The sequence below is a fragment of the Pseudomonas izuensis genome (assembly GCF_009861505.1).
GTDB lineage: Bacteria > Pseudomonadota > Gammaproteobacteria > Pseudomonadales > Pseudomonadaceae > Aquipseudomonas > Aquipseudomonas izuensis.
Window position 1 is genome coordinate 1 of the sequence record NZ_WTFT01000037.1, and the last position, 57272, is coordinate 57272.

Below are 57272 nucleotides of genomic sequence, written 5' to 3' on the forward strand. Positions count from 1 at the left end.
ACTCACCGACTACGGCGGCGAGATCGTCTGGTCGGCCCGTTACACGGCCTACGGCAAACTGCGCCGGCTCAGCCACGGCGGCGGCGAACAGCTCGAGCAACCACTGCGCTTCCAGGGCCAGTACTGCGATGCTGAAAGCGGGCTGCACTACAACCGCCATCGTTATTACCAGCCGGACAGCGGACGGTATCTGACGCCGGATCCGCTGAAGTTGGCGGGTGGGTTGAATGGCTATCGCTATGTGCCGAACCCGACGGGGTGGGTGGATCCGTTGGGGTTGAGTGATTGTCCGGGTGGGGCTGGGTGTAAAAGGCCGGCGGTTGGGGAGCAGGATCCGACTGCGAAGGTTAAGGTTGATGAGGGAGAAGTTGCGCTTCCTTACTCAGAAAAAGAAAGCGAGTATTTATACCGTGGCGATACTCGCTCTCCGGGTGAAATTTTTGACTCTGGCTTTGTGAGCCTTGGAAAAAGTACAGATCTTCGACTTCATGTTTTGGACAACAAAAATCCACCGAGCAATTTTGTAAGCACATCCACTGACCCTGAAATAGGCATAGATTTCGGAACTGAGTACAGAACCACAAAAGGTTTTTTATATACACTGAAAAGAGTCGACGGCCATGACGTCAACAAAGTTCTTCACCCAAATGATATCCCCTACAGCTATGAAGATGAGATTGCAGTTCCTGATCGAATAAAAAGCGAAGACATACTAGGTGCGACCCCGCTAAGGAAAGATGGTAGTTACGTGGGACACTCTTTACCAAACCCTAATAGGAAGCGATAAATGACTTCTAAAAATATTTCCATATTGATCGAAGACCGATTAGAGGTAGCGGCTTTAGAGTACGTCAGACACCCAGCCACTCTACAAATCAAACTGGAGGACGGTTGGACAAAAAAATTCTCAGGGCTCGATCTTTACGAATGTCTTGGAAAAATAATCAAAGAGCGCCCTGATATTAAATTCCTATGTAAAGGTGCGAAAATAAGTGTACGTCCATCCAGCATGTCCTCACAGATGAGCTCGGGAATCGTGGCTTACGAACACAAGCTGGGTATCGAAGCATCTAGAAAAGACATTGTTAATATATTCGACTATGAAGATCAGGACATAATTAACGATCCACAAAAGCAAACCGATTATTTTTTTTGCTGGTTAGAATCAATTAAAAACGGTTCGCATTGAAAACACTAAGAGCCCAGCAAACCGCCGGGCTCGGACACTTCATCCTCCATCACATCCCCTTTCCCCATCGCTGCCGGTGAATTCCTCTCATGAACCGAGTGACAACAATCAACTCGGCTCACCCGAACAATCCTTCCCGGCAATGTCCGGATCTTCAGGAGTCGCCTCGACATCAGTCCGCTTGACGTCTTCATTAGGCACTTGCTCGACACCCGCGTCATCATCAGGTGGACGCTGATCGCGGCTCAAGGGATCGGTAGGTGAAGGCAGTGGATATTCAGGGGTATCGTCGATGTCGGTGTCTTTCGGATCAGCGTTCATGGAGCACCTCGTAGAGAGCCTGAAAGGCAGGCCCTGACATTTCGAGGCAGCGGCGATGCACGCGTTCGATCAGACAGACAATCGGTCATGCACTGGAACACAAAACCCGGCACTTGGCCGGGTTTATTCTGTCGGGCGATACCGACATCAGTGATGTTTGTTACGGTGATTATGCTTGTGTTTGTGGCCCCCACCGGAATGGGAACTGCCGTGGTCGCTGCCCAGATTGTTGCCGACCGCACCACCCGCAGCGCCACCGAGGCCTGCGCCGATGGTTGAACCGGTTGAGCCGCCGAGGCTGTTACCGATCACCGAACCGCCCGCCGAGCCCAGGCCACCACCGACCGCCGCTTCTGTGCGACTGCCCTTGCGCGCGCCGACTGCGCTACCGGCCGCGCCACCGACACCGGCGCCAATCGCAGCGCCGGTACTGCCGCCCATATGCCCGCCGACGACGTTACCCAGTGCGCCGCCAATCCCGCCGCCGACTGCGGCGTCGCCGTCACCGGCCGCCATTGCCAGGGGAGTGAGCAGCAGCCCGAGAATCAAGGCCGGTAGTAAGAGTCGTGTTGCACGATGGCTGTCAACTTCCTTGCCGCTGATATTCGCTGTCATGGCGTGCCTCGCAATCTTCAGGGATTTGAAGCTTTGAGGCCGCACAGAGAAAAACGTTCGTTTAACCGGATCGATCAACCCGCGATGACACGGTCGGCCGAGAGCTTGCCGGCGCCTTCGCTCAATACCGCGATGCTGCCACCGAGCAGGGCCAGGGCGAACTCGTAGCCGTTATTGGCCATGAACAGTCCGTGACTGATGTGCACCGAGAAGATCGCTACCAGCGAAAGAACTATCAGACCCAGCGCTGCCGGGCGAGCCAGCAAGCCAATGATCAGTGCCAGACCGGCGAAGAACTCGATACCGCCCGCCAACGTCGCCATCAGGTAGCCCGGCGTCAGGCCGAGGCTTTCCATGTACTGCGCGGTCCCGGCCAAGCCGTAGCCACCGAACGCCCCAAAGAGTTTCTGCGAGCCGTGAGCGGCGAAGATGATGCCGACAAAAATTCGCAGAACGGTCAGGCCGTAGCCAGCGCGGGTAAACAGAACCTTGTTGATCAGTGTGCTCATGCTGTGTCATCCATTGTGAGAGTGTGTGGGTTGGTCGCCATATTAATCAGTAAACATCATATTTAAAGCGCAAAAAACCGCTATAACACTTCAGTTTATTCGATCATTTTCGCAGGGCGACCTTTTGTCCCTGGGGCTCCAATGACTCTCGCTCCCGATCGAACGCCAGGTAATACTTGTTCACGCTATTAACATAGCTGACAGGTCCCATTCCCACCTGTTCCATGGCGATGCGCTCGACCTGGAAGAACCACTGATTCGGATTCAAGCCCCGCCGCCGCGCCTCGGCGCGCATTCCCTGAACCCGCTCCGGGCCAATGTTGTAGGCGGCCAGCACGAAGGCCATGCGCTCGCGCTCGTTGAGTTTTGGACTGGCGAAGAACTTGCGGCGAATCATTGCCAGGTACTTGGCCCCGGCCTGCACGTTGGCATCGAGATCCTGAATATTGTTGACCCCCACCCGCTGAGCCGCCGACGGTGTGATCTGCATCAGGCCGGTCGGGCCGCTGCCACTGCGGGCCATGGGTTGCAGGGCGGATTCCTTGAACGCCAGTGCTGCAAGGTTCAGCCAGTCCATGCCTTGGGCATCGGCGTGTTTCTGTAACACCGGGCGAAGTTTTTCCAGACGCTGCCGATCGGCCTTGGCCAAGGGATAGTGCACTTGATAGAGACGCCGATAGATCCGCAGGAAAGCCGCATCCTGGTCCGACGGTTTCTTGTAGCCACTGAGGAAGCGATCAATGCTCGCCCGCAGCATCGACGCATCGCGGCGCACAAACCAATACTCCTCGCCCGGCTCGCTGATCAGCACCTGCCGGTCGAAACGCAACTTGGGCAAGATCTTGCCCCAACGCTCGGCAATCGGCTGCTCGACGATGGTCAGGTGAAAGATTCCGCCCTGGACCATCTCCAGCACGTCCTCGACGGCCAGGCTCGGGTCAACCCACTCGATATTGACGGGTGGCAGTTTGTGCAGGGCGAGCTTCTGATTGATCTGGCTGACGGCATCCCCGGCCGCGCTGCCGGTGGGTAGGGCCAGGGTTTTACCCGAGAGTTGTTCGAGACGGGTGTATCGGCGTTCACCCTTGATCCCCACCAGCACCAGCGGAATGTTGCTGGCAATCGGTTCACTGGTGCTGACGGCGTACCCCGCTCGCAGATCGAGCAATTCCCCGGGCGCCACCAGATCGCCCTCCCCGCGCTGTAACGCGCCGAGCAGTTGATCCTTGGCCTTGGGGATGATTTTAAGGGTGATTTCCTGACCGTCGCGGGCGTGGCCGTTGAGGTATTGCTCGAAAGCGCGCAAGCGGTGGTATTCGACGCCGATGGCCTGGCCTTGGACTTCACCCGAGCTGTTGCGGCTCTGGTTGACCAGTACCCGCAACACGCGACTGTTGCGGATGTCCGTCAGATCGCGCACCTGGGTCGCCGGGACGGCTTGCAACGGCCCGGGCAGACGCGCAACCGCCGACATCGGCAGCAGCAGCGAACAGCACAGCAGTAGCAAAACCGAGGGACGAATCATCCACTCTCCGGAAAGAATTCGGGTCGACGACATGAGCGTTTTCATGCAATCAAACGACTGAAGTCACAGTGCCTGGAGCGCTGCAAAAGTGCGAAAGACTGGCACAGTGATAGCACTTTGACCATCCTGCCCTGCACGCGGCTCAGGGGCACGGCTCAGAAGACAGCTATAACTCGTTGTAGTTCTTGGTTTTTCTTATAAATCTACAGCTCTGATATGCTTTCCGGCCTTTGGTCCGAGGTAGCACCATGCAACTCATCGATATCGGCGTCAACCTGACCAACCCCAGTTTTGCCGACAAACACCAGGCTGTACTCGACCGCGCCTATGCCGCCGGGGTCTGCCAATTGGTGCTCACCGGCACCAATGTCGAGGGCAGCGAGCAGGCGCTGGAGTTGTGCCGGCAACTGGATGAGAGCGCACAACGGCTGTTCGCCACCGCCGGCATTCACCCCCACGCAGCCAGTGACTGGAATGCCGACAGCGCCCGCCAGCTGCGTAGCCTCCTGAAGGAATCGAACGTAGTGGCCGTGGGTGAATGCGGCCTGGATTTCAACCGCGATTTCTCGCCGCGCCCGCAGCAGGAAAAAGTCCTCGAAGAGCACCTGGCACTGGCCGTCGAATTGCAGTTGCCGGTGTTCCTGCACGAGCGCGATGCCAGTCAACGTTTGCTGGAGATCCTGCGCGACTACCGCGACCAGTTGCCGGCCGCGGTCGTGCACTGCTTCACCGGGGAAAAGAAGGCGCTGTTCAGCTACCTCGATATGGACCTGCACATCGGCATCACTGGCTGGATCTGCGACGAGCGCCGGGGCACGCACCTGCATCCACTGGTGAAAGAGATCAAGCGCGGGCGCCTCATGCTCGAAAGCGATGCCCCCTACCTGCTGCCGCGCAGTTTGCGTCCGAAGCCGAAAAATGGTCGCAATGAACCGGCGTACTTGACCGAAGTGTTGCGTGAAGTGGCGTTGCATCGCGGGGAAACTCAGGAAGACCTGGCGGAGCACACCACTGCCTGTGCGAGGGCGTTTTACGGGTTGCCGTCAATCTCGACATGAACTGGATTCCTGTGGGAGCGGGCTTGCCCGCGATGACGGAGGGCCAGTCGACATCGTTACCACCTGACACACCGAATCGCGGGCAAGCCCGCTCCCACTGGTTTATCGCAGTGTCAGTTGATCCACATCAACTCTGACCTCCCTGAGTAGCGGCACAATGCTGGCACCTTGCCAAAACTGTTTCCGCTATCAGAGAAGACCTCCATGGGTGCCTGGCTTAGCAATATCTCGCTGAAATACAAATTCTGGGCGGTGAATGCCGTCGCCTTCGTCACCACCCTGCTGCTGGTGCTGTACGCCGTGCAGCTCGAACAACAAGCCCGCAGCCAGGCCGCGCAGGTATCGGCCCAGGCTCAGGCACGCTTGCTCAGTGCCTGGCCTGCCGGGCAGCCGCTGCCAAAAGCCGAGAACCTGCTGACCTTCAGTCGCGGCCAGGCGCCAGTGTTCAATGGCCAGCCAATACCGGAACTGGCCAATAGTGCAAATGGCTGGGTCAAGATCAACGACCTGCGGATTTTCGGTGACAACCTGCTGTTGGGTGCCGAGGTATTCACACCCGCGGATGGCCAAAAGGTTGCGGTGATTGCCCGCGCCCCCAGTCTGAGTCAGGTGTTCAGCGAGCGCTTCGCGAACTATGCCGTAGCGGTATACATCCTGATGCTGGCCATGCTCGGCGCGTCGCAATTGTTGATCCGTTTCCTGCTCAGCCAGCTCAACACGTTGAAAGACGTGATGCTCCATGTCGAGAAAACCGGCGACCTGTCGGCCCGCGTCCCCCTGGCGTGCAACGACGAAGTCGGGCAAATGGCCAACGCCTTCAATGCCATGCAGGCTGGCTATCAGCGGGTGGTCAATACCGTCGCCAGCACCGCCCGGCAACTGGATGAAGGTGCCGCGCGGCTGGCGTCGAGCATGAATGAAGTGCGTCACGGCATGCTTGGTCAACAGAGTGAAACCGATCAGGCGGCCACGGCCATCAATGAAATGACGGCCACCGTCCACCATATTGCCCAGCACGCTGGCGCCACCCGCGACCTCTCGCAATCGGCCGATAGCCTGGCCGGCAGCGGGCAGGCCGTGGTCATGCGCGTGCAGCAGTCGATTGCCGGGCTGTCCACCGGTGTACAGCAAACCGCCGAGATGATTCAGCGCCTGGCCGAAGACAGCCAGAAGATCAACGGTGTGGTCAATGTGATCCACAGCATTGCCGAGCAGACCAATCTGCTGGCGCTGAACGCAGCAATCGAAGCGGCGCGGGCCGGTGAAATGGGGCGCGGCTTTGCCGTGGTCGCCGATGAAGTGCGCAACCTGGCCAAGCGTGTGCAGACGTCCACCGACGAGATCACCGTGATGGTATCGGCGTTGCAGGCCGGAACGCGGGACGCCGTGGACTTCATGCAGGAGAGTTCGTTCAAGGCCGATGACTGCGTGCAACAGGCGCAAGAGGCTGGCGCGGCGCTGGCACAAATCACCGGGGCGGTGGCGCAGATGCGTGAAAGCAATACGCAGATTGCAGTGGCGGCCGAGCAGCAAAGTCAGGTGGCGGAGGAGATGAATCGGGCGGTGGTGAGTATCCGTGATGTGACCGAGAACACCGTGCAGCAGACGGTCAGCTCGGCGACCACCAGTCATGAGTTGGCGGTGTTGGCCGGGGAGTTGAACAAGGCCATAGGGCAGCTCAGGCTTTAAGGGCCCCTTCGCGGGCAAGCCCGCTCCCACAGGTCGATCACTATTCCCTGTGGGAGCGGGCTTGCCCGCGATGGCGTCATCAAGGTCAACATCAATATTGACCATTGCCCCTATCACTCCGATAGCCAACCTTGATTCGCGGCCTGCATTTACCGGGCCTATCCTTCAATCATGTGTTCAACATGGACTTGAGGATCAGCATCATGGGTAAACGTCACCCCAACCTTCCCGCCTGGCAATGGCGTGCCTACCCGAACAATCACCAGCACCCGACCAATCTGGTGTTGCACCTGATTGCCGTGCCGCTGTTCATCGTGGCGTTTCTGTTGATTGTTTGCGGGGTGTTCAACCTGAATCTGGCGAACCTCGCCATCGGCGTCATCGGTGTGATCGCAGCGCTGGGTTTGCAACGTCACGGTCACAGCCTTGAAGCGCAAGCTGCCGAGCCGTTCAGTGACCGCAAAGACGCGGTGTCGCGCCTGATGGTCGAGCAGTTTCTGACCTTTCCGCGTTTTTTCCTCAGTGGCGGCTGGTGGCGCGCCTGGCGTGAGCGCCACCGCCGTCATTGATCAGGCGTGTACTGATCAGGCAAACACTGTGACCGTCTGCCGACTCATGGCAATCAAGCGGCCTTCCACATCCCACAGCTTCGCCGCCGCGTGGCCATAACCGTCGGCGGCGTGCTCGGTTTCGACCAGGTATTTGCACCAGTCCAGTGTGCTCAGCTCCAGCAAGGGCTGCACGAATTCGATGGTCCAGGTCAGCGTGCTGCCCATGGCCGGTTTTTTCAGAAACGGCATCACGGCCGGTGGCCAGGCGTCCACCAGCGCCAGAATATGCGCTTCGCTGACCGCCTCTTCCTTCACATCGCCGCGCAAACGCACCCAGCCGCCCATTTGGCGTGAGGTGCTACCGGTGAACGGCATTCCGCCGACACTCCAGCGCATCGCCAGATGGCGCATGAACTCCGGAATGACGCCTTCAATGAAAGGCAGCTCCTGGCAGTCGTCCCAATGCTTCATCTCTGGCGCAGGGTGTGCCGACACTGCGACCTCCGAAGGCCGCGAGGCACCGAAGCTGCCCTGGATCAAGGTCACTACCTGGCCGTTCTGCACCGCCCGGCCAAGCACCTGGCTAACTGCCTTGCCTTCACGCAACACATCGACTTCAAAACTGACAGGCACTTCAGGTTCGACCGGTCCGACGAAGGTAATCGCCAGCGAGCGCACCGGACGATCCGCCGGTACCTTTGCGCGCATGGCTTCGTACTGCAAGGCGGCCACCAGGCCACCGAAACTGGCTCGCCCTTGCGCCCATCCCGCCGGGATAGACAGCTCCAGCGGCTGGCGGCGGACGGCGTCGAGCAGATCGGAAAAGCGCATGAAAACCTCAAGGACAGGAAAACGATGAAGGGATCTTAACCAGACGGCGAAGGCTGTACAGCGCGTATTCCGGCCAAATGCACTGACAGAAGAGCCGCCCCCCTGTAGGAGCGAGCTTGCTCGCTCCTACAGGGGGTTTGCATGGTTCAGGATTTGAAGCAGGCCTTGTCGAGTTTGTCGAGGACCCGGTCTGCACGCTGTTCAGCCTTGGCCATGGCGGTTTTCCAGGTCGCGACACAGGGCTGCAGATCTGCTTCGTGCTCCGCCATGGCCAGCCATTGCAGGCAATCATGCCAGTCGCCCAAAGCACCCTGGGCCGCCTTGAGCCTGGGCATCGCCGCTTGCGGCAAACGGTCCAGCTCGGGATAGGCTTCGATACCATAGCGAACGCGTTTGATCAGCAGACGCAAACGATGACGGTCGTGGGCCGGGTCGTGCAGGGCTTTGTCGAGTTTCTTCCACTGCTTCGCCAGGCGTTTTTCGATGAGCTTGCCCAGTCCGTTGAGCAGTTCTTGACGCTGGGCTGCCCGCAAAAAGCGTGGAAACGCATCGAGGATCAACAGTAACTGCGTGAGTTCCATGCTCGTCGCCACGGCCGGGTAGGCCTGAGCCATCTGGACCATGCGGCGCCGCGCGGCCTCAGGCTGACCATGCTGGAGCAGGTACGCCGCCAGCACCTCGCGATCGCGCAATGGAGTGGTCAGGTCGCCAACGTGGGATGCCGCCGCCTCCAGTTGTTCAACGCCGGGCAAGCCGCGCAATGGCCGCAACAGGCTGCGCAACCGACGCACCGTGGTGCGAAGATCATGCAAGGCTTCAGGATCGGTGCGGGCACTCAAGCGGGCCTGAATAGCCAGCAGACGGACTTCCAGACCCAGGACATGGGCCACCAACCGATTGATCATGGGGGGAGCACTCCGTAATCAATACCAAACTGTAGGAGCTGGCTTGCCAGCGATAGCGACTTCAAAGTCGCGTGATCGTTGCGGTCATTTCGCCAGCAAGCCGGCTCCTACAGGATTAGCAGTGTTTTTAACGCCCCGCTCTCGACTCGCGAATATAAAAACGCGCCTTCTCGGCTTTCTTGGCGCAGCCCTCAAACCCTTCGAATTGCTGCTGGGTCTTGGCTGCGGTCAACAGCGACAGGGCCTTGGAGTAGCTGACAGTGCCGGCGAAACCCTCAGCCTTGGCCAGATCCAGTTCATGCCACGCCGCATCGAGCCCGCTGCCGCAGCTGTCGCGATAGGCGGTTTTGCCGGCACAACCGGCGAGTACCAGGGCAATCAATGGCACACAGATCCAGGCTTTCATTACTTACACCTCAAAGATAGGAAACAGTCATGCAGGTAGGACGGTGTGGCGCGGGAAAAGTGCCGTCCATCGCCTGCGCAAACTATAGTGCTGGCGAGAATAATCAAGTGCCGCCATAAGCTGTCGAAAAAACGACGCACTCACTCCAGCCAGCGACCTTAACGATTGAAGCGCGGCCCTCGATGGGTGCATTGTTGAAGCATTCGAACGAGGGCGATCCATGAAAAAGCGTGTCGCACTGGTGTTGGGCTCGGGTGGAGCCCGGGGTTATGCCCATATCGGCGTCATCCAGGAGATCGAGCGGCGGGGCTACGACATCGCCTGCATCGCCGGTTGCTCCATGGGGGCGGTAGTCGGCGGGATCTACGCTGCCGGCAAACTGGATGATTATCGCGACTGGATCGAGAGCCTGGATTACCTCGACGTGTTACGCCTGGTGGATGTCAGTTTTCGTCTCGGCGCGATTCGCGGGGAAAAGGTGTTCGGGCAGATCCGCAAGATCGTCGGCGAGATCAATATCGAAGACCTGCGCATCCCCTATACGGCCGTGGCCACCGATCTGACCAACCAGCAGGAAATCTGGTTCCAGGAAGGTTGCCTGCACCAGGCCATGCGGGCCTCGGCAGCAATACCCAGCCTGTTTACCCCGGTGATGCAGGGCAATCGCATGCTGGTGGACGGCGGCATTCTCAACCCGTTGCCGATCGTGCCCGTGGTATCGAGTCATTGCGATTTGATCATCGCGGTCAACCTCAACTCCACCAACCAGCGTCACTATAAGATGCCGGTGATCCAGCGGCCCGCCGCGTTCAAGACCCGATTCGACAACCTGATCAGTTCGCTCGGCTCGAAGATGCCGTTCCGGCGCACGCAGGCGGAACAATTACTCAAACTGGAAAAGGAAGCGATGTTGGCGGAGGCAGGCGAGATCAACCCATGGATCGAATCCGCCGAACCCGAAGCCCAACAGCCCGCCGCCGCCCCTGAACGTGACGGCGCGCCAAAATCGGCCACCGGGTCGTTCATTATCGACAACGTCGGGCCGGCGTCCTTGCTGGATTTGATCAACCAGAGTTTCGAGGTGATGCAGACCTCGTTGGCGCAGTACAAGATCGCCGGGTATCCACCGGATATCCTGATCAACGTGCCGAAGCGGGTGTGCCGGTTTTTCGAGTTTTACAAGGCGCCGGAGCTGATCGCGCTGGGGCGGGAGATTGCGCGGGATACGCTGGATCGGTATGAGAACGAGCGGGATTCCTGAGGTTTCTGCGCTGGATTTGAGGGCCTCATCGCGGGCAAGCCTTGCTCCCACAGGTCCGTGTCGTACGCAATATTTGTGAACGACACGGACCTGTGGGAGCAAGGCTTGCCCGCGATGGGGCCGCATCATTCAGCACAAATCTAAAGGCTACCCTCACTCAACAACCGATACCCCACTCCCGCTTCGGTGACGATAAACCGCGGCTGCGTCGGATCATCCGCCAGTTTCTGCCGTAAATGCCCGACCACAATCCGCAAATAATGGCTGTCTTCGGTATGGGTCGGGCCCCAGATGTCCTTGAGCAGTTGCTGTTGGGTGATGACCCGTCCCGGATGCCGCGCCAGTTGCGCCAGCACCGCGTATTCCTTGCGCGTCAGTGCGACTTCGCTGCCATCGAGCATCACCCGGCGATACGCCAGGTCTACCGTCAGCGGGCCGAAGGTCAGCGCCGCTTGCTGCGCTTCGCCCACCGGGGCCTGTCGCAACAGCGCGCGTATCCGTGCCAGGAATTCCTGAATACCAAAGGGTTTGGTCACGTAGTCATTGGCGCCACCGTCCAGGGCTTCAACCTTCTGCCCTTCGCCGGCACGCACCGAAAGCACCAGTACCGGCGCCGTCGACCACTCGCGAAACTCACGCAACACCTGTTGGCCGTCCATGTCCGGCAACCCCAGGTCGAGTACCAGTAGGTCCGGTTTATTCAGCGCGGCCTGGGCCAACCCTTCGTTGCCGGTGCCCGCCTCCAGTACCTTGTAACCCTGGGAAACGAGGCTGATGCGCAGGAATTTGCGGATCTGCGGTTCGTCGTCGATGACCAAAATGGTCGCGGTCTGGCTCATGGATTCACATCAACAAGGAGAATTGGCAAAAGAGTAACGCAAGCACGATCAGGCTTCACCTTCGTACCCCGGCTGCGCCTGCAATGGCAGATGCAAGGTAATGCAGGTGCCCCGCCCTTCGATACCGTCGGCGACACTGATCCGTCCGCCATGGGCGCCCACCATTCCCTGACAGATCGCCAGCCCCAGCCCGGTCCCCTGCCCGCCGCGATCACCGCGGGCGGCGGTGTAGAACATGTCGAAAATCTTCTCCCGCTCTGCCTCCGGAATCCCCGGCCCTTCGTCACTCACAGAGAAAAACAATTCGTTGTCGTCAGCCCCGGCACTCAATTGCAGGCGCCCACGGGAGGGCGAGAATCGCGCGGCGTTTTCCATCACATTGATCAACGCCTGTTCGATCAGCGCCGCATGGACGAACAGCAGCGGCAGCTCCGCCGGTACTTCGATGCTGACCTGCAACGGCGCCAGCACCGCGCGCAGGCGATTGAGTGCACTCCCGACGATGTCCGCCGGCGATACCCAGTCCCGCGCCAGCTTCAGGGCGCCGTGACCGAGGCGAGTCATGTCCAGCAGGTTCTGGATGTAACGATCGAGGCGTTCGGCTTCATCGCGGGTGCCTTCAAGCAGTTCGCGGCGATCCTTCAGCGGGATCGCTTCGCCGAGGGCCAACAGGCTGTCGATGCTGCCGCGCATGGACGTCAGCGGGGTGCGCAAATCGTGGGACACCGAGGCCAGCAACGCACTGCGCAGCTGCTCGGTTTCGCCGTGCAGCCGCGCCGCCTCCAGGTCGTCGGCCAACTGAGCGCGGGCCAGTGCCTGGGCCAGCGGCTGGCTCAATGCGGTCAGCAAACGTCGGCGTTGGCCGCTCAGGGTCTGCCCCTCTTTGGCACACACGCCAAGCAGCGCCAGCGGTCCATCTTCCACCGACAATGGCCACCACCACCAACGCCCGAACGGCAGAGTACCGGTGCCCGCCCCTGCCGGTTGATCGTGTTGCCAGGCCCAATCGGCGGCGGCGCGTTCGGCTTCGGAGAATTCCAGCGGACCACCGGTTTCGACTTTCCAGCCACTCTGGCCGTCGCGATTGAGCAGGCACAGTTGCAGATCGCTCCAGCCATTGAGGTGTTGGGCCGCCGCGCTGATGACCGCCTGACGGTCGGTGGCGGCCGTCAGTTTGCGCGACAGGTCGAGCAGTTCGGTGGTTTCTTCCTGGGTGTCGCGCAGAGCCTGCAATTGCCGACGTTGCCGCGCCGCGAGGTTACCGGTGAGGGCTGCCATCAGCAGGAAGAACAGCAAGGTCAGCACGTCTTCTTCGCGCTGAATGCTGAAGGAAAAATTCGGCGGGATGAATAGAAAATCGTAGGTCAGAAACGACAGCGCGGCACAGGCCAGCGCCGGGCCGAGGCTGCTGCGCACCGCCACCAGCAACACGGCGGCGAGGAACACCAGCGAGATATTCGGCAGCGGCAGGACACTGGCCACGGCCCATGCCAAGGCACTGGCCAACACCGTCGCCACCACGGCCAGCGCATAGTCGAACCACACCAGCGGCTGTATCGAGCGTTGCCGTGGCTGATGCTGTTCATGGTCGCTGTCGAGCACATTGATTTCCAGGCCACTGGCATTGCGCAGCAATCGCGCCGCCAGGCCACCGCCAAACAGACGCCGGCGCAAACGCGGCCGGGACTGGCCGACCAGTACCAGGCTGGCGCGACGCTCGGCGGCGTGCTGGATCAGGGTCTTCGCCACCTCGCCGGCGCGCAGCAACACCACTTCGCCGCCCAGACGCTCGGCCAGTTGCTGGGCACTCTGCAAGCGCAGGCGCGATTGCTCGTCACGCACGCTGCCGTTGTCCACATGCACCAGGCTCCACGGCAGATGCCGACGCTGGGCGACGCGGCTGGCGTGACGCACCAGACGCTCGGCCTGGGTATCGCCATCGACACCGACCAGCAGTCGACCGCGCACCGCCGGTGCGGCCTGGCCAAGCTGACGATACCCCTGGGCCAGATCGTTATCGACCTGAGCCGCTGCAGTCTGCATCGCCAGCTCCCGCAACGCGGTGAGGTTGGTCTGGGAGAAATACGCATCGATCGCCGCCCGCGCCTGCTCCGGTACGTAAACCTTGCCGTCGCGCAGGCGCTCAAGCAGCTCGCGCGGGGGCAAGTCGATCAGCAGCAATTCGTAGGCTTCTTGCAGCACCCAGTCCGGCAGGGTTTCGCGGACCTGTACACCGGTAATACCGCGCACCTGATCGTTGAGGCTCTCCAGGTGCTGGACGTTGACCGTGGTGTACACATCGATGCCGGCGGCGAGCAGTTCCTGAATGTCTTGCCAGCGTTTGGCGTGGCGGCTGCCCGGTGCGTTGGTGTGGGCCAGTTCGTCCACCAGCACCAGTTTCGGTTTGGCCGCGAGGACGCCATCGAGGTCCATTTCTTCGAGGGTCACGCCGCGGTATTCCGAGCGCACCAGCGGTTGCTGCGGCAAACCGCCGAGCAGTGCTTCGGTCTCGGCGCGGCCATGGGTCTCGACCACGCCGGCGATGAGCTTCACGCCTTGACGCAGTTGGGTGTGGGCCGCTTGCAGCATGGCGTAGGTCTTGCCGACTCCGGGCGCGGCGCCGAGGAAAACCTTGAGCCGGCCGCGACCATCGCGGGGCAGATTGGCTAACAGCGCGTCGGCGCGGCCGGAGTCGCTCATGCTTGGGAATCTCTTAATTCAGATGATGATGTGGTGCCTTTGATGCCGTCATCGCGAGCAGGCTCGCTCCTACAGGGGTATGCATTCCTATGTAGGAGTGAGCCTGCTCGCGAATGGCCGCGCCGCCGATCTAGAGTTTTTCCAGCGCCAGATTCAACTCAAGCACATTCACCACCGGCGGTCCCACCAGTGGCCGCTCGATGTGCGCGTCCAGCAGGTTTTGCAGAGTCGCCACCGGCAGGTTGCGCACTGCGGCGACACGCGCCAGTTGATAGGCAATTGCGGCCGGTGGCAAGTGGGGATCGAGACCACTGCCGGAGGTGGTGAGCATTGCCAATGGCACCGGACCCTGGCCGGGCACCAGCAGTTTGTTGGCGTCGTCGAACACGCGAGTGGCCAGGGCCGGGTTGCTCGGTGACAGGTTGCTGGCGCCGCTCGACACGGTGGCAAATGCACCGGCCGATGGGCGTGGGTGGAACCAGGCGTCACCGACGAAATCCTGGGCAATCAGCGAAGAGCCGCGGACCTTGCCATCGGCATCGCGGACCAGGCTGCCATTGGCCTGATCCGGGAACGCGACCTGGGCCACGCCGGTGACCACCAGGGGATAGGCGACGCCGGTGATCAGGGTCATCAGGACCAGCAGGCTCAGGGCCGGACGTATCATTGTGGACATTTCAAAATCCTCGAATTGTAGGAGCGAGCTTGCTCGCGATGAACCGATGATCACTGCGTTCATCCAGACAGAACGCGTTATCGTTAACGCCCATCGCTAGCAAGCTAGCTCCTACAGTGGGTGTAGGTGTGTTTGCTTAAACCAGATGCATCGCCGTCAACAGCATGTCGATGGCCTTGATGCCCACGAACGGCACCAGAATCCCGCCCAGCCCATAGATCAGCAGGTTGCGTCGCAGCAATGCCGCCGCGCTCGCCGCCTGCACCCGTACACCACGCAGTGCCAGGGGAATCAGCACGACGATGATCAGGGCGTTGAACACGATCGCCGAGAGAATCGCGCTCTGCGGGCTGCTCAAGTGCATGATGTTCAGCACGCCGAGTTGCGGGTAGATCGCGGCAAACAGCGCCGGCAGGATCGCGAAGTACTTGGCCACGTCGTTGGCGATGGAGAACGTGGTCAGCGCACCGCGGGTCACCAGCAATTCCTTGCCGATCTGCACCACGTCCAGCAGCTTGGTCGGGTCGCTGTCGAGGTCGACCATGTTGGCCGCCTCGCGCGCGGCCTGGGTGCCATCGTTCATCGCCATGCCCACGTCAGCCTGGGCCAGGGCCGGGGCGTCGTTGGCGCCGTCGCCGCACATGGCGACCAGGCGACCGTCGTTCTGCTCGTGACGAATGCGCGCCAGTTTTTTCTCCGGCGTGGCTTCGGCCAACACATCGTCCACACCTGCTTCGGCGGCAATCGCCGCAGCGGTCAGCGGGTTGTCACCGGTCACCATGACCGTGCGAATCCCCAGTTTGCGCAATTCGGCGAAACGTTCGCGGATGCCGGGCTTGACCACGTCCTTGAGATGGATGGCACCAAGCAGTTTTCCGTCGGCGCACACCAGCAACGGCGTGCCACCACTCTGGGCAATTTTGTCGATTTCCCGGGACAGCGACGCGGCCAGATCGGTGCGCTTGAGGCCGACGAACGCCAGCAGCGAATCCACGGCGCCCTTGCGATACACGCGGCCCTGATAGTCGACACCCGACAACCGGGTTTCGGCGCTGAAGGGTACGGCGGTCAGTAATTCGCTGGCCGGTTCAGGCTGCGGTTGAGTGCCACGAAGGTATTCGACGATGGATTTACCTTCCGCCGTGTCATCGGCCAGCGAGGCAAACAAGGCACCCTCTGCCAGCTCCCTGACGGTGACGCCCGGTGCCGCAATGACAGCGGTGCAACGACGGTTACCGAAGGTGATGGTGCCGGTCTTGTCCAGCAGCAGGACGTGCACGTCCCCCGCTGCTTCCACCGCGCGGCCGGACTTGGCGATCACGTTCAACCGCACGAGGCGATCCATCCCGGCAATACCGATGGCGGACAGCAAACCACCGATGGTGGTCGGAATCAGCGTGACCAATAACGCCACCAGGAACACCAGCGGCAGGCTGCCATTGGCAAAGTGCGCGAACGGTTGCAGCGTGACCACGACCAACAGGAAGATCAGGGTCAGGCCGATCAGCAGGATGTCGAGTGCCACTTCGTTCGGGGTTTTCTGCCGTTTGGCGCCTTCGACCAGAGCGATCATGCGGTCCAGCGTCGACTCACCGGGGTTGGCGGTGATCTTCACCAGCAGCCAGTCAGAGACCAAGCGGGTATTGCCGGTGACGGCCGAACGATCGCCGCCGGACTCACGAATCACCGGCGCCGATTCACCGGTGATCGCTGCTTCGTTGACCGCGGCGATGCCTTCGATCACTTCACCGTCACCCGGGATCATCTCCCCGGCTTCGACGCGTACCACATCGCCCTTGCGCAGGCTGGTGGCCGGCACCACTTGAAAGGTGCCGTTACTGGTTTTTCGGCGGGCGCTCAAACCTTCGCTGCCGGCCTTGAGGCTGTCGGCGCGGGCCTTGCCGCGGCCTTCGGCCAGGGCCTCGGCGAAGTTGGCGAACAGCACGGTGAACCACAGCCACACCGCGATTTGCGCCGCGACGAAGGTCGGCACCGCCGTGTCCGGCACGAAGCACAACACGGTGGTCAGGACCGCTGTCAGCTCGACCACCAGCATCACCGGCGCGCGTTGCAATTGCCGTGGGTCGAGCTTGACGAAGGCTTGCAACAGCGCCGGGCGCCAGAGGGCCGAGATCGCGGTTTTCGGTTGTTCCGGCGCTTTGGCAGCGACGGTTTTGGTTACAGGCATATTCATGATGGATTCCTTAGAAGCCCATACTCAGGTATTCTGCGATTGGCCCAAGTGCCAGGGTTGGCAGAAAGGTCAGGCCGCCCACCAGCAAAATGGTCACGGTCAACAGGGTCACGAACAACGGGCCGTGGGTCGGGAAGCTGTTCTGGCCAATCGGCGCGGTTTTCTTCGCCGCCAGACTGCCGGCCAGGGCCATGACCGGGAGGATGTAGCCGAAACGACCGATCAACATCCCCAGGCTCAGCATCAGGTTGTGGAACGGGGTGTTGGCGCTGAAACCACCGAACGCGGAACCGTTGTTGGCACTGGCCGAGGTGTAGGCGTAGAGCAGCTGACTGAAACCGTGGGCGCCGGGGTTGCTCACCGCGGCCACCGGGCCTGGCAGGCTGGCGGCAATCGCGCCGAGCACCAGCACGCCAATCGGCATGACCAGCAAGGTTGCCACCAGCAATTGCACTTCCCTGGCCTGCAGCTTTTTACCGAGGTATTCCGGGGTGCGGCCGATCATCAGGCCGGCGAGGAATACCGCGACCAGCACGTTGAGCAACATGCCGTAGAGCCCGGCACCGACGCCGCCGAAGATCACTTCGCCGACCATCATGTTGACCAGCGCCACCATGCCGGTCAGAGGATTGAGGCTGTCGTGCATGGCGTTGACCGAACCGTTCGAGGCTGCCGTCGTAGTCACCGACCACAACACGGTGGCAGTGGTACCGAACCGCGCTTCCTTGCCTTCCAGTGGCGCAGCCTGTTCGACGGCGACGTTGTTCAAGGCCGGGTTCGGTTGATATTCCGCCCACAACGAAGTGGCGCCGCCGATCAGGAACAGCGCGAGCATGCAGGCAATGATCGCCCGGCTCTGACGCTGGTCTTTCACGTAATGGCCGAAGGTGAACACCAGCGCGACCGGAATCAGAATGATCGACGCCAGTTCAAACAGGTTGGCCCAGGCAGTCGGGTTCTCGAACGGATGCGCCGAGTTGACACCGAAGAAGCCGCCGCCGTTGGTGCCCAGTTGCTTGATCGCAATCTGGCTGGCGGCAGGACCCAGCGGAATCACCTGATCGACGCCCTGCATCGTCACCGCATTCACGTATTGCGCGAAGGTTTGCGGCACGCCCTGCCACACCAGATAAAGCGCCAGCAGCAGGCACAGCGGCAGCAACCCGTAGAGGGTGGCGCGGGTCATGTCGACCCAGAAGTTACCGAGGTTGCGGGTGGATTTGCGACCGATGCCACGGCACAGAGCAACCAGTACAGCGAGCCCGGTGGCGGCGCTGACGAAGTTCTGCACGGTGAGGCCGACCATCTGGCTCAGGTAGCTCAGGGACGCTTCACCGCTGTAGGCCTGCCAGTTGGTGTTGGTCATGAAGCTGATGGCGGTGTTGAACGCGAGGGTCCACTCCTGGCCCGGCAGGTTTTGCGGGTTGAGCGGCAAATGGTCCTGGAACAACAGGATCGCGAACAGCAGCAGGAAACCCGCGAGGTTGAAGGCGAGCAAGGCCAGGGTGTACGTCTGCCAGCTCTGTTCGGCCTGCGGATCGACCCCGGACAACCGGTAGCAACCACGCTCGACCGGACCGAGGATCGGCGTCAGCCAGGTGCGCTGGCCCTCCATTACCTTGTAGTAGAAGCGCCCGAGAAACGGCGCCGGGACCAATACCACCGCGAAAAACGCGAGGATCAGCCAATAGTCATAACTGTGCATAGCCGCTCCTAGTTCCGGTCCGCGCGCAACAGCGCAACCAACAGATAAATGAACAGCCCCACTGCCAACAGCAGTGACACCCCGTCCAGAACGCTCATGGAAGATCTCCGTGTTACGGCGTATTGCCGCGTGTGGTTCATTGTCGGAAGGAAGGCTGTAAAGGAACGAGACCGAGGGGCGCGGCGGGGCATAAAGAAAGCGTAAAGAATGGGTTTACGCTGGGGTTACGCCTGGGTTTTTGGTGGGTTTTCCATATCGGCCCTCGTGCCGGTCAGCACTTTGCGCAAGAATGTGGGCCATCGTGCTTATTGCTGGAGAAACACCATGAATGTAATCACCACCGACCTGCCCGGTGTTCTGATCATCGAGCCCAAGGTATATGGTGATGAGCGGGGCTTTTTTTACGAGAGCTTCAACGCCAAGGCTTTTGAGGATGCCACAGGCCTAACCACTCAGTTCGTTCAGGACAATCATTCACGCTCTCAAAAAGGCGTGTTGCGTGGCCTGCATTACCAGCTGGAAAACACCCAGGGCAAATTGGTCCGCGTGACGGCAGGTGAAGTACTCGACGTGGCAGTGGACATTCGCCGCAGCTCACCGCATTTCGGCAAATGGGTTGCCGTGCGCCTGACCGCCGAGAACCGTCGCCAACTCTGGGTTCCGGAAGGTTTCGCGCACGGCTTCGTGGTGTTGAGTGATTTCGCCGAGTTCCTCTACAAAACCACCAATTACTACACTCCGTCAGCTGAGCGCAGCATTCGTTGGAACGATCCGGACCTTGCCATCGACTGGCAATTTGACGAAGCCCCGCAATTGTCCGCGAAGGACCAGGCTGGGCAATTGTTCAAGGACGCTGAAGTCTTTTCCTGAATCCAGGCGCACAATTGAACCACTGCGAAAATTAGTCGCTCAAAAGTGGTAAGCGCGATCGATTGGCAAAACCCGTCAATCGGCCTGCCTTCAAGGAGACTCCTATGCCCTGGTATGCCTGGTTGATTCTGATCGTTGCAATCGGCTCGATCGTTGGCGGCCTGATGATGCTGCGTGACACTGCCAACAAGGTCGAGTTGACCGATGAACAACGTAGACGCGTGGCCGAACGCAACGCGGAAGCGGACGCCAAGGATGCGCAGGACCGCTAGATAAAAAAGATCGCAGCCTTCGGCAGCTCCTACAGGGAAACGCATATTCCGTGCAGGCGCTGCCGAAGGCTGCGATTTTTTTTGCAGTTACTTTTCCCAATCCGCCTTGGCAATGTGCAGGCCATGCAGCCCTTTGTACGACGCACGCTCCGGCTGGCTCCAGCCCTCCAGCAATGAATCCTCCAGACGATAGATCTCCACCCCTAATGGACGACACACGCTCAGCGGGTCCTGTGCATCCGGCCCCCACATGGCCAGCGACAAATCACCGCCCGGACAGGTCGACAGTGCACACAGCAGATCGATCTCGGCAAAAAACTCCAGGTAGTCGCCCTTCTGCGCCGGACAGGCTTTCATGAAGTACATGTCGTCGTGATTCAGTCCCGTGCACTGGAAGATGTTCAGCACGTCATGCACGTCGAATTCGGTCAGGCCATGGGGCAGCACTGCGCGGGTCAGATTGGAATGGCAGTGATGATGGAAATCTTCGCCGGTGAGCATTTTGTTCACATAGGGATCGCAGCGGGTGCCGAGCAAATCGTGCAGGCGACCACCATGCTCATCGATGCCGTAACCGGCCAGGCTATCATCGGTGATGGTCACCAGCGGCCGTAAAAACGGCAGGTTCGACCAGAGCCGGTCATGGGTGCTGACGTGTGCCCCCTGCAACTGTCGGGTGCGCGAAGCCCAAAGCCGTTCGCGCGGGTCGTGGGCATTCCAGACGTTGAAGTCCCCCACCTGCGGACCGACAGGGGTCGTCACTCTGAACACATGCCCGGCCGGGACGTTCCAGGCGCGGCCAGTGCGAATCGGCACTTCGAACGACTCGATCAACGTGCGCCCGTCCTTCGCGTCACGCACCCGTTCGTAGAAGGCTTTGTCCACCTGCAAGGCCGAGCCTTTGCTGACTTGATAGGCCGCCGGATAGTCTTTGTACATGGCACGAATCCTCGATCAGTGATGGGAGTCTGGAACAAGCATTTGCAACAGCAGGTATTCGGAGTCGTCGAGATAACAGCTCATCGCATCCTCGGCGGCGGGCTTGTCACCCTCGACCAGCAACTCATGGATATGTCGGTCGCGAGCCAGCCAGGGCGCCTGAAAACTCGATTCGTCGGGAGCGGTGCAGAACACCAGGCGCAATTGCGCCACGACATTGGTGAAGAATTCATCGAATAACGGACTGCGCAGCAACCCGACGATGTGTTGATGAAAGGCCAGGCTGTGGGTGCCGACCGCGCGCCAGTCTTCGCGCTCCCGGGCCAGTTCGGTGGCGTCAAGGGCTTCGAGCATCCGGTCGGATTGATAGTCGCGCAGCGGTTGACTCGTGTGGATGGCCTGCAACTCCAGCGTGCGTCGAACCTTGAACAGATCCCGCACATCCTCAAGCCCCGGGCGGCGCACCATCACGCCTTTATTGCGCACATAACGGGTCAGGCCTTCCTGCCCCAGCCGATGCAAGGCTTCACGAATGGTATTGCGCGAGGCGTTGTAGGCCGATACCAGGTCATTTTCCACCAGTGCCATACCGGGCAGTAAACGACCGCCAATGATATCGGCACGCAACTCCAATGTGATGTGATCGGCCAGGGACAGTCCGCTGTTCATACTCAACGCCTCAGGATTGTTCAACAATCGTCAACTTATGAGTAATCACTATTCATGCCAAGAAATGCGTCCATTTGCGCCCGATTCGACGCATCTGCACGCTTTTTAGAAATAGAAGTACAGTCACCATCCAATTTTCATTGGTTAATATGGCGCATTGATGCGGAGATATCAGATGCGTTACTCGCAGGACCATAAAGCCCAGACCCACCAGCGCATCATCAAGGAAGCCTCAGAACGCTTTCGCCGTGACGGTATCGGCGCAACCGGCCTGCAACCTCTGATGAAGTCGCTGGGCCTGACACACGGTGGCTTTTACTCGCACTTCAAATCCAAGGACGAGTTGGTGGAAAAGGCGTTACAAGCCGCTGGCGATCAGGTCGCCGGGGTGTGCGCCGAGCTGTTCGCCCAGGATCGCCCGCTGCAGGCATTCATCGATACGTACTTGTCGGAATGGCACAAGACTTCGCCCCACGAAGGTTGCCCGCTGCTGACCATTTCTTCGGAGCTGGGCTTACGTGGCCAGCCGAGTCCAACCAGCGACGTGGTGCTCAAGGCCCGACTCGACCAGATCGAGGGCACCCTTGAAGGCGAAAACGCCGACGACCGCAGCATTGTCATCATGGCTACGCTCGTCGGCGCCCTGTTGTTATCGCGCAGCGTCGCCGACGTCGAGTTCGCCCAGCGGATACTCGACGTCACGCGCGAACACCTCAATTCACAGGACTAACCCTGCCAACGCTTGAACAACACGCTGGCATTGACTCCACCAAACCCGAAGCCATTGGACAACGCGTATTCGATGGCCATCGGCCTGGCCTGGCCGTGGACAATGTCCACGCCTTCGGTGGCGGGGTCCGGATCATCGAAGTTCAGTGTCGCGGGGACAACCTGGTCGCGAATCGCCAGCAGCGTGAAGATCGCTTCAAGCCCACCTGCCGCGCCGAGCAAATGCCCTGTGGCCGACTTGGTGGAGGTCACCGCTATGCCGTTTTGCGCACCGAACAATGCCTTGATCGCCGCCAGCTCTCCCAGATCGCCTACCGGTGTCGAGGTTGCGTGCGCATTCAGATGCTGAACCTGATCCGGTGAAACGCCCGCCTGAGCCAATGCCAACGACATCGCGCGACGCGCACCGTTGCCGTCTTCGGGACCCGCGGTCAGGTGAAAAGCATCGGCGCTGGTACCGTAGCCGACCAGCTCCGCCAGAGGCTGTGCTCCACGGGCCAAGGCATGTTCCAGGGACTCGATCACCAGCAGGCCGGCACCTTCGCCCATGACAAAGCCATCACGGCCACTGTCGAAGGGGCGCGAGGCACGTTCCGGGGTGTCGTTGTAAGCGCTGGACAAGGCGCGAGCGGCAGCAAATCCCGCGAGGCTGACCCGATCGATCGCCGCCTCCGCGCCGCCACACACCGCGATATCCGCTTCACCGGAACGAATCAGCCGCGCCGCGTCACCAATCGCCTGGACCCCAGCCGCACACGCTGTCACCGGGGCACCCAGCGGACCTTTGAAACCGTGCTGGATCGACACATGCCCCGCCGCCAGGTTGACCAGGAACGATGGGATAGTGAATGGCGACAACCGCCGCGGGCCTCGGCTGTCTGTCGTGCGTACCGCATCGGCAATTGCACCGAAACCACCCACGCCGGAACCGATGATAGTGGCCGTGCGCTCCTGGTCGTCGGCGGTCTGCGCTTGCCAACCGGCCTGCTCCAGCGCCTGACGCGCCGCTTCCATGGCAAACAGAATGAAGCGGTCCATCTTTTTCTGTTCTTTGGGTGGCGTCGCCAGGTCCGGGTTGAATCCCGCCTCGGCATCGTCCGCCAGGGTCGGCACTGCACCACCGACCCTGGCCGGCAGATCGGCTATCACTTCGTCCGGCAAATTGCGCAACCCGGAACGCCCGGCCAACAGACGCCCCCAGACCACTTCGACTCCGCTACCCAGCGGAGACACCAGGCCCATCCCTGTTACAACCACTCGACGATCGTTCATACCGCAATTCCCCTTGCCGAATTCTCGCGCTTCATTTGTAACGCGCGGCGGCTTTGCTTTTGGAAAGGTTCGGAGCCATGACGTAACGTGCTGCAACGAATTTGTCCCAGTCGGCGACATCCGGCAGCGACGGAATGGTGACCAATTCGCCCTGATCCAGCCCCGACAATGCTGCGTCGACCATCTCGCCCGCTTCCATGACCATTTCTGCCGGGATCTGCGAAGCGTCGATACCGGAACGCTCCCAGATTTCAGTTCGTGTGACCCCTGGCAACACAGCCTGGACCTTGACCCCGGTGCCATCAAGTTCTGCGTTCAACGACTGGGTCAGACTCAACACATACGCCTTGCTGGCGCTGTAGGTGGCATTGAATCGCTCGGGAAACAGCGCCACTACTGACGCGATATTGATGATCGTGCCCCGACCCGCCTTGGCAAAACTGGCCGCTGCTGCCGAAGCCAGGCGTGTGACCGTCGTGACGTTCAACTGGATCATCCGCTCCAACTGATCGGTATCGGCATTGCCCAGCAAGCCATCCGCCGCCACGCCGGCATTATTCAACAGCAAGCTGATGCTCGAATCGCTGCGCAAGCGTTGCTCAAGTTTGAACACGTCATCCTTTTGCGTCAGATCCGCCTTGACCACCTCAACTTGAACACCATATTCAGCGCGCAATGTGCTCGCCGCCTCGTCCAGCCGCTGCTGATCGCGTGCAACCAGCAACAGATCAAAACCACGCGACGCCAGACGCTGCGCGTAAACCGCGCCGATACCGGAAGAAGCACCGGTGACGAGGGCCGTACCTTGGGACTGAACAGAATTCATGGCAGTGCTCCTGGAAAATGCTGAAGGGAACGCCAGGCGCATGAATATCAGGGCGCCTCAGCGGGAAACGAATTTATTATAGGCATAATTTAATCGGCATATGATAGCCATAATTTTCACGGCACCGACAGAAGGCTTTGCCCGGCAGTGTCCACCGGGATGCAAAAAGGCCGGTCAATGACCGGCCCCTTGGCGTTGAATAATCAGCTTAGTTCACTTCCAGCTTCTCGCGATTGCGATCCAGGATCGCCTTGCCAATGCCCTTCACTTCCAGCAATTCGTCCACCGAGGCGAATGGCCCGTTAATGTCACGATACGCAACAATCGCATTAGCCTTGGCCTCGCCTATGCCAGACAACTCGCGCTGCAAAGTTGGCGCATCGGCCACGTTGAGATTGACCTTATCGCTCTGTGCCTTTGGGGCCACCTCTTGCATTTGCTGCACATTGCCAGCCTCCTTTACAGCGGGTGCTGCAAGGGCAGCTGTGGAGAAGCTGGTGAGCAGGGCAAAAACCAGGGAGTAGAAATAGCCAGTACGCATAAATGACGCTCCATGACATCGATTGAGGAAGCAGCTTTTCCGAAGCTGCCTCCCAAACTTAGGCGATGTCTGGAGCCTGTCAAAAACGTGTCTGTTGCGGGATATGAAACAATCAGGGTTCGAGGCGACGTTGCTGGTAGATCCAGTCGACGATGTCGCCGTCGGGGGTGTAGCCGCTGACGGTGTCGCTCAGCAGTTGCCGGACCATTGAGTAATCATCCTGATCAACCGCCGTCAGCAACGCCCGTAAACGGCCCTTGAGCACATCCCAGGGCAGATGATCCTCGTTGGCGCTCATGATCATGGGGTGTTGCGTTGCCGATACGTTATCGCCAATCAGCAACTCCTCGTAAAGCTTCTCCCCGGGACGAAGACCGGTAAATTCGATCGAGATGTCGCCTTGCAGGTTTTTGTCCGAACGCACACTCAAGCCGGACAGATGGATCATTTTCTCTGCCAACTCGACGATCCTCACCGGCTCGCCCATGTCCAGCACGAACACATCGCCCCCCTGCCCCATGGAACCCGCCTGGATCACCAACTGTGCGGCTTCGGGAATGGTCATGAAATAGCGGGTGATTTTAGGGTGAGTCACGGTCAACGGCCCACCGGACTTGATCTGGCTGTGGAACAGTGGAATGACCGAACCGGACGACCCGAGCACATTGCCAAATCTAACCATGGTGAAACGTGTCTTGTTGACCCGGGACACATTGGCCTTATCGCCGAACAGAACCGGCGCAATCTCGCGACTCAAGGCTTGAAGCGTCAACTCGGCCAGGCGCTTGGTGCTGCCCATCACATTCGTCGGACGAACCGCCTTGTCGGTGGAGATCAATACAAAGTTGGAAACACCTGACTGCAACGCCGCCTGAGCGGTGTTGAGCGTGCCTATGACGTTGTTCAACACCCCCTCGGCGATGTTGTGCTCGACCATGGGCACGTGCTTGTAAGCCGCAGCGTGATAAACCGTGTCCACCCCCCAGGTCTTCATGACATCCAGCAGTTTGTCCTGATGACGAATGGAACCGAGAATCGGCAGTAGACGGACTTGAACCGAGTCGCGACAACCGCGCTGCTCCAGTTCCGACAGAATGCTGTAGAGGTTGAACTCGCTGTGGTCAAACAGCAAAAGTGTGGTGGGGCCAAGGACGAAAATCTGTCGGCAAAGCTCCGCACCGATCGAACCACCCGCGCCAGTCACCATGACTGTCTTGCCTTTGATACAACGCTCGAGCAGATCCGGTTGCGCCGGCACCGAATCGCGCCCCAGCAAGTCGGCGATGTCCACTTCCTGGATGTCTTCAACCTTCACCCGGCCACTGGCCAGGTCGGTGAAGTTCGGAACGCTGCGAATGTGCAGCGGGAAACGCTCGAGAAAAGTAAGAATTTCCCGACGCCGCGCACGCGTGGAGGATGGCAGCGCCAGAAGAATCTCCTGAGCGCCCGTCTCATCGATCATCTGTTGAATATGTTTGGGTTTGTAGACCTGCAGACCCGCAATCACCCGATCCGCAATGCTTGCGTCATCATCGATGAAAGCCACAGGGCGCATGACCCGGCCCATGCGCAACGCTGCAACCAGCTGATTTCCCGCCACGCCTGCACCGTAGATCGCAACTTTGGTCAGGCCATCATCGCGGTTGGTAAATGGCACATGATGAGCCCCGGAGAACCAGTCCCCCATGAAATATTGACGCATGCACAGGCGCAGACCGCCGATGATGACGAGGCTTAGCCACCAGTAATTAAAGACGATGGAGCGTGGCACTACCGCTTCGTGATTGCTGTACCAATAGACCACGAGCGCCAGGACCAGCGATGAGAGGCTGACGGCTTTGACAATGGCGATGAGTGCGTCGTTTCCGAAATAGCGCATGACGGCGCGGTACATGCCAAAACGGATGAACAAAGGGATGGCAACAATGGGCGCGCAAACGAAGAGCCAGAAGTGCACCTTGAACGGGTTGTACATATCGTCCACGCCCAACCGGACAATAAAGGCCAACCACAAGGCAGCCCAGACCAGCACAATATCGGTGGCGACCTGAATCAACCGTTTTCGGCGTCGAGGAAGTCCTACCAGGTACTCTCTGATTTTATCCATAAACCCTTCAAACACCTCAATCACTCCTTTCAGCGCCCCTTTCGCCATGGTGAAATCTCAAGGGCGCATCACGATGACTCTAAACCTAAAAGACATGCTAGTTACTGCTTAGTTCTTGACCAGCGGAACTTCCAGTTCTCCGGCGCGAAACTTTACCGCCAACACGATCAACGGTACGTAAGCCACCATCACCCCCAAGGCACCGTCCAGACCAAAGCGCGTCACGCAAACGGCGATCGGCACCAGCCAGAACAGATTGATCACGCCCACCGTGACAGTCACCGGCAGGTGCTTGCCAAAGCGACGTGAAGCGAACTGGTAGGCATGACTGCGATGCGCCTCATAGACCTTGTCTCCTCTGAGCAATCGACGAAACAGCGTGAACGTTGCATCGACAATGAACACCCCAAGCAAAATCAGCCAAGCCCAAAGCATAGACGCATTCGCCCATGCGGCTTGCAGGGAAAGCCCGCCCAGCACAATGCCCAGAAACCCGCTACCGGCATCGCCCATGAAAATCTTCGCAGGTGGAAAATTCCAGAACAGGAAACCGGCCACGGACGCTGCGAGCAGCAGAGGCCCCCACATCAGACTATCGAGCCCTGACAACCAGTAAAGCAGGCAAGCCCCGAGGCAGGCACAGATGGCTTCGACACTGGCAATACCATCGATGCCATCCATGAAATTGTAGAGATTGAGCAGCCACACCAGATAGAAGGCTGCGAGCACATGACCTGCCCAACCCAGATTGACATCGATGCCGAAGACTTCCACCGGAGGCAATCCACCCATCCAGGCCAGAAACCAGATTGCCGCAGAAAAATGGCCGAGCAAGCGCCAACGTGCGGCGATATGGCCGTGATCGTCCATGAAGCCGATGATCGCTATCGCGGCACCAGCCCCTGCATTGGCGAGGAATGCGCCAGCGGTCATCAGTCCAGCGGCATACAGAGATACCAACGAAACGACAAACGCCACGACAATTGCGACACCACCACCGCGTGGTGTTGCAACCACGTGGGAACTCCGTGCATTGGGAACGTCCATCAGGCTTCGGGAGATTGCATACTTGCGTAACGCTGCCGTCAGCAGAAAGGAAATGCCAACAATTACGGGAATGAACCACGCGTAACTCATTGCTTGCGAGTCTCCAGAAAGTGCGCCACCGTCGATTTCAATCCATCATCCATGCTATGTGGTGGTTGCCACCCGAGTAACTCCCGGTTTTTTCTGATATCGACCTGTAACGAGCCGAAAAGCCGCTGCGCTACCGCACCACGCCCCACCAGGCTGGCCAGAGTAACCAATAATGCTCCGGGTATGGGTAGCAGCCAGGTTTTCGCCCCCAGATAAGCGACAAGGCGTCGCATCAACTCAGTCGTTGAGACATCCTCGCCATCACTGACCAGAAAAACCTGATTCGCTGCACCTGGATGATCGACACACGTAACGACCAGATCGACGACATTCTCCAGCGAGACAAGGCTTCGCTGATTGCTCACTGCACCGAATGGAAGCGGAAGACTTTTTGAAAGCCAGTGCATCATCTGTCGAAAATTTGCGCCTACACCCGGCCCATATATAAGCACCGGCCGAATAATGACGACTTCAATTAATCCATTTTCTGCAAGTTGCAGCAGTTGTTGTTCCGCTTCGTACTTGGAAAGTCCGTAAGCGTCCATAGGGTGTGGAACATCGTCTGCCGAAAATGGCCGCCCCAATGGTGTAGTTTCCCCGTTGACTTTAATCGAACTGATAAAAATAAATCTTCTGACACCAGCCTGCACGGCCTGGCGTGCAAGACGAAGTGTGCCTTTGACATTGACTGCGCGGAATTTGTCGATCGATTGGTGCGCATCTTCGTGCATTACGTGCACACGCGCCGCACTATGTACAACGGTATCAACACCGGCAAGAGATGCGCTCCAATCGGTGTCTTCGTTGATATCGGATATGTACGTCTTTTCTACTGTTTCTGGTAACTTGCTACTGATACTTCTTAGAGGGGCTATAACCAACACATCGGAAAAGGTGCAAAAGCGCTGCACTAGGGCATTTCCAAGAAATCCAGTCCCTCCGGTCACAAGTATTCTTTTCGACATTTCAAACCGATTTAAAGTGAATAGCAAAAAGCAATTTATCACAAAAAGGCATCTGTATAAATTACCCTGCCTCACTCAATCTCCGACACAAGCGATTGCCCCGGATTTACCGGCTCCAAGCACGAAATAATTGGTATACCATAGGACGAAAAGCCACGAGAATGACCTCTCACCCACCATAAACACCGAATGGAGAGACTCAAGGCATCACTAACGGGCGACGAAAGCATGGTGATCGACCTGTCCTCCTTCGCGACCTTTTTAGAAATTCAACACAAAGCGACCCTGTAAAACACAATTAATTAGACACGATCAAGATGTACGATAGAACACATAATACTTATTCAAAAAGAACGAAACAAACACGTAAACTATACCCGCAAGCACTTGTGCGAGTCCCTCATGGACACTCCCTATGCGAATCAGCATCAAGAGAACACCCAAGTTTGAAAAATAAGCAACGAGGAAAACGAGCAAAAAACGAAAAATTTCCGATCTGGACTTCGAGGTACTCTGAAACGTAATTTTGCGGTTCAGCACATAAGACAACACAAGCCCTGTCGCGTATCCAATTACATTACTAACTACTGCTGTTGCACCCAAAAGATACATGCAGGAAAAAATAATTGCATAACCTAACAACGTATTTAGGACACCAACGAAAATGAACTTAATTAGTTGTTTCATATTGATTTACGAGTCGCTTTAACCCAATACTGACCGCCAAGGGGAAGCCACTCGAGATATTTCTCAAGAGGCGCAAGCCAAGAAAATTTTGGAGGAATAAAGAGGCAGTAACCTTGCCCACTTGCGACCATCTCGGCACGTTCAAACAAACCTAATAATTCCGAAGGTTTTAGAAGTACCGCGTCCGCGTCATATGGACAGTTATTAACGATTTTCCTGGTAACTGGATTATACGGATTATGCTCGAAGACATAGAGAACACCGTCATTCGTTAACCGTTTTTCCAACAATTTCGAAGCTGCGACACGGTCCGATGGGGGTATGTGATGAAAGACACCGGCAACAAATATCAGGTCGAAAACACCAACATCTGTATCAGCGCACTCCTTCTCAAATAGAACGCCTGGATTTTCGGACGCCGCAATGCTCAAACTGGCTTCAGAAATATCAGTGCCAACTATTTCCGAACCAGGAAATGCCTCTTGCAGGTAGCGGATATTACGACCGATCCCACATCCATACTCAAGAATACGCTTTACCGGTTTATTGATCTGCCCGCGAACCAGCCCTATCTTATACTTGGCGAAGTACTCCTCACTGGACGAAAAAAACTGAGTACTTTCCCGCAAAAGCTCATTGTAATTACCGGTAAAATCATCAAAATCGACTTTTTTACTCACGATACGAAATCTCCTCTTCCAAAATATATCTAGGTCGTGACTTAACTTCCTCATAGATGCCACCGAGGTAAACACCTAGCACACCGATAACAAACAACTGAATACCGTTAAAGAGGAGAAGCAGCATGACAATCGTTGTCCAACCACTGGGCAGCGAGCGATCAAACAAGAATATAAAAAACGTCGCAATCATCAATAAGCAGGCTACTACTGAAAACGAAACACCTACAAAAATACCTATTTGCAGTGGCTTCGTGCTGAAAGAAAGTATGCCAGAAATGGCTAGTTGTACCATTCGAGAAAGAGAGTACTTGGAAACTCCAGCAGCCCGTTTCTCCGCAACATACTCAATTCCAACCTGTTTAAATCCAATCCAGGAAAACAGGCCTCGCAGAAACATGTTACGTTCGGCAAACCCTTCAGAAAGGATTTTTGCAACACGCCGAGATATCAGTCGAAAATCAGCAGCATTAGGATTAATTTCAACATCAGAGAGCCGATTCAGAAACTTATAGAACAAGTTTCCCAGCGCCTTACGGACAGGATTTACATCCTGAGTATCCGTCCGGACCGTATAAACAACATCCGCACCTTCGCGAAAATTTTTTATCAAAACAGGAATTAATTCTGGTGGATGCTGTAGATCGCTATCCATCATCACGACAGCATCTGCCTCCAATGCCTGTTCAATACCGGCCAACAACGACATCTGGTGGCCGAACCGAGAAGACATTGCCAATACTTTAACCCGACAATCGTCTTTCGCAATATCGCGCAGAACATCAAGCGTATTATCAGTACACTTATCAACCACATAAATTATCTTTGCTTCTACATCTTGCAGCGCAGATAACGTTGCAGAAACTCGCGTATGAAACTGAGCGATTACAGCCTCTTCATTGAAGACAGGGGCCACAATAGTAAGCTTGGTAACAGTCATTTTCTTACTCGTCCATAAGTGCAACGGTTCGGCTTATGTCGGCATAAATTACAGGAACGTCATAGCCAGTACGGCTACTGAGAGCAGGAGCTTCAGCAACAATTTCCAAGCTCAAGCCAACAGAATTCAGACGCTGTTGAAGAAAATCACGCATCTTGATCGGGCGCCCGCTTGCCACGTGATAAATCTCTCCAGTCCCCCCACGTTCAGTGATGCGGACTAGTTGGAGCGCTGCTTCATCGATAGAAATATAATCCCGCACTGCGGATAGCGAGCCAACTTCAATCCGCTGTCGTGAGCCGGCAAGCACATCTTGAATTTGCTGGTTGATTCGCCCTACAAAAAGGCGATCAGACAACCCCGGGCCATCGAGATTAAAAATCCTTGCAACGACTACGTCCATTCCCTGAAAAGAACACATTAAACCGTAATTCGTTTGCCAAGACTTGGTCAGTCCATAAGTTGACACCGGGCGAAGTACCTGGCATTCACGGACTGGATTTTCTTCTGGAGAAACCAACCCATATTCAGCAGCTGAGCCCGCTAATACTACTCGAGTTGAATATCCCGACTCCTTTACCGCAGAGAGAATATGCTTTGCCCCTAGAACATTGGTTGCGTAAGCCTGCTCGTAATCATTTTCGAATGTCGCGGCCAAGTGAACCACCACGCCAGGTTTCAGCGTCTGAATGGCCGCTGAAACACTGGAATAAGTGGTGACATCCAAGTGGCAGTGCGTAGCGTCAGTTACGCCGCGCCGAGTGCCGCATACGACATCATATCCACGCAAGCGCAGGTGGTTGGCTACTGAACTTCCTAGCGCACCATCACCACCCGTAAGCAATACTGTAGGCATTTGCTTAAAGCCCCAGCCTGGCTGACAACTCTTCGAAATGGTCGTCAGCGTACTGATAATCGTCAGGACGACCGATATCAAGCCAGTACCCTGAAAACGGTCGAATGGTAGCAGGCTTGTTTGCTGCGAGCCCATCAATCATCAGGTGGTCAAAGCCGTAGGGTTCGCCTTTGGATAGCGAGTCAATTGCAGATTTGTGAATGCAGTAAATCCCCATGCTTACGTCGAAATCATACACTGGCTTTTCCACAAATGCGGTGAGGCTTCCGGCCTCATCGTACTTGAGCACACCAAAATCAACTTTGACATTACGACGGTACGCCGAAACCGAAACCTTACTTTCACTTTGAACATGCAGATCGAAGAAATCGCGATAGTTCAGATCCGACAAAATATCACCATTCATAACCAAAAAGTTTTCTGGCAAGTCAGGAATAAGAGTCAGCGGCCCGATAGTACTGAGTTCGGTTTCCTCAATTGAATAGTCTATTTTCAGGCCAAATCTTGAACCATCACCAAAATAGGCCATGATCAAATGCGACAAATGGTTCACAGCCAATGTAATATGCGTGAAACCACCTTTGCGCAATTGCAAAATTATGATTTCCAGGATGGAGTACTTACCACCCAATGGCACTAGTGGCTTTGGAATTAACGTTGTATAAGGGCGCAGCCGAGTACCTTTACCGCCAGCAAGTATGATAGCTCTCATGTACACCTCAAATGTTATATAGCCAAGCCTTATAGCGAGACAGGTTTTCAGGTTCCTTGAACCATTGAATGGTATCTTGCAAGCCGCGACGCAAGTCGTACTCCGGCGCCCAGCCGGTCAACGATTTGATCAACGTATTATCACCAATCAGCCTGAACACTTCAGATGCATCCGGGCGAAGCCGATCATCTTCAGTAACAATCTTCACATCAGGATTCAACTCATCAATCAATACTTTAGCGATATCACCAACCGACACTTCAGAATTGGTCGCAATATTGACTTCCTGCCCTACTGCGGCATCGGAACTAGCCAATGCAATAAAACCTTGGGCAGTATCTTTCACATAGTTGAAATCGCGAGTGGGCGTCAAACTGCCCAACTTAAGCTCTTTCGCCCCTAAAAGGAGTTGGGTAATGATTGTAGGAATGACAGCCCGAGCCGATTGCCGCGGTCCATAAGTATTAAAGGGGCGCACTATTGTGACAGGAGTCTGGAACGACCTATAAAACGATTCAGCGAGGCGGTCTGCTCCAATCTTGGTCGCACTGTAGGGCGATTGTCCCTGGAACGGGTGCTTTTCGTCTATTGGGGCATACTGAGCCGTGCCGTAGACTTCAGATGTGGACGTTACCAATACTCGCTCAACATTGAGTTTTTTTGCAGCTTGTAAAACGTTGAGCGTACCTTTGATGTTGGTGTCTACGTATGAGTCAGGTGAATGATACGAAAATGGAATTGCAATGAGCGCCGCAAGATGAAAAACCACATCGCACCCTTGCATAGCCAACTCAACGCCATGAGGATCGCGAATATCACCTGCAAACACATCCAGACCTTTGACCACATCAATAGGCAGCGAATCCAGCCAGCCCCAGCTATTAAATGAATTATAGTAAACAAACGAACGCACATCACACCCGTGTGCAAGCAATGCTTCAACGAGGTGACTGCCGATAAATCCATCGGCGCCGGTGACGAGTACTTTTTTGCCCGCTAAATTCAATTGATTCACCAATTATAAGTTAAAGCAAAACAATAAGGGAGTGATTGCTTGGGACTTAGCATCATGCCTTGCCGAGAGCGATTTCATCACGTTCACCACCTGAAATCTATTAAGCATCATCGCACCCCTTATAACTAACATAGGTCAGGGTTCAATCACAAGCCTACCATCCTCCCAGCGCGCCTTCAGTACTAGAGTCCCTTCTGGAGCAGGAGGTAAATCTTCACAACGGACCGTCGTGTCGATTGGAAAGCGCTGAGCAATCGGATGTATACGATCTACTGATAATGGGGTGCAGATTGTTCCCTTGAGATCTCTCCCAAGCACAGACATTGCATCGCTTAGTGTCGGCCCATACAAAGTATAAACATCGCCCAGCGCACCGGTCATATCTCGAATAACGACCAACTTCGAATTATTATTTTTTGAAACAGTCCACACCTGGTCAATCACACTCACTTGAAGTCGCGCATATCTATAACTCTCATATGCCGATATAGTGCTGGACGTTACCAATACAGCAACCAAAATAGATGCGCCAATATAGTTCTCGCTGATAAAATTCCCACTTCGACATCTGATCAAAAGCGACAAACAGACCAAAACAAATCCTGCTGAAATCGGAAAAAGCACCCTATCTAGGTCACGAATATGAACCGAACTAACATAAATAAGCGAAAGAAGGGGCAACATACCAACCAGTGCAACGCCCAACCCTGACATTAAAAGTAACGATTTTGCCGTCTCTTGCTTATCAAGCGCCAGCTTACATAGATAAAAAGAAATAAGAAGCAAATAAGGCAGCAAATACGAAGTCTGCGTAAACGCGGTTGAATAGGCTGCTTCAATATGCGCAACCAAACCTGACACCGTAAGCAATCTTGAACTATCGCCGGCCAGCGCTCCCTCATACCCAGCGTTACCAAGCACTTTAGAAACAATGAACCAGTAAACCCCGTAGGCCGTAAAACTCAGCATTAAGGCAAATAAAACGCGCCCAGCTGCCTTCGCTCTTGAATATTTTCCAACCGTAGCAACATCATCGGTCTGCCCCCATAAAAACGATGCGAAAGGCAAAGCTAGCAAACATAACGTTAAGCCTTGATACGTCACCAACATTAAAACGGAGGCAACAACAAACCCAACAACCTTGGCCGTGGAGAATTTTTGGTGCACGCGAATTGCGAAGCCAAGCGATACAAAGAAAAATACTGCAGAAAGTTGCGCTGACCCATAGCGCCCCAACCAAGCGCCAGGCCAAAACGTCAATGTAGCAGCCAAAATAGAAACTATCCAACGATCACAACCATTGAGCAATGGAGATACAGCCCACCGAGTCACATAATAACGTGCAATCAACAATAAACCGGTTCCTGCTGCCACACCGATCGGTTGCCCCGCCCCAATCAGCCACTGCAAGGCATATGCGAGGAGGTGCAATGGCCGCATGGGAATAAAGTGGGCAAACTCCTCTATATAACCAAGACCGGAAATATTAAACGCAGCGAACAACCCCCACTCTTCAATTAGAGGCCTAACCGACCAAAATACTATAGCAAGCAAAAACAAGAGACTTAGCAACTCCAAAATTATTAGGCGATACTTATTCAAGCAACCTTGAATATCCGCGTTCATTTGGGGTGGAGTACTTATCACAGCATTCATATAACATCCCTTTAAACCGGTCAATCAAGCGAGCCAAACAAATATAGATAGCTAAAATCGCACACTGTCGTTTACTGGGAGCACCATGCCACATTTTTCATTCGCCTTCCACTGCCCATCTCCCCGCAGTAACCTGCTGGCCGCCCCCCCCCCTTTAAACCGACGTGTCAACACATGACAAGGTGGGCAGTGCCCCGGTGTCTTGGCACCGGCCAGGCAAAAACATACTGAGATGATGAAAGAGCCCATGATGGGCTCAATATCATAGACCGTGGGTGTTACTCACTCCATCTAAGAATATCTTGAAGGGCAACTAACGCTGCCATGACTAAAGACATTCACGCAATACCTTCCAGTACTCGCCCGAGAGGCACTCGACACTTTGAGCTGAAACAATCTCTGAATTCGGCAGCATAGCTTTCCGCGCGCCGTACGAAGACTCCATCGACTTTAGCTGTTCCGCCATGTCTTTTGGATTGGCCCCATTCATCCAAGCGAGATTCAACGAAAACTGTAAATCAATTTCACGCATCGCTGCATAATCACTACTAAGAGATGGAACTCCCAAGCTCGCGGCCTCAATCACACTAAAAGTCCCGTTATCAATAGTACCCGCATGCCAGAGGAAAGCAGCCCCAGCTAAGGTTCTTTGATACTCACGATCTGGAAGCTCACCCAGCAAACTCACTTTTTTCCGCGCTAATTTGCTTTGTTTAAACTTAGATACTGCTGTTTTCAAATGTTTAGGTGGTTTTTTAAAAAGCGCTGCAGTATTTACCCCCGTAACAATACACTCTAACTTTCCACCTAACTCCTCGTAATACCACTTTAAAGCTTCAAGCGCAGCCTCATGATTTTTGTGTCGCCCCGCATTGGTGGTCCAAACAAAATATGTAGACTCTGGGCTGTCGCGCCGCTGGAGGTTCGCTGAAAAGTCGGGGGCCAGCATTGGCACCTTAAATACCTTCGAAGGTAGTACACCTGCATATTGCAGAGCGTCCCGACGTGTAAACTCCGTACTAACCAAAACTCGCTCTGCCTGCCTCGCTGCATTAATAAACGACTGGTCAGCACCACGAGGTAGTATTTTTACATAGCGCTGTAGGTAGTCATAAACCATAAGAATATATGGTTTTAGTGGTAGTAGCGGAACAGGCAATCGATCGGATACCACTACCAGCAGATCGCAGTCATTCAACTGCATGAACCCGTCTTCAACGGCCATGTACTGCGACATCAATGGCTCCCACCCCACATGCCCAGCGTAGCGCATTGCGCGCCTTGCCTCATCGGCCTGTAGCGTAATCCATTTGAATGTTCGACGTTTTATAGCAGAAGGCAAGTCAGAAAAGTGCTCGTCGGAGTAAATTACACCATTATCCAAATGAAAAAAAACGACTTCCGCGTGCTCGCCATATTGAACACTTCCTTGATAGATCGCTTGCGCCAGTAACTTGGCACCACGCAAGGACCCACCACCATAAGCAACTGGAAGAATAACTGCAATACGCTTGGTTTTGATTGTTCGGCCGGCATCCTCAGCTCTACTAATAGCTAATTCCGAAAGTATACGAGTGAAACCGTCGCGCCAAGACTGTTCGCAATTGACCAACTTCATGGGCTCAAGTAATGAAGACTGACTTTTCAGAATAGCGTCAATTAGCTCCTTGTCATCATTAAGTATTCGACTGATTTTCGCTCGAGCATCTTTTATGGTTTCACATCGCCCAGGAAGATTCTTTCCACCCAGACGATCAAGCATTCCACCCGCCATAAATACAAGCGGCATACCTGCGCGAACAGCTTCGAAGGGGTGGTAATGAACGTGATTCCGCTCGACCGAATGATAAAACATGAGCCTAAACTCACGCATATTACGCTCGTGAATCTCCTGTGGAACATAACCTAGTACCGCCGGATCAGAAGGCTGTATTGCTTGCGCGCCAGCAACAACATATGGCATGCCCTCAAACCAAGACTTAAACGACTTAAACAAATCCGTATAATAAATATTAGTTTCAATATCTGGACAAACAAAATAAATACGCTTATCACCACCATTCCAACCATCAGAAATAGTTGAATTGGCGATACCCAATGGCAAATAAACGCGGGAGCGAGAAATAATTAGAGGTTCAATTTCATGCAGATGCTCGTATGCCTGAGCAAACCAAAACCTTGCTCCGATCCGCCTCAAACTCTGACCATGGTCCGGTGCAAGAACAGAGAGGATTTTTCCGTATGAGAGGCTGGCATCCAATCCATATGCGCGCCAAAGCACCGCGCCTTTGAAATTCCTGGCAATATTGTTTAAGACTTCCGGGTTATGCAAAATGAAAAACATTACATCGAAGTACTTATTTGCTACCTCCCAGGCCTGCTTGCTAGGCATCGCATGCCAATCTTGGGCATTCAATAAAGCGAGATCGTCACTGGGTATACTTAAAGCACCATCCTCTTCATAAGAAACTGAAGCTGAGCGGTAGGAAATTTCCTGTGGAAAGGACTTAGGCGTAAAAATTTCGCTAATGCCAATTCGCTTGAGCATCGCAACTTCGAATTTTCTAGCCGAGCTATGATTCAACAACCACATCACCCGCACCGTCTTATCAACTCTCATAAATATCCACTTATTAATTCGAAATCTACCAAAGAAAAAATTATGCCACGCTTTGCAAAATCTAACTTCATCGAAGTCTCAAAAAAACGAATGATACCCAAACGCCGTTGATCAAGTCGGTGCTCTCCAATCTAAAAAACAATACACCAAAACTACCGATGCGAGACTCAAAAAACCAGCATCGCATAAGTCGTAGGCAAAGACTAAACGAATCTCTGAAATTGCTCAATAACTTTAAGACTAGTGTTAACAGCTTGAGCACCAGAGCGAGATACCCAGATTGGCCCGACCACCTGAACAACGAAACCGGAGCATTTCATAGCCGCGACTGTTGCTAAATTTAGATGATATTCGGAACCGTGATGTATGTCAGACGCGCCAAGAGCACGTACGAAATACATCGAGGAATTTGCTGCCTGAGTCGACCAGAAAGAACCTGTTCACGAGTCTTCACTAGGAGCTGAATCGTTAAACTCCATGCTCTAGAATCGACGACGCATTCAACGAACCAGTGCGCTGAACGATGGACACAGTGGAAATCTGCGCGATGCCGCCGCTTCCGCAGATCGAGTGTTCTCCTGCATAAAGAAAAATCAAGCCCAATCGCTCACAAAACGCCTCGAGCACTGATAGAATCCTATGCTTAAGGCATTGGAGCGGTATGAATGAACGAGAATAAACTAGAATTCGCCAACATTTTGCGAGGCTTAGCAGCTATTTTTGTTGTTCTCAGTCATTATCTTCACAACGCGTGGGAGATGCGGCCTCTTGTCGAGAACTTTGCAAACGTCAAAATGCCAACTGAAGAGCTGGTACCGACTCCAATTTACGTAAAGATGCTAGATATAGTTCCGCACTTCGATTGGGGTGGTTATGGTGTCGGTATCTTCTTTTTAGTCAGTGGGCTGGTCATACCGCTATCCATAAAAAAGTATTCAACCCTTGCATTCTTAATCGGTCGAGCCTTCCGATTGTGGCCAGTATATGCCGCAGGCTTCACCATATCGATTCTGTCAATGTATGTAGCCGGAATATACTTCAACAAACCCTTCCAGTACACCTACTGGCAAGTTGCAATTCACTATCTATTGGGTATTCGAGATTTAATTTGGTCCGCAAACATAGATGGAATTATTTGGACTTTAGAAATAGAAATAAAATTCTATATCGTTTGCGCGCTTTTAGCGCCCTTCATACGCAAAGGTAACCCACTCATATTCGTCGCCCCAATAGCAATTGCCGTCAGTTGCTTTTTGGCAGGTATCTACATGAAAAATCACGGTGTAGAGCAAGTAATTTGGAGACTTGCTTATATGCTCACTTTATCTGGACAATTCATCGTCTTTATGTTTCTTGGGACAGTTTATTCTTTCTGGATAAATGGCGAACTAAAAACTAAAGCGGCAATACTAATTTCTGCAATCCTGCTGGGAACATTCTTCGCACTTCTCTTATGGGGCCCTCATAAGGACATGACGTCAATCGAGTGGGGCGGGTATTTAGCCGCTGTGGTGACTTTCATCCTCTTCACTATGTATAAACGTAAAAGCGGAACAATTTTCACCTTCTTGTCCAAGATCAGCTATCCACTTTATGCGTCGCATGGCGCGATGGGGTACGTGGTAATCGCGCTGGCGCTGAGTTTTGGCGCGTCCCCGAAAATCGCCATCGCAACTGCAATATTCACTGCGATTATTGTGGCTTACGCACTGCATCATCTAGTTGAGACCCCAACGCATCGCAAAGGTCAGAAGATTGCGAGAGCTTTGACCACCATAAATAAACCTGGGGTCTCAAAGGTAAAATCTGCAGAAACTGCGTGATCCAAGTTTCACCGAAAAGTAACAGTGAGACGACATATTATTACTGTCTTGTAGCTATAGAAGCATTGAGTATGGCCTTGGACCTCTTTAGCTACCCGAACTATCGGAAGTCAACTCAACAGATTTTGATAGACATTAGCATATGCCTTTACCATCGTATCGGAAGTAAAGACTGATTCGAAACGCGCCAATGCGCACTGCCCCATTACCTTACTTTCTTCTGGGTGGTCCCAGATATATTTCATCGCTTGGGCCAATTCATCGGCATTACAAGGCTCTACAACCAACCCGGTTTCGCCTCCAATATTTATATACGTAGTGCCTGTCCCGATTTCACAGGAGATTAGAGGTTTACCATACATGGCCGCTTCCAGGAGGGAAATTCCAAAAGCCTCAGAACGTAGATGGGAAGGAAACACCAAACCACAGCAAAGCATCAACAGCGCAGACTTATCGATGTCGGGTAGCCCTCCAACAAAATGTACGTTAGCCAAGCCCAATTTTTTTGCCTTCGCCTTTAATTCATTTTCCATAGGTCCCCGGCCTAAAATAACGATTGGAACCCGAACCTTAGCTGCAGCGTCAAGAAGAAAATCAAGCCCTTTATAATAACGCAAGGCACCAACAAATAGAAAAAAACGCTCCCCTAACAATCCCTTCCAATGGAGAATCTTTTCAAGTGGCACTTCGGGATATGTACTCCTGTCTAAACCTATGGGAATTGTCGTGACTTTTGAATTGAATCGTTGCAGCACCGAACTACTAGCTACATAGTTAGGAGAAGAGGCAATGATTTTATCGACACTTCCAAGAAATGAATTCATTAATGGCTCATACAACTTCAACAGGATTTTTTGCTTTACAATATCTGAGTGATAACTAACGACCGTAGGCTTTTTAACTTTTTTGACGAAATGCACAACATCCATAAACGGCCATGGGAAATGGTAGTTTATGATGTCCGCTTCATTTGCAAGCTCAGCAAAGTCCCGGAACGCTGAAAGTGAAAATCCGGTCGATGCGATGTGAAGATCCAATTTTGAGGTATGAGTTATATGATGCCCCAAAACTCTATTTCGACTTGCACCCGCCGCACTCAGAGACAAAACTTGGGATTCAACACCATGGTGAATCCCGCCTTCTGCCAACTGGAAAATAACTTGCTCGACGCCTCCCATCGTTTCGGGATAATACGTTTTGAAAAAATGCAGAACTTTCATTTATTATCTAACCGTTGAGCGGGAACCCCGACGTAAGTACCGGGCTCTTTGATATCACGATGTGCACATGCACCTGCACCCAACGTCACGCCCTCTGTGATTCGCACTGAATCTATTACTGTAGCGCCCGCGCCTACAAAACAAAAACTTCCAACATATCCTTTGCCTGCCACGGTTGCGTTCACGGAAATATGAGTAAATTCACCTATGTCACAATCGTGCTCCACAATGGCACCGGTGTTAATAACGCAACCTACTCCCAATGAGGCCATTGGCCCTACATGGGCATGCTGTGCAATAAACGAACCTTCACCGATTTTTGCGCCATAACCAATGGTCGATGTAGGTGCAATCAGCGTAGCCAATGGCCAGCCTTGTGTGCATGCCCAATCATATTGAGTCTGGCGAATTGAATTACTTCCGGATGCAGGCATAACCGCCCAATTGGCAGGAAGTTTACCCTCCCAAACTGGGAGCACAGGGAATTTCCCAAAAAATTCATTGGGTCGCGCATTAACATCAATAAAACAGAAATGTTTTATTCCCAATGCCAGCCCGACATCAGCGATACTTCGAGCGTGCCCGCCGAAGCCTAAAACAAGTAAGCCCCCTGGAGTATTCATTGCCCCTCCACATTCGATTTACTGAAATTAATCGAAATTTTATCTAGGACTTCAATATGTTCATTTACCACGTCAGTCCACGTCCGCTTTGAGAGGACCTGGTACGTCTTTTGTTGTGTCAGAAGAAGTTCATTACGATTATCAAGGGCCCACTCAATTCTATACGCAATATCTTTCCAATCATACGGATCAAAAAAGGTGTCACATTGAAGTTTAGGATCTTTCAGTATCTCTTCAGTTACGGCAATTCTCGCCATGACGACAGGAGTTCCGACAGAAAGAGCCTCAGTAAAAGTGAAGGGACAGCCACCCTCGCTTAAACTTGGATTTACCGCCAGATCTGCTAGCTTATAACAAGCCGCCAACTCCTGAACAGTCAATCCGCGCAAACATAAAACGTCATTTTCCAACCGGTTCTTTTTAATGAATTGCTTTAGCTCTGAATATCGTTCAATATCACCGGTCAAAACCAGCTTATGACTTACAAATTTTTTACGGAGAAGATATTCATATGCACGCAACAACACCATCAGATTTTTATTAGGCCGAAACTGACTAGCATAAAACATAAACTTAAACGATGTATTCGCAATATCCGCAGTATAACTTTTATTTGAAGACTTCCGCATGGCACTTGCGAGCAGCAACCTAGCATAGTGTTGTGATGTTGTTTCTAAATCTAAAAATCCGTTTACAGTAATCCAATGATCCAACACATTGGGAGCATGATGAATAACTGATACGTTTGAAGCGCGCACAGCGTACTGATCAACCAATGTTTCCCACTTGACTCTTTCACTGTAAGTGACGTAATACTGCCCTGTCTGAATCGATGTTTGAACCTCTTCATAGGTTTGTAAAAAGCGATCGCCAGCTACTCTGGAAAATCCCACCGGAAAATCCGAGAGCACTACGTCGGGAACACACATCAACAAAGGACGATCAATTTTATTAAAGGCGGGCCAAAATGCGGTCGGACTGTACCACGCCCTAACATTAGACAAATTAGCGATTAAATCCAACATGCGTTCAGATTCTATCCGCTCCATACGCTTGTATAAACGCAATACAAAAGCATCGTCCTTTGGCTCACCCATAGCCCCCCTAATTCGAAAAATAATTCGTTTCAGCGGACGTGCAAACCTTCTTATAAAGAATCTAGCCTTTACAAGTAAAAAAATGACAGCACCAAGCAATACTATGGGACTGATTATAGCTAAAAGACCAAATACAATTAGAGCTTCCAGAAAGAGCAGCGCCCCACTCATAAAGCTACGGGTCGTTACCAAGCGTTGTTCGGCATAATCCAACAAAGCTGACTTAGCGGTTTCACACCCACGAAAAAACTTACTGAGAATGCCCGGTTTTTTCTTCCTTTTCTTTCGTGCAATATAAGCCTCGTACACCCGCAATATCATAGGTTGCTTTTTGGGAGATACCAGCTCGAAACGCTCTCGTGGCACCTCTTCGCTGGCAAAAAGTTTGTCGAGCCCTTCTCTCGACCAACTGGGACATACAAGTACGAATCGTATGTCTTTACGCTCACTAGCCCCTTTCAGAAAAGCGGCGAGATATCGACCTAATCCCTCGTGGCGCAAATCCAATCCAGGTGCGTATGCTATGTATATACCATAGTTTATTATAGACACTTGCGTATAGCTCCCAAAAATCCCTCGTCAACCACTAGATATCTTATCTGTCGTCCCTTGGGACCCACCCTAGATGCTCACACTGTCGCAGACCTGCACTTGAGCACACTTTAGTTTGTGTTACCCAGGTTATTAATCCTTCTATATTCTGAGATAGCATTTGATATCTCACCGTCATACAACAATTCGCCATGGTGAAACACCAATCCACGGGTACAAATGGATTGCAAGGCGCCAAAGTCATGAGAGGCTAACACGAGGATTTCAGCTTTCTCGATCAGACTCGTAATGCGCACTTTGGCTTTCGCCATGAAATTGGCATCACCAGCCCCGATGACTTCGTCGAGCAGCAAAATATCACCACCGACAGTCGTTGAAATTGCAAAAGCCAACCTCACTTGCATCCCGGCCGAGTAGGTTTTAATCGGGTAATCGATAAACTCGCCAAGGTCGGCAAAGGCTACGATTTCGTCGATTTTCTCTCGCATGAACTTTGGAGACAAACCAAGCAGCAAGCCACGGTAGAGAATATTCTCGCGCCCTGTCGCATCTGGCTCAAACCCCAGACTCAAGTCGAACAAGGAACGGACCTGCCCCTCTACGACCAATTCTCCGCTGGAGATCGGGTATAGGCCGGCCACGGTCTTGAGAAACGTGCTTTTCCCCGCACCATTGTGCCCCAGAAGCCCTACCCGCTCACCGCTGACGATTTGAACGTTAATGTTCTTGAGCGCGTGAATATCGGCTACATGCTGGGTAGCCTGCTTTTTCGAGAAAACGTTCGCCATCAACGACTTTAATGAACGCTCTTTATAGGCTGCAGACGCATAATGAAGATTGACGTTCTTGACACTGATCTGATTAATTTTATTGGTTCTCATAGGTAAAAAATCACCTTCCGCTCGGCTTTGTAGCCTACATACATCGCGATCAGCCCAAAGAACAAAGCGGTACCCAAACTAAAAGTGTAATTAGCAAGCGTTGGCCATTCACCCTGTAACAGCGGCGCCCTGAACAACTGAAGAATATGGTAAATCGGATTGTAGTCGACCAGAGCGTGGAGCCCGCCGTTTTGAAACATTTTCGCTTCAAAGTACACCGGAGATACAAACCATAGAGATTGCATCACAAGCCCGAGTGCATGGGGCACGTCACGAAAGCGAGTACTGATATAGGAAAGTAGTGTGGAAACAGGCCATGCGATCAATGCGACGACAGGAAATATTGTCAAAGTCGCCAACCAACTCCATCCGAAATTCTGCGGCATCATGATCGCGACCCAAACAAAGAGTGAAACGCTGGCGAGCATGAGTACAATTGAACTACCGAGCACGGTCCGCAAGGTATAAATGGCCAAGGGGTGATTACATTGTTTAATGTAGGCGTCCGCTTGAACGAAAGACAATGAACCGCCGATTGTATTGGCGGAAATAAACTCCCAAACGATGATGCCAGAGAGAACATAGGGAGCGTAGGTTAGTACATCAGTATTGAACAGACGACTAAACACCAGCGTCAGAAGCAGCGTCATACCTAGAGGTTGAATAATCGACCAGGTCACCCCCATGAACGATCTGCGCCAGCGGGAGCGCAAATCGGCCAAAGCAAGATGTACCCAAAAGTATCGGGCAGCCCAAACGCGAGAAAAATACGAAAACATTACTTCCCCTGAATAATTAAATTCGAAAGCCTGGACATTAATTTGCCCTCTTTGAATTTTATGAAAATTGAGGCTGTCGCCAGCCTCAATTCCAACACAGCATCAGCTGGCAAAGTAAGATCGAATTTCTTCTACTACTTGCTGCACCTGTTCGCGGGTCAGCGTCGGATAACTCGGAAGGTTCATCCCTCGCGAACTGAGGTCCTGCGCGACCGGAAAGGTTTCATCCGTCTTGCAATGGGGCATGGTATTAGCGGGAGCAAACAGCGGACGTGTCTCTATGCCTTTGTTCTTCAGGTGATCACGCAGCGCCTGACGCTGACTAGCGTCATCCAGCACCACCGAGCACATCCAATAGGAGTGACGTGTTCCTGGCTGCTCTGCGTGCATCTGCAATGGAAGACCTTCGAGCGCTTCACGATACCAGTCTGCTACCTGGCGCTTGAGGGCGATGATTTCGTCTGCACGCTCCAATTGAGCCAGGCCAATGGCTGCGCAGATGTTGGTCATCCGGTAGTTGTATGCCAACTCGTCATGCCAGTATTCGCGAGTCTTGGACACGCCCTGGCTCTTGAGGTGACAGGCTCTTTCGTGAATGTCCTTGTTTTTGCAAACCACCATCCCACCCTCACCGGTGGTAATGGTTTTGTTTCCGAAGAAACTGAAGGTAGCGACATCACCAAAAGTACCGACATGCTGATTCTTGTACAGGGAGCCGAAGGCTTCTGCACAGTCTTCAATCAACAGCAGGTTGTGCTCTTTACACAGAGCAACGACTTCATCCATGTCACAGCTCAAGCCGTACAAGTGCACGACCATGACCGCTTTGGTTTTCGGTGTAATGCGACTGCGGATGTCTGCAACACTGACGTTCCAGGTATCTGCCAGAGACTCGGCATATACGACGCTCGCGCCTGTTTGCATGATGGTATTGACGGACGCAACGTAGGTCAGCGTCGGAACAATCACTTCATCGCCAGGCCCAAGCCCCAACGCAGCCATTGCCAGATGAAGGGCAACGGTGCCATTGCTTACAGTGGTCGCGTGTTCCGCACCAATGTATTGAGCAAACTCGCTCTCAAAACGAGAGATAAACTCTCCGCGAGAAGAAATCCAGGTCGAATCAAGACACTGGTTTACGTATTCTTTTTCACGACCGCCCAAGAAGGGCTGATATACCGGAATCATCCCAGCCCCCTTTATTCCTGGCCTTTGAAGTATTTAAAGCCGTGTTCAGCGACCAGTTTGTCGCGTTTGGCTTCACTCAAGTCTTCACGCATCATTTCTTCTACCAGTTCATTGAAGGAGGTAGTTGGTTCCCAGCCCAGTTTGGCTTTGGCTTTGCTTGGGTCACCCAACAGCGTCTCAACTTCGGCAGGACGGAAATAACGTGGGTCGACGGCAACGATGCATTTGTTGGTTTCGACGTCGTAACCTTTCTCGTCTACGCCCTTACCTTCCCAACGAATCTTGATACCGGCTTCATTCGCTGCTACTTCAACAAACTCCCGTACGGAATGTTGTTCGCCGGTCGCGATTACGAAGTCTTCTGGTGTTTCCTGTTGCAGCATGAGCCATTGCATTTCGACGTAATCACGGGCATGACCCCAGTCACGCAGGGCGTCCATGTTGCCGAGGTACAGGCAATCTTGCAGACCGACCTTGATACGCGCCAGGGCGCGGGTGATCTTGCGGGTTACGAAGGTTTCACCACGGATCGGGGATTCGTGGTTAAAGAGAATGCCGTTGCAGGCATACATGCCATAAGACTCGCGATAGTTCACGGTGATCCAGTAGGCATACATCTTGGCGACGGCATACGGGGAGCGTGGATAGAAAGGCGTGGTTTCTTTCTGAGGAATTTCCTGAACCAGACCGTACAGCTCGGAGGTGGATGCCTGATAGAACTTGGTCTTCTTTTCCAGCCCGGCGATGCGGATTGCTTCAAGGATGCGCAGGGTGCCCATGGCATCAGTGTCAGCAGTATATTCTGGCGACTCGAAAGAAACGGCAACGTGGCTTTGCGCCCCGAGGTTGTAGACTTCGTCCGGTTGTACTTCCTGCACGATGCGAATCAAGCTGCTCGAATCAGTCAGGTCACCGTAGTGCAGATTCAGATCATAGCCTTTCTTATGCGGGTCATGGTAGAGATGGTCAATACGATGAGTATTGAACAGGGAGGCGCGGCGCTTGATGCCGTGTACCGAATAACCTTTCTTGAGCAGGAACTCAGCAAGGTAAGCACCATCTTGACCAGTAATACCCGTAATCAACGCTACTTTCTTATCGCTCATTTTTTCACCAATTTGAATTAATCAATAGAACAGTAAGTCTCGATCAGAGGGTTAACTTGTTCGCTACCCCTCAATCTGGAAGTGAGACCCGTTTTTTCATTCCATATATTTACTGTTCAGCAGTCCCTCAATCTCTTTGACTTTCAACGCTACCAACGCTGGATCTCTTCTGCTTTCGACATTCAGCCTCAACAAAGGCTCAGTATTTGAGCCTCGGAGATTGAATCGCCAGTCAGGAAAATCCAGACCTATTCCATCCGTTTGATCGAGGTGAGGCGCTTGAGGCATGTAGTGCTTCAAGACTTCCTCCAGCGCCGCCGCCACATCGTTCACTCGATAGTTGATCTCACCACTGCATGGATAAGCGGCGATGCGCTCATCAACAAGCTGCGATAATTTCTTCCCCGAGACAGACATCAACGCAGTCACCAGCAGCCAGGGAATCATGCCGCTATCGCAATAGGCAAAATCCCGGAAATAATGATGAGCGCTCATCTCACCACCGTAGATCGCATCTTCCAGACGCATGCACTCCTTTATGAAGGCATGCCCGGTCTTGCATTGTACTGAAACGCCACCCGCCAAACGAACCTGATCGATCGTGTTCCAGGTCAATCTCGGGTCATGGATGATCCTGGAGCCCGGGTTCTTCTTGAGCAGCATTTCTGCCAGCAGGCCCACCAGGTAATAGCCCTCGATGAAACGGCCGTCCTGGTCGAAAAAGAAGCAACGATCGAAATCACCATCCCAGGCCAAACCCAAATCGCAACCGTTATCCAGCAACGCTTGCCGTGTCAGGCTGCGGTTCTCTGGTAGCAGCGGATTGGGCACTCCGTTGGGAAAATTGCCATCAGGCTCGACATTGATCATCACCCACTCGAATGGCAGCTTTGGAATCAAAGCCTGCAACACAGGGCCGGCCGCGCCATTGCCTGGGTCTGCAAGTATTTTCAGCGGCTTCAAGTCCGCTACATTGATGTAGGTGAGAAGGTGATCAATGTATCGGGTCTTATCCAGTTCGAATCGAACCTCCCCGAGGGTTGTTGCGATCGGTCCCAGGTCACCGCTCTCCACCCGGTCGCGTATGGCAAAGAGCCCTGTATCACCGCTGATAGGTCGCGATTCAGCCTTCACCAGCTTCATCCCGTTGTAGCCCTTGGGATTGTGGCTCGCCGTGATCATCACCCCACCGTCAGCTTCAAAGGCACTGGTGGCGAAGTAGACTTCTTCGGTTCCACACAAACCGATATCGATTACGTTGGCACCCGCATCGAGCAATCCACGAGTCATCGCCTCCGCCAGCATGGGGCTTTCAAGTCGCATATCCCGTCCCAGCACAATGTTCTTGCCCTGCAACTCGGCAACCATTGCCCGGCCTATACGGTACGCGACGTCTTCATTGAGATCGGAAGGCACTTGGCCACGAATGTCATAGGCTTTAAAACACTGGGTTCTGATTGGGGTGTTCATACCACTCTCTTGCTGAGGTATACGCGATGAGAGGACCAAACCGGACCTCCTCGCACGCGTCAGGATGGAAATGCATCAGGCCTTGGCAAACCGCAAAAAGCCTGGTCGATGAATACCTCAACGACCCGGCTTGTGTGGCCTTACTTGTCGGTGCGACCGTAATTATCTTCGAAGCGCACGATATCGTCTTCGCCCAGATAGTCGCCACTTTGCACCTCAATGAGCACCAGGTCTATGACCCCAGGATTCATCAGGCGATGCTGATGACCGGCACGGATAAAGGTGGATTCATTGGTGTGCAGCATCAGCTCCTGCTTGTCGTTGATGACCACGGCCGTGCCACTGACGACGATCCAGTGCTCACTTCGATGATGGTGCATCTGCAGGGACAAGGACGCCTTGGGTTTCACCACAATGCGCTTGATCTTGAAACGCTCGCCGTTTTCAAGGGTCGTGTAAGTACCCCATGGGCGGTGCACGGTGCGATGCAGCAGGTGGGCCGTATGGCTGCTGGCCTTCAGTTGGTTGACAATATGCTTCACATCTTGAGCGTGGTCCTTGTGCGCGATCATCACCGCGTCAGGTGTATCGATGATCAACAAGTCTTCAACGCCAACCAGCGCCGTCAGACGACCATCGCTGCTCACGTAATTGTTACGCGATCCATGAGACAGCACCTCTCCTTCAAAGCGGTTGCCGTTTTCATCAGGTTCGGTCAACTCACTGACAGCATTCCACGAACCGATATCGCTCCAACCGATATCACAAGGAATAGTGGCCACTTTGGAAGAGCGCTCCATCAATGCATAGTCGATGGAAATATCCGGCACCTCGGCGAACGCATCGGCATTGAGCGCGAGGCAGCGATACTTGGAAGATGAGGTGAGGCGTGATTGCTCGATGGTATTGCTGACCGCGGCCACGACGTCCGGAGCATGCTCGCGCAGCTCCTCGAGAACCGTGCCAACCCGGAAGCAGAACATACCGGAGTTCCAGTAATAGTTGCCTGCGCTGACATAACCTTGAGCGGTGTCGAGGTCGGGTTTTTCGACAAAGCGGGCGACTTTCAGCCCCCCCTTCAATGGTGCATTCTTTTGCGCTTCGATGTAGCCGAACCCGGTTTCCGGGTACGTTGGCTGGATACCAAATGTGACCAACCATCCTTCGGACGCCAGCCCCATGGCGTTTGCCACGGCCGCCGCAAATGCTTTTTCGTCCTGGATCAGATGGTCTGCGGCCAACACCAACATTTGGGCATCAGGCCCATGGGTGGCCTCCAACTGAAGTGCAGCGGCTGCAACGGCGGCGGCTGTATTACGACCGAAAGGCTCCAGAATGAACCCTTGAGCAAGTTTGGCATTATTGACCGCGCCGTACTCGTCTTCGGTCTTGAACAAGAGCTCGCGGTTGGTCACCGTGAGAATCTCCACAACACCTTCCAGGCGCGCTGCACGCAGGAAGGTTTTCTGGATGAGATTCTGGCCATCCGGCAGTTCCATGAACGGCTTTGGATGGGCTTCACGGGAAACAGGCCACAACCGGCTGCCCACTCCACCAGACAAAATTACAGGAATCAGTTCCATGCTCTAAATCCTTAATCCCCTTCTGGCAGGTACGGCCAGCAAGCGGGGTTCAGTTATGTTTCCAGTCATTTCCTGCATCGTAATCAATGCAAAAAATTTTGCTTGAAGTGAATGCAAAGGTAACAGCTCAATGTCGATCAAAACCTATCGAGTCTTCCCGAACCCACATCCCTGATGTCCTGCTTTACCCTTGATCAATCCCTCTCCTGCCCCAGCCTCCCCAGTGGTGCATTGAAGGGAAAGCAAGTCAATTGAGATCGAGATGCAATGCCGAATCAGGTCAGATATGCCTGCCGGCCATTCTACAGGGAGTATCGATAATTAATAACTCACGCGCCGACGAGAGACAAAAAATCATTTGAAAACAAATAAGAGCTTCAATTATGAGCCCTTGGGCCAGGCACCTTCAGCAACATTTTCAAGTAATCCCCGTACGCCGTTTTTTCAAGACGATTTGCTTGAACTGACAGCTCTTCGCTGGAAATCCATCCACTGTTGTAGGCGATTTCCTCCAGGCAAGCCACCTTCAAGCCCTGGCGCTTTTCGATGGTATGCACGAAGTGGCTAGCCTCAAGCAGCGAATCGGGCGTTCCGGTATCAAGCCAGGCAAAACCGCGCCCGAGGATTTCAACCTTAAGCGCCTTCTGCCTGAGATAAGCGAGATTGACATCCGTGATTTCCAGCTCACCTCGCCCGGACGGTTTGATGCTCTTCGCGATCTCAACCACCTGATTGTCATAGAAATACAGGCCAGTGACCGCGAAATTGGATTTTGGATTATCGGGTTTCTCTTCGATGCTTAAGGCTTGGCCATTCGCGTCGAACTCTACAACCCCGAAACGCTCCGGATCAGACACGTGATAACCAAAAACAGTCGCCCCGTGCTCCTGCTTGCTAGCGGAGCGCAAGCTTTCCGAGAAGTAGTGACCATAGAAAATGTTATCGCCCAGAATCAGGCAGCATGGGTCTTTACCGATAAATGCCTCACCAATGATGAAGGCTTGTGCCAACCCATCAGGGCTGGGCTGTTCCGCGTAACTCAGCTTGATCCCGTAAAGACTGCCGTCCCCCAGCAGTTTACGAAAATTTGGTAGATCTACGGGCGTAGAGATGATCAGAATTTCACGTATGCCCGCGAGCATCAGCACCGACAGCGGATAGAAAATCATCGGCTTATCGTAGATTGGCAGCATCTGTTTGGACGTGCCCAGGGTCAACGGATGCAAACGCGTGCCCGAACCACCCGCGAGGATGATGCCTTTGCGATTTATCACTGTCATTTGTTCAGAACTTCCCTGAGCATTCGGGTCACACCACTCTGCCAATCAGGCAAGTTAAGAGAAAAGTTGTCACGCAGCTTTTGCGTATCCAGACGTGAGTTCAACGGGCGACACGCAGGTGTCGGATAGGCGCTGGTTTCGATGGGATTGATTGACGTGACTGCCAATGTTTCACCATTGGATCGGGCGAAATCGATTACATGGCTTGCATAGCCGTACCAGGACACTTCTCCACTGGCCGCAAGATGATACAAACCCGACAGCTCAGGACGCCACAGAACCTGCTGAATGGCCAACGCCGTAACATCGGCAATCAGGTCGGCCCCGGTTGGAGCACCGAACTGATCGGCGATAACGTTCAGAGACTCTCGCTCCCTCGCCAGGCGCAGCATGGTGAGCGCAAAGTTATTTCCGCGGGAGCTGTAAACCCAACTGGTGCGGAAAATCAGATGCTTGCATCCACTCGAGATAATCGCCCGCTCGCCAGCCAGCTTGCTGACTCCGTAGTGGTTCAACGGTGCGACTGCATCGGACTCTCGCCATGGCGTGGAGTTCCGACCATTGAAAACATAGTCGGATGAATAGTGAATCAGCCAGGCCCCCAATGAAGCCGCCTCGTCAGCCATCACCTGACATGCCTCGCCATTCACACGGCTGACTAAATCGGTTTCGGACTCAGCTTTATCGACGGCCGTGTAAGCGGCAGCATTGACGAGAACGTCAGGCCTCACTCGCCGGATCGTCGCGCGTAACGCAACCAGATCAGCCAGATCACCGCACAAGCCATCCACTGCGTGCCGATCAAGGGAAATCAGATGACCAAGGGGCGCGAGAGAGCGCTGCAACTCCCAGCCCACCTGCCCGTTTTTCCCCAACAGGAGGATTTTCATACCTTACTCAATCGATCGGCGTAGTTTTGATCGATCCACTGCTGGTAGCTACCACTCTTCACATGAGCAACCCACTCAGCATTGTCGAGGTACCACCTGACAGTCTTGCGAAGTCCGGATTCAAAGGTTTCCTCGGGAACCCAACCCAATTCGCGCTGCACCTTACCGGCATCGATCGCATAACGGTGGTCGTGACCAGGACGGTCTTGAACGTGAGTGATCAGACTGGAATGAGGTCGATGCAAGGAGCCTGGACAGAGTTCATCGAGTAACGCGCAAATTGCACGCACCACTTCAATGTTTTGCTTTTCATTGTGACCACCAATGTTATAGGTCTGCCCCACAACACCTTCGGTTACAACCTTGTAAAGCGCCCGAGCATGATCCTCGACGTAGAGCCAGTCCCGAACCTGCTTGCCATCACCGTATACCGGCAGGGGCTTGCCTTCCAGCGCGTTGAGAATGATCAAAGGGATCAGCTTCTCGGGGAAGTGACAAGGGCCGTAGTTGTTTGAGCAGTTGGTGATCAACGTCGGCAAACCGTAGGTACGACCCCAGGCGCGAACGAGGTGATCGGAACTGGCCTTGCTTGCGGAATAGGGAGAGCTTGGCTGGTATGGAGTGGTTTCGGTGAAGAGGTCTTCCGGACCTTCGAGGTCTCCGTAAACTTCATCCGTAGAAATATGGTGGAAGCGAAAGGTGGCTTTGCGATTGTCATCCAGCGCTGCCCAATAGTGACGTGCTGCCTCCAGCAGGGTGTAGGTACCGACGATATTGGTCTGAATGAATTCAGCCGGTCCGGAGATCGAGCGGTCGACATGAGACTCTGCAGCCAAATGCATGATGGTATCGGGTTGGTACTGACGCAGAATGCGATCAATCTGCTCACGATCGCAGATATCGATACGCTCGAAAACATAGCGCGGGTTTTGGCTGGCCTCAGCCAAGGACTCAAGGTTACCGGCGTAAGTCAGCTTATCGACGTTGACCACGGAGTCGTCAGTGTTAGAAATGATATGGCGAATGAGTGCCGAGCCAATAAAGCCCGCGCCGCCAGTAACTAGAATTTTCACGCGAATCCACACCCTTGAGTTATTGATTGCATCGCCAACCTGAGGCGCAGAACCTTTGACGCCGCTATTAAGCAGTATCTACAGCTTCGTGTCGGCCCGGTAAACGGATACGGGCTAGCAGTGACACGCATTCAATCAAGCAAGACGCCTGCGTGAAGCTCTCGATGCACGCCCCAGAAGCCAGCCAATAACCGGCCCGATCACCATGCCGATCAACAGCGCAAGCACCATGACCAACGAAACAGGTAGTTGCGGCCCAGCCCAACCAAGGAACAGTAATGTAACCGATTGCTGATTCTCAAGAACGAACGCGAGGATCGCCAAAACCAGCAACAGGACAAACACTGCAAGCAACACACGCTTGAGGTTACGCATCAGCAGCTCCTTGAATGGCGACGACTGTCAAAGCCCTTCCTCCTCGTCCTCGTTCACACGATCGCGCAATTCTTTGCCTGGCTTGAAATGTGGGACGAACTTGCCGTCGAGACTGACGGACTGACCGGTTTTCGGGTTGCGACCTACCCGCGGCGCGCGGTAGTGCAGGGAGAAGCTGCCAAACCCACGGATCTCGATGCGATCACCCGTAGCCAGGCACTGGGACATTTGCTCAAGCATGGTCTTGATGGCCAGCTCCACATCCTTTGATGAGAGTAGCCCTTGATGGGTGACAATTCGTTCGATCAACTCCGACTTCGTCATATTTTTCCCTTCTTTTTCAAGCAGCTAGGAAAATCGCTTCAAAGGTTTTAGCATGCCGGCGCTAATTTGAACAGCCCGAGTTTTGACATCCCCATCCCCCTCGCGCCGCGCTTGTTTTTCAGAGCATTGAAACGACCTCTCCCTTCACGTGCTCACCTGCAAATAACCAGCATCGTGCGTGTCAGGAAGCCCGCCGGATTGAATCCAAAGGGAAAAACATCCTCTTCCTTGGCGTCATCAGACCTTGCCACCACCTTGTATCCTGACGCCTTGCACTCCCTGGCAGCTCGCTTACGACACTTCTCCCATCCAGATCCCAATCCCGAACAATCGATCTCAATACCACTGACCCCACGCACCGCGTGGGTCTTGGCGTTAGTGGTACAGCCTGTCAGTGCCAGCATCGCTATTACGACAATGAGCTTGTTCATTCACTACCTTATGCCAGGCGCGCCACCCGACTATCATTCACTTCAGGCTATAGACTAGCTACAAATAAGCGATTGATCCGGCTAAAAAAACAGACATCCATTCACGAGAATTGGTTTCCTTCCTTCCCGACAGTTTTGTAGCTTTCACCGAATTACAGGCACAAAAAAGGGCGACCGAAGTCGCCCTTTTTTACAGAAAGTCAGAACTTAGTTCTGTTTTTCCGCTTGTGCAGCACGCAGCAGGTCACCCAGAGTGGTGGCTACTGGAGCATCCGTAGCTACTGGCTTGTCGCGCAGGCTCTGGATGGCTTCTTTCTCGTCTTCAACGTCTTTCGACTTGATCGAGAGCTGGATTACACGGCTCTTGCGGTCAACGCTGATGATCTTGGCTTCTACTTCTTCGCCTTCTTTCAGAACGTTACGAGCGTCTTCAACGCGGTCACGGCTGATTTCGGAGGCTTTCAGAGTTGCTTCGATATCGTCGGCCAGAGTGATGATGGCGCCTTTGGCGTCAACTTCTTTCACAGTGCCTTTAACGATGGCGCCTTTGTCGTTAACCGAGACGTACTCGGAGAACGGATCGCTTTCCAGTTGCTTGATACCCAGGGAGATGCGCTCGCGCTCTGGGTCAACCGACAGGATAACGGTGTCCAGCTCGTCGCCCTTCTTGAAGCGGCGTACGGCTTCTTCGCCCACTTCGTTCCAGGAGATGTCGGACAGGTGAACCAGACCGTCGATGCCGCCGTCCAGACCAATGAAGATACCGAAATCGGTGATCGACTTGATGGTGCCGGAGATCTTGTCGCCCTTGTTGAACTGGCCAGAGAAGTCTTCCCATGGGTTCGACTTGCACTGCTTGATGCCCAGGGAGATACGACGACGCTCTTCGTCGATGTCCAGAACCATAACTTCCACTTCGTCGCCGACTTGTACGACTTTCGAAGGGTGGATGTTCTTGTTGGTCCAGTCCATTTCGGAAACGTGTACCAGGCCTTCAACGCCTTCTTCCAGCTCAGCGAAGCAGCCGTAGTCGGTCAGGTTGGTTACACGAGCGGTAACGCGAGTGCTTTCTGGGTAACGGGCTTTGATAGCAACCCATGGATCTTCGCCCAGTTGCTTCAGGCCCAGGGAAACACGATTGCGCTCGCGATCGTACTTCAGAACCTTGACATCGATCTCGTCGCCAACGTTGACGATTTCGGAAGGATGCTTGATACGCTTCCAAGCCATGTCGGTAATGTGCAGCAGGCCATCGACGCCACCCAGATCGACGAATGCGCCGTAATCGGTGAGGTTCTTGACGATACCTTTGACTTGTTGGCCTTCCTGCAGGGATTCCAGCAGAGCTTCGCGCTCGGCGGAGTTCTCGGCTTCCAGGACGCTGCGACGGGAAACGACAACGTTGTTGCGCTTCTGGTCGAGCTTGATGACCTTGAATTCCAGCTCTTTGCCTTCCAGGTGCGTGGTGTCGCGCACTGGACGGACGTCAACCAGAGAACCTGGCAGGAACGCACGGATGCCGTTAACGTCGACAGTGAAGCCGCCTTTAACCTTACCGTTGATAACGCCCTTGACCACTTCTTCGGCTGCGAAGGCTGCTTCCAGAACGATCCAGCATTCAGCGCGCTTGGCTTTTTCACGGGACAGCTTGGTTTCACCGAAACCGTCTTCAACCGAGTCCAGAGCAACGTGAACTTCGTCACCGACGTTGATGTTCAGTTCGCCAGCGTCGTTGTAGAACTGCTCCAGCGGGATCAGTGCTTCGGACTTCAGGCCAGCGTGAACGGTTACCCAGCGAGCTTGGTAATCGATATCAACGATAACACCGGTGATGATGGAGCCTGCCTGAAGGTTCAGGGTCTTTAGGCTTTCTTCAAAGAGTTCCGCAAAGCTTTCGCTCATTTTAATTCCTGTTGATGAGGGCGAAGAATACGCCCATCTCCACATCCCAGACGATGTGGGTTAGTTTCATTTAAAAGAAGCGCCGCAGGACTATGACTGGTCCCCCGCGGCCCTCTTGGTCACCCGGCGATATCGCGAATGGCGATCTCGCTCATGATGCGTTCCAGCACCTGGTCGATGGATAATTCCGTGGAATCCAGCTGTATGG

General features: G+C 54.2%; 56 protein-coding genes (1 of these 56 running past the window's edge). 10 read left to right on the forward strand and 46 right to left on the reverse strand.

Features of this window, described 5'->3' with window-relative positions:
* A partial coding sequence (locus GPL81_RS24770; RefSeq protein ID WP_281355070.1) for an RHS repeat-associated core domain-containing protein occupies positions 1-787 on the forward strand: 787 nt, incomplete at its 5' end.
* Positions 788-1189, forward strand: coding sequence for a hypothetical protein (locus GPL81_RS24775; protein WP_160108852.1), 402 nt, complete (start codon positions 788-790; stop codon positions 1187-1189).
* A gap of 108 nt (positions 1190-1297) precedes the next feature.
* Here GPL81_RS24775 and GPL81_RS24780 read toward each other — a convergent pair whose 3' ends face one another.
* From GPL81_RS24780 to GPL81_RS24795, 4 genes are all read right to left on the reverse strand, one after another.
* On the reverse strand, positions 1298-1510 hold the full coding sequence (locus GPL81_RS24780) for a hypothetical protein (protein WP_160108853.1): 213 nt from the start codon (positions 1508-1510) through the stop codon (positions 1298-1300).
* 147 nt (positions 1511-1657) lie between these two features.
* Entirely contained in the window at positions 1658-2026 is a 369-nt protein-coding gene (locus GPL81_RS24785; RefSeq protein WP_425502616.1) for a glycine zipper domain-containing protein, read from the reverse strand.
* 173 nt (positions 2027-2199) lie between these two features.
* Entirely contained in the window at positions 2200-2634 is a 435-nt protein-coding gene (locus GPL81_RS24790) for a DoxX family protein (protein WP_096512780.1), read from the reverse strand.
* Positions 2635-2737: 103 nt separating this feature from the next.
* Positions 2738-4159, reverse strand: coding sequence for an MltF family protein (locus GPL81_RS24795; protein WP_160108945.1), 1422 nt, complete (start codon positions 4157-4159; stop codon positions 2738-2740).
* A 248-nt stretch (positions 4160-4407) separates the two neighbouring features.
* On the opposite strand from GPL81_RS24795, the gene GPL81_RS24800 reads away from it, so the two are divergent.
* The 3 genes from GPL81_RS24800 to GPL81_RS24810 all read left to right on the forward strand — a co-directional run bounded on the left by GPL81_RS24800 (position 4408) and on the right by GPL81_RS24810 (position 7475).
* Positions 4408-5217, forward strand: coding sequence for a TatD family hydrolase (locus GPL81_RS24800; RefSeq protein ID WP_160108855.1), 810 nt, complete (start codon positions 4408-4410; stop codon positions 5215-5217).
* A gap of 204 nt (positions 5218-5421) precedes the next feature.
* Entirely contained in the window at positions 5422-6906 is a 1485-nt protein-coding gene (locus GPL81_RS24805; protein WP_160108856.1) for a methyl-accepting chemotaxis protein, read from the forward strand.
* A gap of 203 nt (positions 6907-7109) precedes the next feature.
* Positions 7110-7475 carry an Mpo1-like protein gene (locus GPL81_RS24810; RefSeq protein ID WP_096515514.1) on the forward strand — a complete coding sequence of 122 codons (366 nt, stop codon included), beginning with the start codon at positions 7110-7112 and terminating at the stop codon, positions 7473-7475.
* Positions 7476-7490: 15 nt separating this feature from the next.
* Here GPL81_RS24810 and GPL81_RS24815 read toward each other — a convergent pair whose 3' ends face one another.
* From GPL81_RS24815 to GPL81_RS24825, 3 genes are all read right to left on the reverse strand, one after another.
* Complete coding sequence (locus GPL81_RS24815) at positions 7491-8288, reverse strand: acyl-CoA thioesterase (protein ID WP_121103783.1); 798 nt, start codon at positions 8286-8288, stop codon at positions 7491-7493.
* A gap of 146 nt (positions 8289-8434) precedes the next feature.
* Positions 8435-9193: a CHAD domain-containing protein gene (locus tag GPL81_RS24820; RefSeq protein WP_160108857.1), complete on the reverse strand. Its 759-nt coding sequence runs from the start codon at positions 9191-9193 to the stop codon at positions 8435-8437.
* Positions 9194-9320: 127 nt separating this feature from the next.
* Entirely contained in the window at positions 9321-9599 is a 279-nt protein-coding gene (locus GPL81_RS24825; RefSeq protein ID WP_096512786.1) for a hypothetical protein, read from the reverse strand.
* Between the two features lie 220 nt (positions 9600-9819).
* On the opposite strand from GPL81_RS24825, the gene GPL81_RS24830 reads away from it, so the two are divergent.
* Positions 9820-10860: a patatin-like phospholipase family protein gene (locus GPL81_RS24830; protein ID WP_160108858.1), complete on the forward strand. Its 1041-nt coding sequence runs from the start codon at positions 9820-9822 to the stop codon at positions 10858-10860.
* Between the two features lie 140 nt (positions 10861-11000).
* Here the strand turns inward: GPL81_RS24830 and GPL81_RS24835 are convergent, their stop codons facing one another.
* The 6 genes from GPL81_RS24835 to kdpF form a co-directional block, all read right to left on the reverse strand.
* Positions 11001-11699, reverse strand: a complete 699-nt coding sequence (locus tag GPL81_RS24835) for a response regulator (RefSeq protein WP_160108859.1) — start codon at positions 11697-11699, stop codon at positions 11001-11003.
* A 48-nt stretch (positions 11700-11747) separates the two neighbouring features.
* The gene (locus tag GPL81_RS24840) at positions 11748-14399 is read right to left on the reverse strand and encodes a sensor histidine kinase (protein WP_160108860.1); all 2652 of its coding nucleotides are present in this window, start codon (positions 14397-14399) and stop codon (positions 11748-11750) included.
* A gap of 130 nt (positions 14400-14529) precedes the next feature.
* Positions 14530-15075, reverse strand: coding sequence for a potassium-transporting ATPase subunit KdpC (gene kdpC / locus GPL81_RS24845; protein ID WP_160108861.1), 546 nt, complete (start codon positions 15073-15075; stop codon positions 14530-14532).
* Positions 15076-15211: 136 nt separating this feature from the next.
* Entirely contained in the window at positions 15212-17269 is a 2058-nt protein-coding gene (gene kdpB / locus GPL81_RS24850) for a potassium-transporting ATPase subunit KdpB (protein WP_160108862.1), read from the reverse strand.
* A gap of 10 nt (positions 17270-17279) precedes the next feature.
* Positions 17280-18974 (reverse strand): potassium-transporting ATPase subunit KdpA, encoded by a 1695-nt coding sequence (kdpA, locus tag GPL81_RS24855; protein WP_160108863.1) that lies wholly within the window; start codon positions 18972-18974, stop codon positions 17280-17282.
* A gap of 8 nt (positions 18975-18982) precedes the next feature.
* Positions 18983-19072 carry a K(+)-transporting ATPase subunit F gene (gene kdpF, locus GPL81_RS24860; protein WP_007899818.1) on the reverse strand — a complete coding sequence of 30 codons (90 nt, stop codon included), beginning with the start codon at positions 19070-19072 and terminating at the stop codon, positions 18983-18985.
* Between the two features lie 226 nt (positions 19073-19298).
* Between kdpF and rfbC the strand changes: the two genes are divergently transcribed.
* Entirely contained in the window at positions 19299-19844 is a 546-nt protein-coding gene (gene rfbC / locus GPL81_RS24865) for a dTDP-4-dehydrorhamnose 3,5-epimerase (protein WP_160108864.1), read from the forward strand.
* A gap of 104 nt (positions 19845-19948) precedes the next feature.
* Positions 19949-20116, forward strand: a complete 168-nt coding sequence (locus GPL81_RS24870) for a DUF2897 family protein (protein ID WP_096512793.1) — start codon at positions 19949-19951, stop codon at positions 20114-20116.
* 87 nt (positions 20117-20203) lie between these two features.
* Here GPL81_RS24870 and GPL81_RS24875 read toward each other — a convergent pair whose 3' ends face one another.
* Entirely contained in the window at positions 20204-21055 is an 852-nt protein-coding gene (locus GPL81_RS24875; protein WP_160108865.1) for an urea carboxylase-associated family protein, read from the reverse strand.
* Between the two features lie 15 nt (positions 21056-21070).
* Positions 21071-21724: a GntR family transcriptional regulator gene (locus GPL81_RS24880; protein WP_160108866.1), complete on the reverse strand. Its 654-nt coding sequence runs from the start codon at positions 21722-21724 to the stop codon at positions 21071-21073.
* A 175-nt stretch (positions 21725-21899) separates the two neighbouring features.
* On the opposite strand from GPL81_RS24880, the gene GPL81_RS24885 reads away from it, so the two are divergent.
* Positions 21900-22454 (forward strand): TetR/AcrR family transcriptional regulator, encoded by a 555-nt coding sequence (locus GPL81_RS24885; protein ID WP_160108867.1) that lies wholly within the window; start codon positions 21900-21902, stop codon positions 22452-22454.
* Here the strand turns inward: GPL81_RS24885 and fabF are convergent.
* The 14 genes from fabF to GPL81_RS24955 all read right to left on the reverse strand — a co-directional run bounded on the left by fabF (position 22451) and on the right by GPL81_RS24955 (position 38467).
* Positions 22451-23725, reverse strand: a complete 1275-nt coding sequence (gene fabF, locus GPL81_RS24890; protein ID WP_160108868.1) for a beta-ketoacyl-ACP synthase II — start codon at positions 23723-23725, stop codon at positions 22451-22453. The genes GPL81_RS24885 and fabF overlap by 4 nt on opposite strands.
* A 31-nt stretch (positions 23726-23756) precedes the next feature.
* Positions 23757-24551 (reverse strand): SDR family NAD(P)-dependent oxidoreductase, encoded by a 795-nt coding sequence (locus GPL81_RS24895; RefSeq protein WP_160108869.1) that lies wholly within the window; start codon positions 24549-24551, stop codon positions 23757-23759.
* A 208-nt stretch (positions 24552-24759) separates the two neighbouring features.
* Complete coding sequence (locus GPL81_RS24900; protein ID WP_160108870.1) at positions 24760-25092, reverse strand: ComEA family DNA-binding protein; 333 nt, start codon at positions 25090-25092, stop codon at positions 24760-24762.
* A gap of 112 nt (positions 25093-25204) precedes the next feature.
* A complete protein-coding gene (locus GPL81_RS24905; protein ID WP_160108871.1) occupies positions 25205-27199 on the reverse strand; it encodes a polysaccharide biosynthesis protein in 1995 nt (664 codons plus the stop codon).
* A gap of 108 nt (positions 27200-27307) precedes the next feature.
* Positions 27308-28336 carry an MraY family glycosyltransferase gene (locus GPL81_RS24910; protein WP_160108872.1) on the reverse strand — a complete coding sequence of 343 codons (1029 nt, stop codon included), beginning with the start codon at positions 28334-28336 and terminating at the stop codon, positions 27308-27310.
* Positions 28333-29301: a UDP-glucose 4-epimerase family protein gene (locus tag GPL81_RS24915; protein WP_160108873.1), complete on the reverse strand. Its 969-nt coding sequence runs from the start codon at positions 29299-29301 to the stop codon at positions 28333-28335. Before GPL81_RS24915 ends, GPL81_RS24910 begins: the two co-directional genes overlap by 4 nt.
* Positions 29302-29613: 312 nt before the next feature.
* On the reverse strand, positions 29614-29988 hold the full coding sequence (locus tag GPL81_RS32050; protein WP_160108874.1) for a GtrA family protein: 375 nt from the start codon (positions 29986-29988) through the stop codon (positions 29614-29616).
* Complete coding sequence (locus GPL81_RS24925; RefSeq protein ID WP_160108875.1) at positions 29985-30668, reverse strand: class I SAM-dependent methyltransferase; 684 nt, start codon at positions 30666-30668, stop codon at positions 29985-29987. Before GPL81_RS24925 ends, GPL81_RS32050 begins: the two co-directional genes overlap by 4 nt.
* The gene (locus GPL81_RS24930; RefSeq protein ID WP_160108876.1) at positions 30661-31608 is read right to left on the reverse strand and encodes a glycosyltransferase family 2 protein; all 948 of its coding nucleotides are present in this window, start codon (positions 31606-31608) and stop codon (positions 30661-30663) included. The genes GPL81_RS24925 and GPL81_RS24930 overlap by 8 nt, the downstream gene beginning before the upstream one ends.
* Positions 31609-31612: 4 nt before the next feature.
* Positions 31613-32464: an NAD-dependent epimerase/dehydratase family protein gene (locus GPL81_RS24935; protein ID WP_160108877.1), complete on the reverse strand. Its 852-nt coding sequence runs from the start codon at positions 32462-32464 to the stop codon at positions 31613-31615.
* A gap of 4 nt (positions 32465-32468) precedes the next feature.
* Positions 32469-33176, reverse strand: coding sequence for a sugar phosphate nucleotidyltransferase (locus GPL81_RS24940; RefSeq protein WP_218585663.1), 708 nt, complete (start codon positions 33174-33176; stop codon positions 32469-32471).
* A 7-nt stretch (positions 33177-33183) separates the two neighbouring features.
* Positions 33184-34182, reverse strand: coding sequence for an NAD-dependent 4,6-dehydratase LegB (locus GPL81_RS24945; RefSeq protein WP_160108946.1), 999 nt, complete (start codon positions 34180-34182; stop codon positions 33184-33186).
* A gap of 144 nt (positions 34183-34326) precedes the next feature.
* Positions 34327-35694: a hypothetical protein gene (locus GPL81_RS24950; protein WP_160108879.1), complete on the reverse strand. Its 1368-nt coding sequence runs from the start codon at positions 35692-35694 to the stop codon at positions 34327-34329.
* A gap of 481 nt (positions 35695-36175) precedes the next feature.
* Positions 36176-38467, reverse strand: coding sequence for a glycosyltransferase family protein (locus GPL81_RS24955; protein WP_160108880.1), 2292 nt, complete (start codon positions 38465-38467; stop codon positions 36176-36178).
* A gap of 665 nt (positions 38468-39132) precedes the next feature.
* On the opposite strand from GPL81_RS24955, the gene GPL81_RS24960 reads away from it, so the two are divergent.
* Positions 39133-40290: an acyltransferase family protein gene (locus GPL81_RS24960; protein WP_160108881.1), complete on the forward strand. Its 1158-nt coding sequence runs from the start codon at positions 39133-39135 to the stop codon at positions 40288-40290.
* 110 nt (positions 40291-40400) lie between these two features.
* Here the strand turns inward: GPL81_RS24960 and GPL81_RS24965 are convergent, their stop codons facing one another.
* The 17 genes from GPL81_RS24965 to cmk form a co-directional block, all read right to left on the reverse strand.
* On the reverse strand, positions 40401-41510 hold the full coding sequence (locus tag GPL81_RS24965; RefSeq protein WP_160108882.1) for a glycosyltransferase: 1110 nt from the start codon (positions 41508-41510) through the stop codon (positions 40401-40403).
* The gene (locus GPL81_RS24970) at positions 41507-42133 is read right to left on the reverse strand and encodes a NeuD/PglB/VioB family sugar acetyltransferase (RefSeq protein ID WP_160108883.1); all 627 of its coding nucleotides are present in this window, start codon (positions 42131-42133) and stop codon (positions 41507-41509) included. The genes GPL81_RS24965 and GPL81_RS24970 overlap by 4 nt, the downstream gene beginning before the upstream one ends.
* On the reverse strand, positions 42130-43782 hold the full coding sequence (locus GPL81_RS24975) for a glycosyltransferase (RefSeq protein WP_246218982.1): 1653 nt from the start codon (positions 43780-43782) through the stop codon (positions 42130-42132). Before GPL81_RS24975 ends, GPL81_RS24970 begins: the two co-directional genes overlap by 4 nt.
* Positions 43783-43892: 110 nt before the next feature.
* Complete coding sequence (locus GPL81_RS24980; RefSeq protein WP_160108884.1) at positions 43893-44663, reverse strand: ABC transporter ATP-binding protein; 771 nt, start codon at positions 44661-44663, stop codon at positions 43893-43895.
* Complete coding sequence (locus GPL81_RS24985) at positions 44660-45442, reverse strand: ABC transporter permease (protein WP_160108885.1); 783 nt, start codon at positions 45440-45442, stop codon at positions 44660-44662. The genes GPL81_RS24980 and GPL81_RS24985 overlap by 4 nt, the downstream gene beginning before the upstream one ends.
* Before the next feature lie 102 nt (positions 45443-45544).
* Positions 45545-46630 carry a DegT/DnrJ/EryC1/StrS family aminotransferase gene (locus tag GPL81_RS24990; RefSeq protein ID WP_160108886.1) on the reverse strand — a complete coding sequence of 362 codons (1086 nt, stop codon included), beginning with the start codon at positions 46628-46630 and terminating at the stop codon, positions 45545-45547.
* Between the two features lie 11 nt (positions 46631-46641).
* Complete coding sequence (gene gmd, locus GPL81_RS24995; RefSeq protein ID WP_096512807.1) at positions 46642-47736, reverse strand: GDP-mannose 4,6-dehydratase; 1095 nt, start codon at positions 47734-47736, stop codon at positions 46642-46644.
* Positions 47737-47832: 96 nt separating this feature from the next.
* Positions 47833-49206: a phosphohexomutase domain-containing protein gene (locus GPL81_RS25000; RefSeq protein WP_160108887.1), complete on the reverse strand. Its 1374-nt coding sequence runs from the start codon at positions 49204-49206 to the stop codon at positions 47833-47835.
* Positions 49207-49346: 140 nt separating this feature from the next.
* Complete coding sequence (locus GPL81_RS25005) at positions 49347-50789, reverse strand: mannose-1-phosphate guanylyltransferase/mannose-6-phosphate isomerase (protein ID WP_160108888.1); 1443 nt, start codon at positions 50787-50789, stop codon at positions 49347-49349.
* Between the two features lie 377 nt (positions 50790-51166).
* The gene (gene rfbA, locus GPL81_RS25010; protein WP_160108889.1) at positions 51167-52069 is read right to left on the reverse strand and encodes a glucose-1-phosphate thymidylyltransferase RfbA; all 903 of its coding nucleotides are present in this window, start codon (positions 52067-52069) and stop codon (positions 51167-51169) included.
* Positions 52066-52959: a dTDP-4-dehydrorhamnose reductase gene (gene rfbD / locus GPL81_RS25015; protein WP_160108890.1), complete on the reverse strand. Its 894-nt coding sequence runs from the start codon at positions 52957-52959 to the stop codon at positions 52066-52068. The genes rfbA and rfbD overlap by 4 nt, the downstream gene beginning before the upstream one ends.
* Positions 52956-54032, reverse strand: a complete 1077-nt coding sequence (gene rfbB / locus GPL81_RS25020; RefSeq protein WP_160108891.1) for a dTDP-glucose 4,6-dehydratase — start codon at positions 54030-54032, stop codon at positions 52956-52958. The genes rfbD and rfbB overlap by 4 nt, the downstream gene beginning before the upstream one ends.
* A 135-nt stretch (positions 54033-54167) precedes the next feature.
* A complete protein-coding gene (locus GPL81_RS25025; protein WP_160108892.1) occupies positions 54168-54407 on the reverse strand; it encodes a LapA family protein in 240 nt (79 codons plus the stop codon).
* 27 nt (positions 54408-54434) lie between these two features.
* On the reverse strand, positions 54435-54731 hold the full coding sequence (gene ihfB / locus GPL81_RS25030) for an integration host factor subunit beta (protein WP_003369729.1): 297 nt from the start codon (positions 54729-54731) through the stop codon (positions 54435-54437).
* A gap of 152 nt (positions 54732-54883) precedes the next feature.
* Positions 54884-55162, reverse strand: coding sequence for a hypothetical protein (locus GPL81_RS25035; RefSeq protein ID WP_096512814.1), 279 nt, complete (start codon positions 55160-55162; stop codon positions 54884-54886).
* A 207-nt stretch (positions 55163-55369) separates the two neighbouring features.
* A complete protein-coding gene (gene rpsA, locus GPL81_RS25040) occupies positions 55370-57064 on the reverse strand; it encodes a 30S ribosomal protein S1 (RefSeq protein WP_096512815.1) in 1695 nt (564 codons plus the stop codon).
* 119 nt (positions 57065-57183) lie between these two features.
* Positions 57184-57272 carry the final stretch of a (d)CMP kinase gene (gene cmk / locus GPL81_RS25045; RefSeq protein WP_007939921.1) on the reverse strand. The gene runs 601 nt beyond the window's last position, so 89 of the gene's 690 nt are visible here — the last part of the coding sequence; its start codon lies beyond the right edge, outside the window — the gene reads right to left on this strand; the stop codon is at positions 57184-57186.

What these genes read in the sequence shown, in the direction of transcription:
- GPL81_RS24775 (WP_160108852.1), top strand. Translation starts at nt 788, where the DNA reads ATGACTTCTAAAAATATTTCCATATTGATCGAAGACCGATTAGAGGTA.
- GPL81_RS24780 (WP_160108853.1), bottom strand. Translation starts at nt 1,510, where the DNA reads ATGAACGCTGATCCGAAAGACACCGACATCGACGATACCCCTGAATAT.
- GPL81_RS24785 (WP_425502616.1), bottom strand. Translation starts at nt 2,026, where the DNA reads ATGGCGGCCGGTGACGGCGACGCCGCAGTCGGCGGCGGGATTGGCGGC.
- GPL81_RS24790 (WP_096512780.1), bottom strand. Translation starts at nt 2,634, where the DNA reads ATGAGCACACTGATCAACAAGGTTCTGTTTACCCGCGCTGGCTACGGC.
- GPL81_RS24795 (WP_160108945.1), bottom strand. Translation starts at nt 4,159, where the DNA reads ATGATTCGTCCCTCGGTTTTGCTACTGCTGTGCTGTTCGCTGCTGCTG.
- GPL81_RS24800 (WP_160108855.1), top strand. Translation starts at nt 4,408, where the DNA reads ATGCAACTCATCGATATCGGCGTCAACCTGACCAACCCCAGTTTTGCC.
- GPL81_RS24805 (WP_160108856.1), top strand. Translation starts at nt 5,422, where the DNA reads ATGGGTGCCTGGCTTAGCAATATCTCGCTGAAATACAAATTCTGGGCG.
- GPL81_RS24810 (WP_096515514.1), top strand. Translation starts at nt 7,110, where the DNA reads ATGGGTAAACGTCACCCCAACCTTCCCGCCTGGCAATGGCGTGCCTAC.
- GPL81_RS24815 (WP_121103783.1), bottom strand. Translation starts at nt 8,288, where the DNA reads ATGCGCTTTTCCGATCTGCTCGACGCCGTCCGCCGCCAGCCGCTGGAG.
- GPL81_RS24820 (WP_160108857.1), bottom strand. Translation starts at nt 9,193, where the DNA reads ATGATCAATCGGTTGGTGGCCCATGTCCTGGGTCTGGAAGTCCGTCTG.
- GPL81_RS24825 (WP_096512786.1), bottom strand. Translation starts at nt 9,599, where the DNA reads ATGAAAGCCTGGATCTGTGTGCCATTGATTGCCCTGGTACTCGCCGGT.
- GPL81_RS24830 (WP_160108858.1), top strand. Translation starts at nt 9,820, where the DNA reads ATGAAAAAGCGTGTCGCACTGGTGTTGGGCTCGGGTGGAGCCCGGGGT.
- GPL81_RS24835 (WP_160108859.1), bottom strand. Translation starts at nt 11,699, where the DNA reads ATGAGCCAGACCGCGACCATTTTGGTCATCGACGACGAACCGCAGATC.
- GPL81_RS24840 (WP_160108860.1), bottom strand. Translation starts at nt 14,399, where the DNA reads ATGAGCGACTCCGGCCGCGCCGACGCGCTGTTAGCCAATCTGCCCCGC.
- kdpC (WP_160108861.1), bottom strand. Translation starts at nt 15,075, where the DNA reads ATGTCCACAATGATACGTCCGGCCCTGAGCCTGCTGGTCCTGATGACC.
- kdpB (WP_160108862.1), bottom strand. Translation starts at nt 17,269, where the DNA reads ATGAATATGCCTGTAACCAAAACCGTCGCTGCCAAAGCGCCGGAACAA.
- kdpA (WP_160108863.1), bottom strand. Translation starts at nt 18,974, where the DNA reads ATGCACAGTTATGACTATTGGCTGATCCTCGCGTTTTTCGCGGTGGTA.
- kdpF (WP_007899818.1), bottom strand. Translation starts at nt 19,072, where the DNA reads ATGAGCGTTCTGGACGGGGTGTCACTGCTGTTGGCAGTGGGGCTGTTC.
- rfbC (WP_160108864.1), top strand. Translation starts at nt 19,299, where the DNA reads ATGAATGTAATCACCACCGACCTGCCCGGTGTTCTGATCATCGAGCCC.
- GPL81_RS24870 (WP_096512793.1), top strand. Translation starts at nt 19,949, where the DNA reads ATGCCCTGGTATGCCTGGTTGATTCTGATCGTTGCAATCGGCTCGATC.
- GPL81_RS24875 (WP_160108865.1), bottom strand. Translation starts at nt 21,055, where the DNA reads ATGTACAAAGACTATCCGGCGGCCTATCAAGTCAGCAAAGGCTCGGCC.
- GPL81_RS24880 (WP_160108866.1), bottom strand. Translation starts at nt 21,724, where the DNA reads ATGAACAGCGGACTGTCCCTGGCCGATCACATCACATTGGAGTTGCGT.
- GPL81_RS24885 (WP_160108867.1), top strand. Translation starts at nt 21,900, where the DNA reads ATGCGTTACTCGCAGGACCATAAAGCCCAGACCCACCAGCGCATCATC.
- fabF (WP_160108868.1), bottom strand. Translation starts at nt 23,725, where the DNA reads ATGAACGATCGTCGAGTGGTTGTAACAGGGATGGGCCTGGTGTCTCCG.
- GPL81_RS24895 (WP_160108869.1), bottom strand. Translation starts at nt 24,551, where the DNA reads ATGAATTCTGTTCAGTCCCAAGGTACGGCCCTCGTCACCGGTGCTTCT.
- GPL81_RS24900 (WP_160108870.1), bottom strand. Translation starts at nt 25,092, where the DNA reads ATGCGTACTGGCTATTTCTACTCCCTGGTTTTTGCCCTGCTCACCAGC.
- GPL81_RS24905 (WP_160108871.1), bottom strand. Translation starts at nt 27,199, where the DNA reads ATGGATAAAATCAGAGAGTACCTGGTAGGACTTCCTCGACGCCGAAAA.
- GPL81_RS24910 (WP_160108872.1), bottom strand. Translation starts at nt 28,336, where the DNA reads ATGAGTTACGCGTGGTTCATTCCCGTAATTGTTGGCATTTCCTTTCTG.
- GPL81_RS24915 (WP_160108873.1), bottom strand. Translation starts at nt 29,301, where the DNA reads ATGTCGAAAAGAATACTTGTGACCGGAGGGACTGGATTTCTTGGAAAT.
- GPL81_RS32050 (WP_160108874.1), bottom strand. Translation starts at nt 29,988, where the DNA reads ATGAAACAACTAATTAAGTTCATTTTCGTTGGTGTCCTAAATACGTTG.
- GPL81_RS24930 (WP_160108876.1), bottom strand. Translation starts at nt 31,608, where the DNA reads ATGACTGTTACCAAGCTTACTATTGTGGCCCCTGTCTTCAATGAAGAG.
- GPL81_RS24935 (WP_160108877.1), bottom strand. Translation starts at nt 32,464, where the DNA reads ATGCCTACAGTATTGCTTACGGGTGGTGATGGTGCGCTAGGAAGTTCA.
- GPL81_RS24940 (WP_218585663.1), bottom strand. Translation starts at nt 33,176, where the DNA reads ATGAGAGCTATCATACTTGCTGGCGGTAAAGGTACTCGGCTGCGCCCT.
- GPL81_RS24955 (WP_160108880.1), bottom strand. Translation starts at nt 38,467, where the DNA reads ATGAGAGTTGATAAGACGGTGCGGGTGATGTGGTTGTTGAATCATAGC.
- GPL81_RS24960 (WP_160108881.1), top strand. Translation starts at nt 39,133, where the DNA reads ATGAACGAGAATAAACTAGAATTCGCCAACATTTTGCGAGGCTTAGCA.
- GPL81_RS24965 (WP_160108882.1), bottom strand. Translation starts at nt 41,510, where the DNA reads ATGAAAGTTCTGCATTTTTTCAAAACGTATTATCCCGAAACGATGGGA.
- GPL81_RS24970 (WP_160108883.1), bottom strand. Translation starts at nt 42,133, where the DNA reads ATGAATACTCCAGGGGGCTTACTTGTTTTAGGCTTCGGCGGGCACGCT.
- GPL81_RS24980 (WP_160108884.1), bottom strand. Translation starts at nt 44,663, where the DNA reads ATGAGAACCAATAAAATTAATCAGATCAGTGTCAAGAACGTCAATCTT.
- GPL81_RS24985 (WP_160108885.1), bottom strand. Translation starts at nt 45,442, where the DNA reads ATGTTTTCGTATTTTTCTCGCGTTTGGGCTGCCCGATACTTTTGGGTA.
- GPL81_RS24990 (WP_160108886.1), bottom strand. Translation starts at nt 46,630, where the DNA reads ATGATTCCGGTATATCAGCCCTTCTTGGGCGGTCGTGAAAAAGAATAC.
- gmd (WP_096512807.1), bottom strand. Translation starts at nt 47,736, where the DNA reads ATGAGCGATAAGAAAGTAGCGTTGATTACGGGTATTACTGGTCAAGAT.
- GPL81_RS25000 (WP_160108887.1), bottom strand. Translation starts at nt 49,206, where the DNA reads ATGAACACCCCAATCAGAACCCAGTGTTTTAAAGCCTATGACATTCGT.
- GPL81_RS25005 (WP_160108888.1), bottom strand. Translation starts at nt 50,789, where the DNA reads ATGGAACTGATTCCTGTAATTTTGTCTGGTGGAGTGGGCAGCCGGTTG.
- rfbA (WP_160108889.1), bottom strand. Translation starts at nt 52,069, where the DNA reads ATGACAGTGATAAATCGCAAAGGCATCATCCTCGCGGGTGGTTCGGGC.
- rfbD (WP_160108890.1), bottom strand. Translation starts at nt 52,959, where the DNA reads ATGAAAATCCTCCTGTTGGGGAAAAACGGGCAGGTGGGCTGGGAGTTG.
- GPL81_RS25025 (WP_160108892.1), bottom strand. Translation starts at nt 54,407, where the DNA reads ATGCGTAACCTCAAGCGTGTGTTGCTTGCAGTGTTTGTCCTGTTGCTG.
- ihfB (WP_003369729.1), bottom strand. Translation starts at nt 54,731, where the DNA reads ATGACGAAGTCGGAGTTGATCGAACGAATTGTCACCCATCAAGGGCTA.
- GPL81_RS25035 (WP_096512814.1), bottom strand. Translation starts at nt 55,162, where the DNA reads ATGAACAAGCTCATTGTCGTAATAGCGATGCTGGCACTGACAGGCTGT.
- rpsA (WP_096512815.1), bottom strand. Translation starts at nt 57,064, where the DNA reads ATGAGCGAAAGCTTTGCGGAACTCTTTGAAGAAAGCCTAAAGACCCTG.